44 protein-coding genes, 1 tRNA gene and 1 riboswitch (1 of these 46 running past the window's edge) are annotated in these 57,671 nt (G+C 64.8%); of the genes, 18 read left to right on the forward strand and 27 right to left on the reverse strand.

The annotated features are described in order from the left end of the window. The first annotated feature begins 70 nt into the window (after positions 1-70). Positions 71-919 carry a hypothetical protein gene (locus NLI84_RS00005; RefSeq protein WP_255987259.1) on the forward strand — a complete coding sequence of 283 codons (849 nt, stop codon included), beginning with the start codon at positions 71-73 and terminating at the stop codon, positions 917-919. 176 nt (positions 920-1,095) lie between these two features. Here the strand turns inward: NLI84_RS00005 and pbpC are convergent, their stop codons facing one another. After that, positions 1,096-3,456, reverse strand: a complete 2,361-nt coding sequence (gene pbpC / locus NLI84_RS00010) for a penicillin-binding protein 1C (protein ID WP_255987265.1) — start codon at positions 3,454-3,456, stop codon at positions 1,096-1,098. Between the two features lie 156 nt (positions 3,457-3,612). After that, the gene (locus NLI84_RS00015) at positions 3,613-4,512 is read right to left on the reverse strand and encodes a LysR substrate-binding domain-containing protein (RefSeq protein ID WP_255987267.1); all 900 of its coding nucleotides are present in this window, start codon (positions 4,510-4,512) and stop codon (positions 3,613-3,615) included. Between the two features lie 92 nt (positions 4,513-4,604). Between NLI84_RS00015 and NLI84_RS00020 the strand changes: the two genes are divergently transcribed. Further along, complete coding sequence (locus tag NLI84_RS00020; RefSeq protein WP_255987268.1) at positions 4,605-4,850, forward strand: DUF2917 domain-containing protein; 246 nt, start codon at positions 4,605-4,607, stop codon at positions 4,848-4,850. A 40-nt stretch (positions 4,851-4,890) separates the two neighbouring features. Here the strand turns inward: NLI84_RS00020 and NLI84_RS00025 are convergent, their stop codons facing one another. Continuing rightward, positions 4,891-5,799: a LysR family transcriptional regulator gene (locus NLI84_RS00025; protein WP_255987270.1), complete on the reverse strand. Its 909-nt coding sequence runs from the start codon at positions 5,797-5,799 to the stop codon at positions 4,891-4,893. Positions 5,800-5,912: 113 nt separating this feature from the next. Between NLI84_RS00025 and NLI84_RS00030 the strand changes: the two genes are divergently transcribed. Beyond that, the gene (locus tag NLI84_RS00030) at positions 5,913-6,935 is read left to right on the forward strand and encodes a zinc-dependent alcohol dehydrogenase family protein (protein ID WP_255987271.1); all 1,023 of its coding nucleotides are present in this window, start codon (positions 5,913-5,915) and stop codon (positions 6,933-6,935) included. Positions 6,936-6,937: 2 nt separating this feature from the next. On the opposite strand, the gene NLI84_RS00035 is transcribed toward NLI84_RS00030, so the two are convergent. From NLI84_RS00035 to NLI84_RS00050, 4 genes are all read right to left on the reverse strand, one after another. Next, complete coding sequence (locus tag NLI84_RS00035) at positions 6,938-7,438, reverse strand: 6,7-dimethyl-8-ribityllumazine synthase (RefSeq protein WP_255987273.1); 501 nt, start codon at positions 7,436-7,438, stop codon at positions 6,938-6,940. Positions 7,439-7,516: 78 nt separating this feature from the next. Beyond that, positions 7,517-7,658, reverse strand: a riboswitch (FMN riboswitch). A 98-nt stretch (positions 7,659-7,756) separates the two neighbouring features. Then, positions 7,757-10,567 carry an EAL domain-containing protein gene (locus NLI84_RS00040; RefSeq protein ID WP_255987274.1) on the reverse strand — a complete coding sequence of 937 codons (2,811 nt, stop codon included), beginning with the start codon at positions 10,565-10,567 and terminating at the stop codon, positions 7,757-7,759. 90 nt (positions 10,568-10,657) lie between these two features. After that, positions 10,658-11,641, reverse strand: a complete 984-nt coding sequence (locus NLI84_RS00045) for a TraB/GumN family protein (RefSeq protein ID WP_255987276.1) — start codon at positions 11,639-11,641, stop codon at positions 10,658-10,660. Between the two features lie 64 nt (positions 11,642-11,705). After that, a complete protein-coding gene (locus tag NLI84_RS00050; RefSeq protein ID WP_255987277.1) occupies positions 11,706-16,835 on the reverse strand; it encodes an alpha-2-macroglobulin family protein in 5,130 nt (1,709 codons plus the stop codon). Between the two features lie 557 nt (positions 16,836-17,392). Here NLI84_RS00050 and NLI84_RS00055 point away from each other — a divergent pair. Next, positions 17,393-19,693 carry a glycoside hydrolase family 76 protein gene (locus NLI84_RS00055; RefSeq protein WP_255987279.1) on the forward strand — a complete coding sequence of 767 codons (2,301 nt, stop codon included), beginning with the start codon at positions 17,393-17,395 and terminating at the stop codon, positions 19,691-19,693. Positions 19,694-20,105: 412 nt separating this feature from the next. Beyond that, positions 20,106-21,659 (forward strand): carbohydrate-binding protein, encoded by a 1,554-nt coding sequence (locus tag NLI84_RS18885; protein WP_284699750.1) that lies wholly within the window; start codon positions 20,106-20,108, stop codon positions 21,657-21,659. A gap of 247 nt (positions 21,660-21,906) precedes the next feature. Here the strand turns inward: NLI84_RS18885 and hslO are convergent, their stop codons facing one another. Genes hslO through orn form a run of 5 tightly spaced genes read right to left on the reverse strand, consistent with a single transcriptional unit; the run spans position 21,907 to position 24,908 of the window. Continuing rightward, the gene (gene hslO / locus NLI84_RS00070; RefSeq protein WP_255987280.1) at positions 21,907-22,773 is read right to left on the reverse strand and encodes an Hsp33 family molecular chaperone HslO; all 867 of its coding nucleotides are present in this window, start codon (positions 22,771-22,773) and stop codon (positions 21,907-21,909) included. Between the two features lie 8 nt (positions 22,774-22,781). Next, positions 22,782-23,276 carry a NanQ anomerase/TabA/YiaL family protein gene (locus tag NLI84_RS00075; protein WP_255987281.1) on the reverse strand — a complete coding sequence of 165 codons (495 nt, stop codon included), beginning with the start codon at positions 23,274-23,276 and terminating at the stop codon, positions 22,782-22,784. Further along, positions 23,273-23,854: an Ntn hydrolase family protein gene (locus NLI84_RS00080; protein WP_255987282.1), complete on the reverse strand. Its 582-nt coding sequence runs from the start codon at positions 23,852-23,854 to the stop codon at positions 23,273-23,275. The genes NLI84_RS00075 and NLI84_RS00080 overlap by 4 nt, the downstream gene beginning before the upstream one ends. Continuing rightward, positions 23,851-24,339, reverse strand: a complete 489-nt coding sequence (locus NLI84_RS00085; RefSeq protein ID WP_255987284.1) for a CinA family protein — start codon at positions 24,337-24,339, stop codon at positions 23,851-23,853. The genes NLI84_RS00080 and NLI84_RS00085 overlap by 4 nt, the downstream gene beginning before the upstream one ends. Next, positions 24,339-24,908, reverse strand: a complete 570-nt coding sequence (gene orn, locus NLI84_RS00090; RefSeq protein WP_255987285.1) for an oligoribonuclease — start codon at positions 24,906-24,908, stop codon at positions 24,339-24,341. Before orn ends, NLI84_RS00085 begins: the two co-directional genes overlap by 1 nt. Before the next feature lie 197 nt (positions 24,909-25,105). Here orn and NLI84_RS00095 point away from each other — a divergent pair, with 197 nt between their 5' ends. The 5 genes from NLI84_RS00095 to NLI84_RS00115 all read left to right on the forward strand — a co-directional run bounded on the left by NLI84_RS00095 (position 25,106) and on the right by NLI84_RS00115 (position 29,670). Next, entirely contained in the window at positions 25,106-26,248 is a 1,143-nt protein-coding gene (locus tag NLI84_RS00095; protein ID WP_255987286.1) for an MFS transporter, read from the forward strand. Between the two features lie 68 nt (positions 26,249-26,316). Next, positions 26,317-27,564: a M48 family metallopeptidase gene (locus tag NLI84_RS00100; RefSeq protein WP_255987288.1), complete on the forward strand. Its 1,248-nt coding sequence runs from the start codon at positions 26,317-26,319 to the stop codon at positions 27,562-27,564. A gap of 30 nt (positions 27,565-27,594) precedes the next feature. Continuing rightward, entirely contained in the window at positions 27,595-27,909 is a 315-nt protein-coding gene (locus NLI84_RS00105; protein ID WP_255987290.1) for a 4a-hydroxytetrahydrobiopterin dehydratase, read from the forward strand. A gap of 7 nt (positions 27,910-27,916) precedes the next feature. Then, on the forward strand, positions 27,917-28,795 hold the full coding sequence (rsgA, locus tag NLI84_RS00110; RefSeq protein WP_255987292.1) for a ribosome small subunit-dependent GTPase A: 879 nt from the start codon (positions 27,917-27,919) through the stop codon (positions 28,793-28,795). A gap of 107 nt (positions 28,796-28,902) precedes the next feature. Continuing rightward, entirely contained in the window at positions 28,903-29,670 is a 768-nt protein-coding gene (locus NLI84_RS00115; protein ID WP_255987293.1) for a DUF3943 domain-containing protein, read from the forward strand. Here NLI84_RS00115 and NLI84_RS00120 read toward each other — a convergent pair. Continuing rightward, positions 29,648-30,214: a DUF2062 domain-containing protein gene (locus tag NLI84_RS00120; protein ID WP_255987295.1), complete on the reverse strand. Its 567-nt coding sequence runs from the start codon at positions 30,212-30,214 to the stop codon at positions 29,648-29,650. The genes NLI84_RS00115 and NLI84_RS00120 overlap by 23 nt on opposite strands. Positions 30,215-30,376: 162 nt before the next feature. On the opposite strand from NLI84_RS00120, the gene NLI84_RS00125 reads away from it, so the two are divergent. Further along, entirely contained in the window at positions 30,377-32,578 is a 2,202-nt protein-coding gene (locus NLI84_RS00125; protein WP_255987296.1) for a RelA/SpoT family protein, read from the forward strand. 97 nt (positions 32,579-32,675) lie between these two features. Here the strand turns inward: NLI84_RS00125 and NLI84_RS00130 are convergent, their stop codons facing one another. Further along, positions 32,676-33,626: a tRNA dihydrouridine synthase gene (locus NLI84_RS00130; RefSeq protein ID WP_373316865.1), complete on the reverse strand. Its 951-nt coding sequence runs from the start codon at positions 33,624-33,626 to the stop codon at positions 32,676-32,678. A gap of 94 nt (positions 33,627-33,720) precedes the next feature. Between NLI84_RS00130 and NLI84_RS00135 the strand changes: the two genes are divergently transcribed. Together NLI84_RS00135 and NLI84_RS00140 are read left to right on the forward strand one after the other, a co-directional pair. Continuing rightward, a complete protein-coding gene (locus NLI84_RS00135; RefSeq protein WP_255987298.1) occupies positions 33,721-34,329 on the forward strand; it encodes a LexA family protein in 609 nt (202 codons plus the stop codon). Between the two features lie 224 nt (positions 34,330-34,553). Further along, a complete protein-coding gene (locus NLI84_RS00140) occupies positions 34,554-36,095 on the forward strand; it encodes a serine/threonine-protein kinase (RefSeq protein ID WP_255987299.1) in 1,542 nt (513 codons plus the stop codon). A 94-nt stretch (positions 36,096-36,189) separates the two neighbouring features. Here the strand turns inward: NLI84_RS00140 and NLI84_RS00145 are convergent. Both NLI84_RS00145 and bioB read right to left on the reverse strand, forming a co-directional pair. Next, a tRNA-Gly gene (locus NLI84_RS00145) sits at positions 36,190-36,263 on the reverse strand. A 50-nt stretch (positions 36,264-36,313) separates the two neighbouring features. Further along, positions 36,314-37,303 carry a biotin synthase BioB gene (gene bioB / locus NLI84_RS00150; RefSeq protein WP_373316866.1) on the reverse strand — a complete coding sequence of 330 codons (990 nt, stop codon included), beginning with the start codon at positions 37,301-37,303 and terminating at the stop codon, positions 36,314-36,316. 231 nt (positions 37,304-37,534) lie between these two features. Between bioB and NLI84_RS00155 the strand changes: the two genes are divergently transcribed. Next, entirely contained in the window at positions 37,535-38,065 is a 531-nt protein-coding gene (locus NLI84_RS00155; RefSeq protein WP_255987300.1) for a ComF family protein, read from the forward strand. Positions 38,066-38,230: 165 nt separating this feature from the next. Here NLI84_RS00155 and NLI84_RS00160 read toward each other — a convergent pair whose 3' ends face one another. From NLI84_RS00160 to gyrA, 11 genes are all read right to left on the reverse strand, one after another. Continuing rightward, positions 38,231-39,325, reverse strand: coding sequence for an SGNH/GDSL hydrolase family protein (locus NLI84_RS00160; protein WP_255987301.1), 1,095 nt, complete (start codon positions 39,323-39,325; stop codon positions 38,231-38,233). Between the two features lie 149 nt (positions 39,326-39,474). Next, the gene (locus NLI84_RS19090; protein WP_255987302.1) at positions 39,475-43,320 is read right to left on the reverse strand and encodes a translocation/assembly module TamB domain-containing protein; all 3,846 of its coding nucleotides are present in this window, start codon (positions 43,318-43,320) and stop codon (positions 39,475-39,477) included. A gap of 5 nt (positions 43,321-43,325) precedes the next feature. Continuing rightward, positions 43,326-45,065 carry an autotransporter assembly complex protein TamA gene (locus NLI84_RS00170; protein ID WP_255987304.1) on the reverse strand — a complete coding sequence of 580 codons (1,740 nt, stop codon included), beginning with the start codon at positions 45,063-45,065 and terminating at the stop codon, positions 43,326-43,328. Between the two features lie 86 nt (positions 45,066-45,151). Next, on the reverse strand, positions 45,152-46,252 hold the full coding sequence (hisC, locus tag NLI84_RS00175) for a histidinol-phosphate transaminase (RefSeq protein WP_255987306.1): 1,101 nt from the start codon (positions 46,250-46,252) through the stop codon (positions 45,152-45,154). Between the two features lie 77 nt (positions 46,253-46,329). Beyond that, complete coding sequence (locus tag NLI84_RS00180; RefSeq protein WP_255987308.1) at positions 46,330-46,917, reverse strand: LOG family protein; 588 nt, start codon at positions 46,915-46,917, stop codon at positions 46,330-46,332. A 120-nt stretch (positions 46,918-47,037) separates the two neighbouring features. Next, complete coding sequence (pheA, locus tag NLI84_RS00185; protein ID WP_255987310.1) at positions 47,038-48,120, reverse strand: prephenate dehydratase; 1,083 nt, start codon at positions 48,118-48,120, stop codon at positions 47,038-47,040. 43 nt (positions 48,121-48,163) lie between these two features. Next, a complete protein-coding gene (locus NLI84_RS00190; protein WP_255987311.1) occupies positions 48,164-48,373 on the reverse strand; it encodes a DUF6677 family protein in 210 nt (69 codons plus the stop codon). 8 nt (positions 48,374-48,381) lie between these two features. Further along, on the reverse strand, positions 48,382-49,464 hold the full coding sequence (gene serC / locus NLI84_RS00195; RefSeq protein ID WP_255987313.1) for a 3-phosphoserine/phosphohydroxythreonine transaminase: 1,083 nt from the start codon (positions 49,462-49,464) through the stop codon (positions 48,382-48,384). Positions 49,465-49,507: 43 nt separating this feature from the next. Continuing rightward, positions 49,508-49,948, reverse strand: coding sequence for a PaaI family thioesterase (locus tag NLI84_RS00200; RefSeq protein ID WP_255987314.1), 441 nt, complete (start codon positions 49,946-49,948; stop codon positions 49,508-49,510). Then, the gene (locus tag NLI84_RS00205) at positions 49,945-50,379 is read right to left on the reverse strand and encodes a PaaI family thioesterase (protein ID WP_255987316.1); all 435 of its coding nucleotides are present in this window, start codon (positions 50,377-50,379) and stop codon (positions 49,945-49,947) included. Before NLI84_RS00205 ends, NLI84_RS00200 begins: the two co-directional genes overlap by 4 nt. Positions 50,380-50,389: 10 nt before the next feature. Then, positions 50,390-53,104 carry a DNA gyrase subunit A gene (gene gyrA, locus NLI84_RS00210; protein ID WP_255987318.1) on the reverse strand — a complete coding sequence of 905 codons (2,715 nt, stop codon included), beginning with the start codon at positions 53,102-53,104 and terminating at the stop codon, positions 50,390-50,392. Between the two features lie 325 nt (positions 53,105-53,429). Here gyrA and NLI84_RS18895 point away from each other — a divergent pair, with 325 nt between their 5' ends. The 4 genes from NLI84_RS18895 to serS form a co-directional block, all read left to right on the forward strand. After that, a complete protein-coding gene (locus NLI84_RS18895) occupies positions 53,430-54,122 on the forward strand; it encodes an OmpA family protein (RefSeq protein ID WP_284699751.1) in 693 nt (230 codons plus the stop codon). 375 nt (positions 54,123-54,497) lie between these two features. Further along, positions 54,498-55,115: an outer membrane lipoprotein periplasmic chaperone LolA gene (gene lolA / locus NLI84_RS00220; protein WP_255987319.1), complete on the forward strand. Its 618-nt coding sequence runs from the start codon at positions 54,498-54,500 to the stop codon at positions 55,113-55,115. Further along, a complete protein-coding gene (locus tag NLI84_RS00225) occupies positions 55,099-56,430 on the forward strand; it encodes a replication-associated recombination protein A (protein ID WP_255987321.1) in 1,332 nt (443 codons plus the stop codon). The genes lolA and NLI84_RS00225 overlap by 17 nt, the downstream gene beginning before the upstream one ends. A gap of 119 nt (positions 56,431-56,549) precedes the next feature. Further along, positions 56,550-57,671, forward strand: the 5' portion of a protein-coding gene (gene serS / locus NLI84_RS00230) for a serine--tRNA ligase (RefSeq protein ID WP_255987323.1). It continues 165 nt past the right edge of the window; only the first 1,122 of its 1,287 coding nucleotides appear in the window; it begins with the start codon at positions 56,550-56,552; its stop codon lies beyond the right edge, outside the window.

The following is a 57,671-nucleotide window of genomic DNA, read 5'->3' on the forward strand; positions in this document are numbered from 1 at the left end:
AGCGCGTAGTTAATCGTCCGGGACTGGACAGGTAGCGACCCGGCTGCAAACGCAAGGCTATCTAGTAAAGTTGCCCTATGCCTATGAAACCGAAAACACCAATTTCAGAAAGTTGCTCACTCAGCTCAACGTGCTGTTTGGCGTAGATCGGATCGACGCCTTTAAGGGTAGTTATACAATTCCTGCCACGGTCCATATTTCCACCGTTGACCGCCACCGTGCCGAGTTTTCCGCCAAGGAGGTGCCTGCCCAAGCCCCCAGCACCCATTTTGCGTTCGAACTTCTGACCTCGGACTATCGCAAAGTGCGTTGGACGTTGGCCGGGCCTGTGGGCAAGGATGAAAATTCTTATGCAGCCGAAGGAAAAATGGCCGTATCCGATTCGGAAAAAACCATTTACCGGCTTAAAGGCGATCAGTTAGAGATCGTCGATACCACAACCGGCCTATCCCATGTCGTTCCACTGCCCGCGGATTTTCCCGAATTTTCCTGGGCCATGGATATTTCTTACGACATGAAGCGAAAAATAGTTTGTGTCGTCACCCTGGGAGGCGAAGGCTTTCTCTACCGGTTCGATGCAAAACAACGGCGGTGGATGGACTACCGATCACTGAATAACGTCGACATCGCCTCGCTATTCTATGATGCGCAAGCAGATCGCTATGTGGCATGGACCACGGACGGCAGCCTCGTTTTCATCTCCGGCGAAGGTGCTGCAATGTTTACGCGTAACGTCATGGCTGGCCTACAAGGATTTGGCCGTCTATACGATAGCGGGAATTCGCGTCCTCCACGACTGCAGGTCGTGGCAAAGAAAGACGATATTGCGTTGGTGTATATAGGCGGCAACACGGTGAGTCGAATTTGGCATTACAACGTCAAGACCCAAAATGCAGTACTGACCCATACCCGGAACTAAGCTGAGCTTTCAGCGGTTCACTCGAACGGCGCCAAGCCCAGGGCAGAATCGGGATTCAAATACGGGATGCATGGGCCCATGGGTGAGAGGGTTGCGCGAAGCGCGCTGCAGCAGATCGCCCTCCTATCTGCAAGTCGTGCGACAGACGCCGGCCCACGGGCCGCCAGCCACGGAACTTAGCGCGTCGCGCCAAAGCCCGCCACGTTGAAGGCCACGCTGTCGTAGCGGCCGTTGCCATCGAGCGCGGTGAGGCGTACCGGGCCGTTGTGGCGCAAGGTGAGCTTCACCGTTGCACCACCCTCGCTGGTGGCGACGAGCTCGCCGTTCTGCAGCCACCACGCCGTGCCGCCGCTACCCAACAGCGAGGTGGAAACGGTCGCTTCGCTGGCGCCGGCTGTGGGGCGCACCACGCTGCCCGGTTCGATGCCGACGATGCGCAGCGCGGCGGCGCTGACATGCTGCGGGCAGGTGGGCGACCAGGCCGGGGCGTAGCGGGCGCGGATTGCCGGGCTCAGCCACGGCTCCAGCCACAGCGGCCAGCGCGCTACCTGCTGAGGTAGCGCGGTCGGATCGCATTCCGGCGTCACCCGCAGCCCGGCACGATCCAGCCAGAGGGTATCGATCAGGCCGCCGGCGCGCGATCGATCAGGCAGCGTCGGTGGTGCTGCGCCGTTCAGCAGCCAGGCCGTGCGCAGCTCGTGACACTGTGCCGGGTCGGTAGCAGCGCGGGTGAGGCCCAGTGGCCAGCAGATCTGCGCGGCGCTTACGCTGGCCGGGCGCGCACCACGGCGGGCGCCGGTTACACCCGGCAGCGCCGCCACGATGTCCTTCAGCAGCGGTGCCGCCACGTTGGCGCCGAAGAAGCCGGGATTGGGCGTGCCATCGGGCCGGCCCACCCACACGCCGACGGTGTAGCCATCGGTCACGCCCACGGCCCAGGCATCGCGAAAGCCGAAGCTGGTGCCGGTCTTCCACGCCAGCCGCGCCGGGCCTCCGGCGAACGGCCGATCGGGGCGGCCGCCGGTTTCCAGGATGTCGCGCACGATCCAGGCGGCGCCTGCGCTCATGATGCGCGCCTCGCGCCGCGGCGTGTCATTGCTGAGCCGCGGGCTGCCGGCCACGCCGCCATGCGCCAGCGCCCGGTAGGCGCCGACGAGTTCCTCCAGCGTGGTGCCGCCACCGCCAAGGATCAGGCTGAGATTGGGCGAAGCCCCGAGCTGCATGCGCAGCTTGAGGCCCGCCTTGGCTAGCTGGGCGGCGAAGTGCGCAGGGCCGAGCCGGTCGAGCACGTCGACCGCCGGCACGTTCAAGGAGCGCTGTAAGGCCTCCGACACGCTGACCGGCCCGCTGAACGCGGCCTGGAAGTTGCCGGGCTGGTAGCCGCCGAATGATTGCGGCGCATCGGTGAGCAGGCTCTCGCCATGGATCAGCCCCTCGTCCAGTGCCATCGCGTAGAGGAAGGGCTTGAGCGTGGAGCCGGGCGAGCGGATGCCGCGCACCATGTCGACGTGGGCAAAACGCTGGTTGTCGGCAAAATCGGCCGAGCCAGCGTAGCCGCGCACCGCGAGGCTATCGTTCTCCATCACCAGCACCGCCATCGAGACCTTGGGCGGCAGCAAGGACAGGCGATCGAGCAGCATGCGCTCGACGTTGGCCTGGATGTCGGCATCCAGCGTGCTGGCGATCACCCGGCGCCGGCCCTGCTCTACCGGCTGCTTGCGGGCCTGGGCGCGCAGGCGCTCGGCGGCCAGCGGCGCCAGCCATTCGCCGCGCGGGGGCTGCGCGATCACCCGCTCGATGCGGGCATCCTCGGCGATTTCGCGCGACCACACACCAAAGCCAGCCAGCCGATCGAGCACCTTGTTGCGCGCGGCCGTGGCGCGCTCGGGCCAGCGATCCGGCCGCAACCGCGAAGGCGCCTGCGGCAGCGCGGCCAGCATGGCGGCCTCTCCGTGGCTGAGCGCCTTGGCGGATTTGCCCAGATAGGCGCGACTGGCCATCTCCACGCCTTCGACAATGCCGCCCATCGGCGCATGGTTGAGGTAGAGCGTGAGGATCTCGCTCTTGGAGAGATGCCATTCCAGCTGCCGCGCGCGCAGCATCTGCCGCGCCTTGCCCCACACGGTGCGCGGGGGCGGCTCCAGGATACGCGCCACCTGCATGGTCAGCGTGGAACCACCGGAAACGATATGGCCGCTGCTGCCCCATTGCCAGGCCGCGCGCAGCACCGCCACCGGGTTTACTCCGGCGTGCAGGTAGAACCAGCGATCCTCGTAACCCAGCAAGGCCTCGATATACAGCGGCGACACCTCGGACAGCCGCACCGGGTAACGCCATACCCCGCTCGCCGCCGGGTAATTGCGCAGCGGCGTGCCGTGGCGATCGACGATGACGAGCCCGGCCTCTTCGCGTGGCAGTGGCACGGGGAAGATCGCATCCAGCAGCAAGGCCAGCGCCAGCACCGCCGCCAATACCAGCAAGGGCCAGCGCGCTGCACGCCAGGCGGGCAGGCAGCGGCGCAAGAGGCGGATCAGCACGGCAGGAATGCGAAGTGACGTAAAGGCCAAGGCAGTTCGGGCGATCAGGGGCAGAGCCGCGCAGTGTAACCGGGCAAGCCCGACGCCGCGACCGGTGCGCCTGCGGGCCGGGCGATCGCCCAGCGTGAACCGCCAGCGCTGAGGCGCACTCCCCGCCTAGTTTTCGGATAGCCCCGCCAGGTAGCCCGCGACCACCCCGTGCAACCAGTCGCGCCACAGCAGGAATTTCTCCAGGCCCTCGCTACGCTGCGGCCAGATCAGCCAGTAGGGGTCCGGGTAATCGATCACCGGGCCGGGCAGCGGCACCAGCCGGCCCGATTGCAGCAGATCGTTCGCCAATGAGCGGCGGATCAGCCCCACCGCCTGGCCCTGCAGCACCGCCTCGACGACAGAATTGGCATCGTTGATCCACAAGCTGCACGGCAGCTCCGGGCCGGTGACACCTGCGTGGTCGAACCAGACGCGCCAGCTCACGCCACCACCGGCAATGCGGCGCGCGGCGTGAACCTCGGCCACCGTCTTGGGCAAGGCACCGCCGGCAAAACCGGGGCTCGCCACCACCAGTTGCTGGTCGCGGAACAGCAGCTCCTGGTGCACGCCGTCCCATCCGCCCTGCCCCATGCGCACCGCGCAATCGAGCCGTTCCAGGTTGAGATCGGAAAACCCGGGCGCCGTATGCAGTTGCACCTGCAGCGTGGGATGGCGCCGCTGCAGATCCGGCAGCCGCGCCAGCAACCAGTGGCTGGTGAACGAGGCAAGCGTACCCACCGCCAGCTGGTGCGGCTTGGGCCGGGTGACCAGCTCCTCGGTGGCCGAGGCAATGGCACCGAGCGCATGGCGCACCTGCATCGCGTAAAGCCGGCCCGCGTCGGTCAGCTGCAGCCGCTTGCCCTGGCGCAGGAACAGCAGCACCTCAAGTTCGTCCTCCATCGCACGAATCTGGTGGCTGATCGCGCTGTGGGTGAGGTGCAACTCGGCAGCTGCCCGCGTCATGCTCCCGAGGCGCGCCACTGCCTCGAAGGCGCGCAGTGCCGACAACGGCGGAAGACGAGCCATTGTTAGTTTCCTTCACAGATCAGAAGAAAATTCATCGTTAACACCTTGCCGATCCTTGGAACCACAATGTCATCAAACAAGGAGTGTGAGCGATGATGACATGCAAACTGTTCCCGGTCACCAGCCAGAACCTGCTGCGACTGGACCTTGAAGCCCCCGCCCGGCTGCAGTGCCACAGCGGCACGCTCTGGCTGACCCACGACGGCGATGCGCTCGATCATGTGCTGAGCGCCGGCATGCAGCTCGAGGTATCCGGCCTAGTGCTGATCGACGGCGAAGGCGAGCTGGCACTGCATGCGTTGTCGGCACCGGCCGAGTCGCTGACCGAACCAGCCTGATGGTGATCCAGCCACGGCACAGCGCCGCACGGCCGGCGGACTAGGCTAGTAATGGCGGCAAGGCCTCTGCCAGCGCGTCGAGCACCACGCGCAGCCGCGCCGAGTATTGACGGGTGTAGGGCCAGACCGCATGCACCGGAAAGCCGACCGTATGCAGGCCTGGCAACAGCGCCACCAGTTCTCCCCGCGCCAGTGCCTCGCTAACCAACCAGTGCGGCAGCCGGGTGATGCCGAGCCCCGCGCGCACCGCGGCGGCCATGGCTTCCAGATCGTCGAGCGCCAGCCGCGCCTTGGGCTGCGCCACCAGCGCCGCGCCGTCTTCATCGACAAACTGCCATTGCACGGCGCGACCCATCCTGCCGTAAACGATGGCATCGTGCGCGGCAAGGTGGCCGGCCGTTTGCGGCACCCCGTGCGCCGCCAGGTAAGCCGGCGCCGCGCAGACCAACATGCGCATCTCGCCATAGCGGCGCATCTTTAGCCCGGCAGTATCGGCGAGCGGCCCCACGCGGATCGCCAGATCCGCCCCTTCCTCGATCAGGTCGATCCGCCGATCAGAGAACGTGACCTCCAGCTGCAGCTGCGGATATGCGCTCGCCACTGCCAGCAGCGTTGGCGCCACGCACATCCGGCCAAACTGCACCGGCACGCTGACGCGCAAGCGCCCCACCGGCGCGCGCCGGCCCTGCTGCAATTCGTCCTCAGCCAGTTCCAGCTCGCGCATCACGCGCACGCAGCGCTCGTAATAGGCGTGGCCTTCGTCGGTGAGGTTGAGGCTGCGCGTGGTGCGATGGAATAGCCGCACTCCCAGTCGCGCCTCCAGCCGGGCCACCGTCTTGCCGACGGTGGAGCGCGACAGGTGCAGCCGGGCCGCCGCGGCGCTAAAGCCGCCGCACTCCACCGCCGCGACAAAGGCGGCGATGCCGTTGAGGTTATCGAGAGAGATCACGTCATTGACTCCATTTTGGCTCCACAGTATCGATCATATGCCGCAACTGGCACCACCAAATCGTCAATACCATGGTCTCACCGACCCGAGCGGGTTACACCAGGAGCACCACGATGACGACGACGCAGCAATGGCAAATGCACGGCTATGGCGAACAACAACTGGAGCTGGTCACCACCACGCTGCCCTCGCCCGGCCCGGGCGAGGTGCTGGTGAAGGTGGCCGCCGCCCCGCTCAACTACCGCGAGCTCTTGATGATCGAACACGGCCTGGGCCTGCCGCTGGCGTTTCCGCAGGTGCCAGGCTCGGACATGGCCGGCACGGTGCTCGCCACGGGGCCCGGCGTGAGTCGGGTACAGGTGGGGCAGCGCGTGATCAGCACATTCTGGGGCGACTGGGATGATGGCCTGGTGCCGCCGCGCGATACCTGGGGCACTTCACTCGGAGGCCCCTTGACCGGCACGCTGTCGCAACACGTGGTGATCAAGGCGGAGCATCTGGTCGCCGCGCCAGACACGCTCGATGATGTCGCGGCCAGCACGCTGACCTGCGCCGGCCTCACCGCCTGGTTCGCGCTGGTGGACCATGGGGGCATCCAGGCCGGCGATACCGTGGTGGTCCAGGGCACCGGTGGCGTGGCGCTCTGGGCTGCGCAGATCGCGCTGGCGCACGGCGCCACCGTTATCGCCACCTCGGGCAGCCCGGATAAACTGGCTCGGCTGGCCGCGCTGGGCGTGCAACACGGCATCGACCGCCATGCCCACCCGGATTGGTCAGAGCAGGTGCACGCACTCACCGCCGGCCGCGGCGCGGACCATGTGCTCGAACTGGTCGGCGGTAGCAATATCCAGCAATCGCTGGCGGCGCTGCGCCAGGGCGGACGGATCTCGGTGATCGGCGTGCTCGAAGGCACGGAGCTCGCCTTCTCGGCGGTGCAGTTGCTGCTGCGGCGCCCCACCATCCAGGGCATCGGCGTCGGCCCACGCGGCGCGCTGGAGCGGCTGGCCGCCTTCGTCGACCAGCACCGGCTGCAGCCGGTGATCGCGGCCGAGTTCGGCTACCGCGATCTGCCGCGCGCGCTGGCGGCCCTACGCGCCGGCCCATTCGGCAAGGTGGTGGTGCGCTTCGACCAGTAGGCTCAGGCCGCGATGGCGACCGGGAGGCGTGCCAGGCTGTGCAGCGTGGCAAGGCAAGCCTGAGCCACTTCCCGCCCCTTCTTCACGAAATGGCTGCGAAAGAAGGCCTGGTGCTCATCGTGCTCGTGAAAGTCGCGCGGCGTGAGCACCGCCGAGAACACCGGCACGTCGCTGTCGAGCTGCACCCGCATCAGGCCTTCGATCACCGCGGTGGTGACGAACTCGTGCCGGTAGATGCCGCCGTTGACCACGAGACCGAAGGCGATGATGGCATCGAACCGACCGGAGTCGGCCAAGCGCTTGGTGTGCAGCGGGATTTCAAAAGCGCCGGGCACCTCAAACTGCGCGACCTCGGAGCCAGGCGCCAGCTGCGCGAGTTCGGAGATGGCCGCTTCGGTGGCATGGGACACGATATCGGGGTGCCACGACGCACTGACCAACGCAATGCGGTACGAGGGCTGGGCAAGGCTATGGGTGAATGCTGCACTGAGGGGCTGATTCATGGGGTTTCCTTGACGGACGGATAAACCAGAATCAGGGCAACGCGAAGCGCCAGCCCGCGGCCAGCCGCGAACCGGTACTCACGATCTCTTTCATCCGGACTATCACCGTCGGCCCAGGCATCGCACCAGATCTGCTGACCCTGCCTGAGGCAGGCGCTCGCGGGCTCCCGCTTGCGCGGATACCGCCGGTGGGGAATTACACCCCGCCCTGAGAACGTTGCCGGCTAATCACCGGCAAGACGCAGCATACCGTCAAATAGCAACAAAATGAATATCAAATAAAAACGTTAGATCAAAAACATCAATGCCGTCCTTGCGCTAATCGGGCAGCTTAATCGCCGTGTCGGTGAGCGGCTGGACTATGGCCGGCATGCAGAATGGCTGCGGCCGGCCGACGGCATAGCCCTGCGCGTAGTCGATGCCGATCTCGCGCACCACGGCGAGCAGTGCCTCGCTCTCGACAAACTCGGCGATGGTGGTCTTGCCCATCACGTGGCCGATATGGTCGATGGCCTCGACCATGGCGCGATCCGATGCGTCACCCAGCATGCCGCGCACGAAGGCGCCGTCGATCTTCAGGTCGTCCACCGGCAGATGCTTGAGATAGGCAAACGACGACATGCCCGAGCCAAAATCGTCGAGGGCGAACCGACAGCCATCCTGACGCAGCGCATGCATCAGCGTGGTGGCACGGTTGAGGTTGGCAATGGCGCTGGTCTCGGTGATTTCGAAGCAGACGCGCCGAGGCGCCACGCCGTGCAGCACCAGCTGTTCGCGCACATAATCGAGCAGCCCCTCGTCACCGAGCGAGGCGCCGGAAAGATTGATCGCGCAGTGCAGCGACGCATCCTCGCGAGCCATCGCGGCCAGCGCCGTGCGGATCACCCAGCGGTCGATCAGCGGCATCAGGTTGTAGCGCTCCGCCGCCGGAATGAAGGCGATCGGCGGTACCAGCTCGCCCGATTCGTCACGCAGGCGTAGCAACAGCTCCACCCATTGACCCGTCTGCCCCTGCAAGGGCTGGATGGTCTGCGCGTACAGGCACAGCCGGTTCTCGTCGAGCGCGCGATGCAGCCGGTTCACCCATTCCATCTCGCCGTAGCGCACCGCCAACTCGGCGTCGCCCGGCAGATAGCGTTGCACCCGGTTGCGGCCCTTTTCCTTGGCCAGGTAGCAGGCAACGTCGGCCGCGCGCAGGCAATCCTCCAGCGTGGGCAGGCTGTCGGCGAGCGCAACGAGGCCGATGCTGACGCCGATGGCGAATGGCCGCTCCTCCCAGGCAAAGCGCAAACGCTCAACAGCGCAGCGCAGGTTCTCGGCGAGGCGCTCGGCCGGCTCCACCGGGCAGCCTTGCAAGATGACGCCGAATTCGTCGCCACCGAGCCGCGCCAGTGTATCGTCCTGCCGCAGCTGGCGCAGCAGCGTGCCACACACCTGGCGTAGCAGCTCATCGCCGGCCGCATGGCCACAGGTATCGTTCACCACCTTGAACTGGTCCAGATCAAGGTAGAGCACGGCATGCGGCAAGCCACTGCTCGGCTGCTCGGCGATCAGTTGCGACAGCCGCCGCTCGAACTCGCGCCGGTTCACGAGTCCGGTAAGCTCGTCGTGGCTGGCTTGCCAGGAGAGGTTGGCGACAAACTGGCGCTCGCGTGTCATGTCGTGGAACGCCAGTGCGACTCCGGCGATCTGCCCCGCTTCATCCCGCATCGGCGCCGCCACCAGCCGAACGGGGATTTCCTTGCCATCGGGGCGCAGCAGCAGCAGATTGCGGTCATCGGTATCGGCGCTGGCGCCGCTCAGCACCTTGCCAACCGGATCGAGCTCGCGCCCGGGGCTCGCCTCGTCGTAGACGCGGCACAGGCCCGCCAGCGTCTGCCCCACCGCATGGCGTATGCCAAGCAGCGCCTGCGCCGCCGGGTTCACGTAGCTGATGCGGCCCGCCACATTGGTGGTGAGCACCGCATCACCGATGGCGGCGAGCGTCACCAGCGCCCGCTCCTGCTCGGCCTGCAGCGCGGCTTCCATCCGCTTGCGCTCGGTGATGTCCTCGAACGTACCGGCCATGCGTTGCGGCCGGGCATGGCCATTACGCATGGCCTGGCCCGCACCATGGAACCAGCGGTAGCTGCCATCCGGGACGCGCAGGCGGAACTCGACCTCGTAGCGCTCGCCGTCTGCCAGATGTCGCTCCAGCGCGGCGATCACCAGCGGCCGGTCGTCGCGGTGGATCAGCCCCACCAGGTGATCGAACGATACCGGTTCGTCATCATCCGGATAGCCGAACTGCCGCTTGTACTGGTGTGAGAAGTACAACGAACCATCGGCGATGTTCCAGTCCCAGATGCCGCTGTGGCTGCCGTTCACCGCCAGTGACAGCCGCTCCTCGCTGGTCTTGAGCGCTATCTCCAGCCCGGCCCGCACGGCGAGGTAGACCTGCGTGCGCCAGGCGGCCACCAGGATCAGCGCCAGCGCCGCCAGCACGTTGCCGAACAGCAGCGCATCGTGGATGGTGCGCGCCGCTTCGCCCAGCGTGGCGGAAAACGCGATCTCCTGCGGGGTGAGCCGGTCGTTCAAACGGCTGATACGCCGCCGCGCCTCGATCGCCTCCCCATGGGTCAGCGTGCCCTCTTCGATGCGTCGATGCAGCGCCTGCGCCAGCGCATCAAGCTGCAGCAGATATCTATCGGCCTCGGTCCAGATCGCGATGGCGCGCTTCAGATAGCCAAGATGCTGGAAATGGTCGAACAGCCAGATCATGCCGCCGATGTCATCCGGATGATTGCCGCCAGCCAAGAACCCTAGTCGCGCCGTTGCGTAGTCGGGCGGCTGGGCCTGCAGCGCAAGCCGCGCCGCATGGTCGCCCAGCGGCACCGTGATCGCGGCACGGTAGCGCGCGAAATCCTCGGCATCGTGCGTTTCCAGATAGCTCACCAGCGCGTAGATTGCCTCCTTCTGCCCCTTGGACCAGCGGCTCTCGCCGCCGACATAGGCACGCGCGGCCGACAGCACCGCGATGCTGAAGCTGCCGATCAGCAACAGCAGCAGCACTGCCAGGAGGAAAGGCCAGATCACGCGCAGCAGGGAATGCCGGTTCTCGGCGGCCACAGTCACTCCTCTAGTCAGCATTCGAGGGCTGATGCGAAAGGACAACAGTGTTCGTTATAGCCAAGCTTGCGATCGGCATCCCGGCAAGTCGCTGCTGCCGGGTCACGGCGTTCAGGGTTGCGGTTCGGGCACCAGCTGCCTGACCTTGAAACCGCGCTTGGCAAGCAGGGCCGGCAGGCCCTGTTCACCCGTCATGTGCAGGCTGCCTACGGCGACGAGCAGCTTGTCGCCCGCCTCGTGCATCCGCGCCACCTTGTCCGCCATTGGCCCATTGCGGGCGTCGTTCAGCTTGAACATGAAGGCGCGGTCGGCGTCGGTCTTCACGCAATCGCACCATTCCTCGAAACGGCTCATCTCGTCGAGGCGCCCCTCGCGCCATGCGTCGATCAGCCGCTTGACCACGACACGGCCGTCGCCAGACTGCTGCAGCTCGGCCGCGGCCTGGGCATACGCCTCGACCTCGGCCAGCGACAACGATTCGAACAATTCCAGCTGTGCCTTGGCACTTTCCAGCTCCACCACCGGCATCTTGCGTCCCCGGGCAAAACCCGACAGCACGAATTCGGAGCCCAGGCGGAAATCCAGTCCTTCGCGCATGTAGTCGAGCATGGACAACGTGGTCACCAGCATCGCGGCCGACATCTGTTGGGTCAGCGTGTCGGGCAGGCAGCCTTGTCGCAGCATCTGCTGCAACAGCTGTTGCGTGCCAGCGCTGAGCCGCTCGAACCGCACGCCCCAGGACGCCTGATCGGCCATGTGGGCCGCAGCATCGGGAGTGGTCGGATCCACCTCGAGCGCGAGCTTGTTGCTCGCCTTCATCGCGAGAACGAGCTGCGGCCCCGGCACCATCCATTCCGCCTTGCCCACGTGCAGGGTGCCGTAGAGGTAGGAATCGTGCCCGCCCTTGCTGATGCGCCAAAGAAAACCCTTGTCCTTGGCCGACTTCGCGAGATCGGCAGTTTGCGCGGCAGTCCACTCAGGCAACGGCCCTGGCGGTGGCGGGCAATCCCGGGCCGTTTCGGCACGCACGGCGGGAGAGCACAACAGGCTGGCCAGCAATGCCGGCAGCCAAGTACGCAGTATCTGCTTGATCACAAACGCAACTCGAGTGGATGAATGAGACAGCGCGTCGGGCCAGCCGGCCCAGCGCGCCGATTGATTACTTGGCCTTCGCGTCGACCACCGTCAGCACCGGGCTGGCCGGGCCCACGCCGGTGATCTGTGGCCGGTACATGTCCTCGGCCACCGTGGCGGGCACCACGAAGCGGCCTGGCGTGACCACGCGCACCAGGTAGTAGAGGCGCAGTGCGTTGTAGTCGAGCTGGCCGGCGGCAACGAAACGGTCGTCGCGGTACTCGCGGTGCTTGATGCGACTATCCTCAAGCGCCTCGCGGATCGATTGGCCGTCGACCTTGAGCGCATCAATGCGCTCGCCATCAGAGAGGTTGAGATTCTCGATCTCGAGGCCCGCCGGGATGCGGTCGACCACCAAACCATCCTCGATACGCTGGCTGGCCGAGGCGGTGACGCGCACGATCAGCGTCTCGCCCACGTTAAGCGCCCGGCCGTTGTACGGCTTGCCGTCGGCAAAGAACCAGTCACGCGCGAGCTTGATCTGGTCGCCCGGCTGCGGCTTGGGCGCTTCCTTCGGATAACCACTCGCCTCGATCTCGACGAAGAGCGCCGTGCCCGAGCTGTTGGCGAGCTTGGCGCCCTTGGCAATCTCGGCCGCCGGCAGGCTTACGGTTTCCTGCGATTTGGACGCAAGGCCGCGGGTGTCGCCACCGACGGTCAGCACTGCGTTCCATTCGCTGCCCGAGGCGCCCGGACCGCCGCCAGCCTGCGAGGCCAGCAGCAGCGCCAGCCGCTCCTGCGTCGAGTAATAGTGGTAGCGACGATTCTTCAGGTTCTCTGCCAGCTCGAACACCAGGTTTTCACCGCCCGGACGGGCGATCTTGTGGCGGGCAAGCAGCGCGTACGCCATGGCGCGGTCGCGCACGGCGCTGCCATAGTCACCCAGCCATTCGCCCCAGTACCAGTCGCTGTTGGACGTGATGCCGTAACCGCGCTTCATTGCCGCGTCGAACGCGGCGGTGGCGCGCTTCTCATCGCCCATCAGCTTGAGCGCGAGGCCCAGGTGCACCAGCGGCAGCGGCGAGCGGGCGCGGTTGGCGTACTTGTCGTACAGCACACGCAACGTGGCCAGCGGCGCCTTCTGGTCGCGCGCCAGGATATAACCCTGATGCGCAGCGGCTGCGAGGCGCTGGTGATCGATGCGCAGCTGCTCGTACTCGTTGTCGATGAGCTTGTCGCGGATGGTGCCGTCGGCACCGAGCTTGGCGGCCAGCGTCTTGCCGTAGCTCGGGAAATCGGCCGGTGCGCGCTGCAGCTGCTTGAGCAACCAGCCCTGGGTGTCGGCATAGAGCTTGTCCGGCACGGTGAAGCCGGCGACCCGCGCATCTTGGTAGAAGCCACCGACATAGGCCGACAACCATTGCTCGTACGGCCCGCTGCCCCACAGCGTGTAGCCGCCGTCGGCCTTCTGCATGCCCGCCAGCCGGCCGATGGCATCGTTCAGCATGCGGGTGCGCTCCTCGCGGCTGTACTGCTTGAGGCCATAAAGCTTGGCGACCTCGGCATCGATCAGCACGTGCGGGTAGGCGGTGCTGGTGGTCTGCTCCAGGCAGCCGTAGGGATAGGTGAGCAGGCCCTGCACCAGGGAGCGCACGTTGAGCGGCGGCTTGTTGGAGAAGGTGACCGACACATGGGCCGAATCGGCGTAGTAGCGGCCGATCAGTTCAGGGAGCAGCGCCTGCTCGGCGCCCGGATCAAGCTTGATCCGGGTGACATTGCGATCGAGCGCCACCGGCGGCTGCACCTGCAGCGCGGCGCTACGCTTGATCGTGAGCGGCTTGCCAGCGAGCTTGCCCGCCACCTCGAAGTCGAGCCGCGCCAGACCATAGGCGTCGGTCGCCTCGGCGGTATAGCGCAGCGTCTTCTTCTCCTTGTCCTTCAGTGTCACCGTGGCTGCACCGCCGCCGATCGTCACCGGCTTGCCCGCGGTGAACTTCACCGCGAAGGTCTGCGTGCTGCCGGTGAGGTTGGTCACGTCGAGCGCCAGCGTGGCCGTGTCGCCTGGGGTGATGAAGCGCGGCGTGGCGAGTTCCGCCACCACCGGTGCCGCCACCGTCATTTCCTGCTCGGCGTTGCCGTAGCGCGCATCGCTTGCCGCCACAGCCATCAGCCGCAAGCTGCCGTTGAAGTCGGGGATGTTCAGCGGGATGGTCGCTTCGCCTTTGGCATCGAGCAGCACCGGGCCGCTGAAGAGGTCGACCAGCTTCACCTTCTCCGGCCTGTCCTGGCTGTCGCGCATGCCCGAGTCGCCCCCCCACTTGAGCTTGCCGGTATTGCCTTCCATCTTCTCGATCAGCTTGCCGTAGATATCGGCCAGATCCTGGCTGTAGCGATGCTTACCGAACAGGAAGTCGAACGGGTCGGGCGACTTGAACTTGGTGATGTTGAGAATGCCGACGTCGACCGCCGACAGCGTGACGAAGGCGCTGCCGCCGGCCGCACCGTCGACCTTGACCTTCACCGGCACGCGAGTTTCTGGGCGCGCCTTGGCCGGTGCCGTCAGCGCCACCTTGAACTTGCGATCCTCGCTCGCGAGCGGCAGGTAGACAAGGCCCAGCGCGCGCGCCGGCGTGACGCGATCACCGTCGCTGCCAGGGCGGAATGCCACCACCGAGATATAGAGATCATGGCGCTTCCAGTCCTCGCTGACGGGAATGTCGATCTCGGTGCCCGAGGCGGAGACGCGCACGCGCTTCTGCCACAGCACCTTGTCGCCCTCGACCAGCACCAGCGCCTCGCCATCGTGCGGCGGCGTGATGGTCAGCGTCACGTCGTTGCCCGGCTTGGCCGGCACACCGGCGAGCTTAAGGTTGACGCGATCGGGCCGGTTGCCCATGGCTTCGGCGTCCTGCGCGCCCCAGCCGGCATAGAAGCGGTAACGCGCCACCTGCCGGGTTTCCGGATCCTCGATTTCCAGCCGGTAGCGGCCCCACTCCACCGGTACGGCCAGCGAGGCGCGGTTGTTCAGCGCCAGATCACCGCTGTACACCGGTGCATCATCCTCGGTGTAGCCCGAATGCCAGCCGCGCTGGTCGTCGTAGCGCCAGTAGAAATAGCGGTCCTCGCGCGTCAGGCGCACCTTGGCGTTGGCAAGCGGCGCCAGCGCGCCGCTGGTGCTGACGCGCACCACCTCGAACGCTGCCTTGTCATTCTCGCGCGCCACGTCGCGATCGAACAGCGGGCGGATGGCGATCAACTTGGGCGCCGGCCACACCGTGCGTTCGATCGATCGCACCACCGGGCGGCCGCCCGATTCGAGCAGGCTGAACGTAGCGCGCGCCTTCATCGGCGACTTGGCGCCCCCCAGATCCAGCGGTACCGTGACTGCTGCGTCGCCGCTGGCGCCGAGCTCGGTCTCCTCGATCTCCTGGCGCGAGCGCTTGTCGTCGTCGGCGAAATCGCCGAACAAAAAGCCCGGCCACTGCTTGGCCAGCGCGTAGCGATCGCGCTCCACCGCCACGCTGCCCAAGAGGCGATTGCCCGAAGCCGGCGCGCCGTAGAGATACGCGCCTTTCACGTCCACCTCAAACGCCGTCCCCGCCGCAAGCACCGGCGGCTCGCTGGCAAGATCCAACTTCATGCGTTCGGGCAGGAATTCCTCCACCTGTATCTTGAGCAGCGTATCGGGCTCGTCGGCAGCCGGATCGGCGCGCAGCTCCAAGAGCCAGGTGCCGGTAGCGGCATCGGGCGGCAGCACCAGCTGGCGCTGGTAGTAGCCCGGCAACTTGGCATCGGGCTGCCAGGTGGCCGATTGCACAGTCTGGCCGTCGGGGCGTTTCAGCGTTGCCGTCAGCGGCAACTTTGGCAGCGGTCGGCCATCGGTATCGCGCGCAATCACCGAGACGAAGAACTTCTCACCCGGCCGGTACAAGTCGCGCCCGCTGTAGGCAAACAGCTTGGTGTTGCGCGGCAAGTGCCCGCCGATGTCGTACTCGGAAAGATCGAGCCCTGGCTCAAACAGCGCCAGTACCGAGAGTTCGTTGTCCTTTTTGGCAACGAGCGCCTGGGCGGCGAGCGGCACCTTGTCGAGCACCGCGTGGCCTTCGCCGTCGCCATCAGCAGTGGCCAATGTCTTGCCGTATTCGTCGAGCAGCTCGAACTCCACTCCGGACAATGCCTTGCCGCTCTTGAGCGAGGTGGCAAAGACATCGATCTGGTTCTGGCCGCGATGCACGTGCAGGCCGATGTCAGTCACATAGAAATAGGTGACCTGGTAGGCATCGGAATAGCGGCCAGGCTGACGCATCACCGCCACATAGATACCGGGCTCCTGCAGCTCCTTGATGCCTTCGACCGGCAGGAAGCTGACATTGCGGCGGTTCTTGCGCGCATCGGTCTCGAAACGCCCGAGGTACACACTCTCGGTGAGCTTCTTCAGCTTGGACAAGGACCACCCATAGACGGCGCCCGACAGCGTGAGCGGGCCGTTGCCGTAGTAGTAGTCTTCCCCGCCCTCCTCCTCGCCGTCTTCGTTCGGCACGCGCTTTTGCGCCACCACCTTTTCCAGAAAACGCGGAATATGGCGCGGCGACACGCGCAGAAACTCGACATCGACCTCGGGCACGTTCACCGTGACCACCGGCAGGCCGCCGTTCTGGCTCGCTGGCAGCACCACGCCGCGGCTGGCGAAGTAATAGGCGGGTGGCATGGCGTCGAGCGCGATTTCGCAGCGCTTGTGGCCGACTAGTGCCCTATCGTCCTCAGCCAGTACGCCCGACGAGATATCGACGGCATAGCGGTGCTTGGCATTGGTGACGAAATGCGCCAGCTGGGCATTGTCGTCGTCGATCTCCCAATGGCCATCGACGACCTTTTCCGCCTCGGCCGGCTGCGGCTTGGCCGGTTGCGCCGACTTCCCCTCGGGCAGCACGCCAAGGTCAGTGACCTTGAACTTCTTGGCCAGATCCTGCTTGCGCGCGATCGGATGGGTGAACGCCACGGTCAGCGCCGGCTCGTCATCGTAGTAGCCGGCCTTACATTCGAGCACGCCGAACTCGGTGGGCTCGGCCATCGCGGCCGGGCCGCTCGCGTCGGGTGAGGCACCGCGATGCCCCCACCACCAGCCGCCACCGACGGCCGCCGCAACCACCGCCACCGCTGCCGCGCTCAAGCCCACTTTGCGCGCGTTCGCGCGCAGCCACTGTGCCACTGCCATGTTGTGTTCTCCCCGGCCGACCCTGAACCGGGCCGGACAGCGCGAGCATCAACGAAGCCGCCCAGTTTGTAAACCCGCAGAAAGCATAATGCGCATGGATGTCACACGATGCCCGGCGCTCGATCGAGACGGGTCCAACCGGATGCCGCCGCGTATCACGTCGCCGCGGTGACGATGGCTAGGCACCGACCGGCATCGCGGGCGCCGCCCATCATCCTGATCATGCCGGGTGGCGCAACACCCAAGTCGTGCAACGACGCAGTGGTCTTTTCCCCGCATCCACGCTGATACCTGCCTGCGCACGGCAACGTGGCCCGGCAATGACGATGTCACGGCCCTGCGTATGAAAACGCTTTCATTATTGAGTAGGCGTGCTTAGCCGGCGCGTATCGCAGTGGTCTCTTGCCGCTTGTGAGCGCGCGGCTGGCGCCGCCGACATGGCCCGGTTTCGCCTCTCGCGCGCTCGCACGAGCCGCTCTACGCTGTAGCCGGGCCGAACAGAGCCCGACACGACAAGCCGGTCCCGCCGACCGGCGCCTCATACGGAGAGAGATGACATGAAATCTGCACTAATCGCGCTGTCGTTCGCGCTGGGACTGCCTGCCGCGCAAGGCCTCGACTACGGCCCGGTGGCCGATGCACTGCAGGCCAGCACCAGTAGCCAGTTCGCCAACACCAACCCCGTGTTCTACAAGCAGAACAATGGCAGTGCGAGCAATAGTGGCAACTTCAACTACTGGTGGAATGCGCATGCCCTCGACACGCTGGTCGATGCCTACCAGCGCACCCGCGATCCGGCCTACCCACCGCGGCTGAAAGCGCTGCTGCAAGGCATTCGCAGCAAGAACGGCAATACCTACCGCAACACCTACTACGACGACATGGAATGGCTGGGCCTGGCCAGCCTGCGCGCGCACGAGCTGACCGGCGACAACGAATACCTGCAGGTGGCCGAGGAGCTATGGGGCTATATCAAGGGCGGTTACAGCAGCGGCCTGTTCTCTTGGAACAGCGATTGCGCGCCCGCCTGCAAGAACACCATCGCCTCGACCCCGGCCATCATCCTCGGCGCCCGGCTCTATGGTCTGCGCGGCGGCGCGGCCGACCTGGCGCTGATCCAGGAGGCGTACGGCAATGTGCGGCGCCTGCAGGTCGACCCGGCCAGCGGCGCGGTCTGGGATTCGGTGAGCCTGGTCACCGGGGAAGCCAACAAGGCGCGATATTCGTACAACCAAGGCATGTACATCGGCGCCGGGCTCGAGCTTTACAAGCTCACCGGCAACCGGGCCTATCTGGACGATGCGCTCAAGACCGCCAACTGGGCCCTCACCGGCTTTACCCAGAACGGCATGCTATTCGCCGGCGAATCCGGCAGCGGCGATGGTGGCCTGTTCAAGGGCATCCTGGTGCGCTACCTCGCGCTACTGGCGCGCGAAGGCGCGCTGGCCGCCGCCGATCGCAGCCGCATCAACGATGCGATCCGCTACAACGCCCACATCCTGCACAGCAAGGGCCTGTTGCGCCCGAATATGCTGGCCGGTGCCAACTGGTCGGCGCAGCCGGGCACGGTGATCGATTCCTCGGTGCAGCTGGCCGGGCTGATTCTGTTCGAAACCGCCGCGGTGCTCGACTATCCGACGTTCTACCAGCACTACAACTACAACGGCCGCGCCACTGCGCTGCCGCCGGGGCGCTATACCACCGCCGACCTGTCCGCCCGCGGTATCGCCAACAACGATGTCACCTCACTGACCGTAGCGCCCGGTTGGAGCGTGGTGCTGTACGACGGCGACAACTTCACCGGCGCCAGCATTACGCGCAGCAGCAACGACAACCTGCTCAACAACGCCGGTTTCAACGACCGCGCGAGTTCCATACTGATCCTGCCGCCGGCCGAGAGCCCGGGCCTCACCGTCTACCAGAACTGCGACTTCACCGGCTACGGCGTCACCCTGCCAGGTGGCGATTTCAACCTGGCGCGGCTACAGGGCGAGGGGCTGGTCGACAACGATCTCTCGTCGTTGCGCGTCACCACCGGCTACCGCGCGTGGTTCTATCAGGATGACAACTACGGCGGTGCCGCGTACGTCTCGACAAGCAGCGACAACTGCCTCGTCGACAATGGCTACAACGACAACATCTCGTCGCTCAAGCTCAAGGCGGACGGCTACACGGGCCTTGCCGGGAAGTACTACCTGAAGAACGGCTACAGCAGCCTCTACATGGATGTCTACGACGGCAGCATGGCCAACGGCGGCCGCGTGATCCAGTGGACCTACAGCGGCGGTGCCAACCAGCAGTTCGAGTTCAGCCATCAGGGCAATGGGGTCTACGTGATCCGCAATGCCAAGAGCGGCAAGGCGCTCGATGTGACCGACGTCAGCCCGGCCGACGGCACCCCGTTGCAGCAATGGGATTACAGCAACAACGCCAATGCCCGTTTCATCGCCTACCCGGTCGGTGGCAGCAGCTACCAACTGATCCCTATCCACAGCGGCAAGAGCCTGCGGGTGGGCAATGGCAATGCCGGCAGCAATGTGGAACAGTGGAGCAACGACAACCAGAACACCTCGTACTGGCAACTGATCCCCGTCGGCACCAGTCCCACCCCTGTGCCGACGCCGCTTCCCACGCCAGTGCCAACGCCTCAGCCCACCGTGCAACCCAGCACCCCGACCCCCACGCCGCCCGGGACGAGCTGCAGTGTGGCGAGCTGGAGCAGCGCCGCCATCTATACCGGCGGCCAGCGAGTGAGCTACGCCGGGCATCTGTACGAGGCCAAGTGGTGGACGCAGGGCGAGCAACCCAACCTGTCCGGGCAATGGGGCGTGTGGAAGGATCTGGGAGCCTGCAACTGAACGACGAGGCGCCCAGAGAGCAGGCCAACGTCGGCTTAGCCCGCCGGCTGGCCAGCTCCCTGCCGGCTGGGGCGGTCCGACGGCCAGCGGTTACGCGGCGGATTTCCGAGCATAGTGGGCGCCCCAGAACGCGCCAGCGCTGCCTGACGCCCGCTTCGGGCTGGCATCCGGCCTTGCTTGCGCAGCTGTCATTCATGAAGTGACCGGCACGCATACAACACCCTAACACCTTGTTTCAAAAATACTTTTACTTTCCAGCTCGGTCACTGGTGAATTTGCCTGCGTTGCGCATTTTCCTCCCACTTATTCATCGGGCATAGTCGACGCCGCGTGCATTTCAAATAAGGCCCGGCCCGCGTCGTAGCGGCCGGCCAAGCCAGCGCGCGCTTAACCACGGGATGGAGATGGAACAATGCAATTGAATCAATGGATGATATTGGCCCCCGCCATGCTGGCCGCTGCGGTTGCCCATGCAGCCCCTGGCTGGGATGCGGCCCAGGTCTACACCGCCGGGATGGTAGTGAGCTACAACGGCCAGGACTGGAAAGCCAAGTGGTGGACCCAGGGCGACGTACCCGGCGCGGCCCAATGGGGGCCGTGGGAGGCACAGGCCGCCGTGACCCCCACGCCGGTGACGGTGACGCCGACGGTCACGCCGAGCCCGGTCACAGCCACACCAACGCCGACGCCGCTTGCCCCGTCTCCCACCCCGGTCTCGCCCACACCGGTCACACCGACACCGGTCACTGGCAACAGCCCCGCCTGGCAAGCCAGCGTCGCCTATGCCGGCGGCCAGCGTGTCTGCCTCAATGGCATCCTCTACGAAGCAATCTGGTGGGTGCAAGGTGAGCGTCCAGACGTCAGCAATCCATGGGGCCCATGGCGCAAGATCGGCACCTGCCCGGTCGGTCCCACCACGCCGACCCCGGTCACACCCACGCCAGTGACGCCAACGCCAGTCACCCCGACTCCTGGTACCGCCCGTATCACCGCGGTCAAGGTGGAAACCTGGCGTAACGGCGCGGCGAGCGCCTATTCGATGGTGCATGACGATTTCTGCTACGAAGTCAGCGACAGCCATATCAATGTCGCCGAGCCGGCGCTGTACCAGCGCGGCCTGGTCGCCGCCTTTGCCGCAGTCACCAGCGCGTGCCAGCCGGCGCACTGGACTGCAGCGCAGACCTTCATCGCCCACGGCCACGAGCTCGCCAATCACACCCGCACCCACCGTCCCAGCAGCGATGCAACCTGGCAGGCCAGCGCGGAAATCGGCCAATCGACCCAGGACATCGCCAGCCACCTGAACGGCTACCAACCGAGCTACCTGGTCTGGCCCAACGATACCGCGACCGAAGCCGCGCTCACAGCCCTGCGCAACACCGCCGGCTATCTCGGTGCGCGCGCCTCCAATCGCGATTTCGGCGGCGGCAACATCCAGTACGGCCTCGCAGCAGGCGTGAATGACGCCCAGTTCAACGACCCGTTCATGGTGCAGTGGGATCTGTTCACCGCCAACAATCAGTGGTCGCTCTACCCTTCGGGCGAACTGCTCAACCTGCATGTCGACGCTGCGATCAGCAAGGGCGGCTGGGCTACCCGCACCGTGCATGGCGTGGGCACCGTCGGCTACGAGCCGGTGCCGGCGGCGCGCTATCTCGCCCATCTGGACTACGTGAAGGGCAAGGTCGACGCCGGATTGTTATGGGTGGCCACGCCATCGGACGTGATCCGCTACCGCTATGCCCGCGAAGCCTGCGCCCCGACGCTGGCCGCCGACGGTAAGTCGCTGAGTTTCCCGACCGGCAACGCGCAGTGCCAGAAGTATGCGACGCCGATCACGCTGGAGCTGACCGCCACCGGCGCCATCGCGCCACGTCAGGGCACGACCGTCCTGCCGGTGATCGACCTGGGTAACGGACGCTACCGGGTCACCGTACTGCCGAGCGCGGGCGCGCTGAATCTGTAGCACCGCAACGAAAACGGCCCGGTACGTCCGGGCCGTTTTTTTGGTTGCAGCCAATGTGTTTCATGTGGCGACATCACCCGGTAGACGACGATCCTCGTCGCCCGTAACTGGACACCGCCTCAGTCGATCGACGTCCAGCCCAGGGGCCCGCGTTGATCGTCCTCGTGTGTCTAGCACGGGCGATACTCAATACCGACGGGTTGTTGCTGCGGGCGCGGATGGCGCCCTGTTTGTTCAACCCGTCCGATCAATGCACCCGACGCCCTGCCGGATCGGTGCCATGGCCAGCAAACAGCTGAGCCACATCCACCGTATCGAAGTGGTAGTCCTTGCCACAGAATTCGCAGGTGATATCGACCTGGCCTTTCTCCTCCAGTACGCCAGCGATTTCATCGTGCCCCACCATCTTGAGCATGCCGCCTACGCGTTCGCGCGAGCAGGTGCAGGCAAAGCGCAGACTGGCCGGGTCGAACACGCGCACCGTTTCCTCGTGGAACAGGCGATGCAGGATCTCACGCGGCGGCAGGCCCAGCAGCTCGTCGGCGGTGATGGTTTCGGCCAGGCGCTGCGCGCGATCCCAGGCATCGGGGTCGCCCTGGCCGGCCGGCAGCTTTTGCACCAACAGGCCCGCCGCCTTGCCCTGGCCCACCGCCAGCCATAGCCGCGTGGCCAGTTGCTCCGAGCTTTCCATGTAGTGCTCGATGATCTCGTTCACGCGCTGGCCCGGCTCGAAGCCGACGATACCCTGGTACGTTTCGCCTTCCTTGGGCTCCAGCGTGATGACGAAGCGGCCGCGCCCCAGTAGTTCGGCCAGTGACAGCTCCGGCACATCGCCTTCCCAGCGCGCGGTGGCCCGCAGCGTATTGTCGCTGGTGCACTCGACCACGATCAGCTTCACCACGCCGGTGCCGTGCAGTTGCATGATCAAGGTGCCGTCGAACTTGAGCGTGGCCGACAACAGCGCGGCGGCGGCCATCAGCTCACCGATCAGCGTCTGCAACACCGGTGGGTAGGCATGGCGCGCCAGCACTTCCTGGTAGGCGTGATCGAGCTGGACCAGCTCGCCACGCACCGGGGCGTCATCGAACAGGAATCTTTCGAGCGTATCTTGCATGGGGGTCCTTATGCCGCGGTTGGCGGTAATGTTTCGAACAGGCTGCGGTGGATCTTCACCACGGCCTTGCGGATGGGCATCGCGGCGCCGACCGCGCAGCAGGGGCGATGCAGCTCGCCCGGCCAGAACACGAGGAACTCGCCCGGGCGCAGCACGACCTGCACCTCGCGCTCGGGTGCCGCGAAGAAGGCAATATCGTGGCGATCGCGTCGGTCTTCCAGTACCGGCAGCGCGGCATCGGCCAGCGCCACGCCGTAGCGCTCTTCGCCCGCCAGCAGCAGCTGGATATCGGCGTGCTGCACATGCGCCTCCGGGCGCTTGCTCTCGATCGCCCCGGTCAGCGGCTCCTGGATCAACAGGAACATCGCCTCGCCTTCCAGCGCATGGCGGCCCGCCGGCAAGCTGGCTAGGTCGAGACCGGCGAGGTGCGCAAGCGCGCGGTTGACGACGGCCGGGTATTGCCCAGGTTGCGCCAGTGCCTCGGTGTAGCGGCCGTGGATCATCGCTGCGCGCTCCCCAGCGCCAGCGTGTACAGCGTCATCGGCAGGCTGGAGCTGATGTCGAACGCACAGCCGGCCTCGACGCCGACACGCGCGATATCGGCGGCCGATAGGTCGTCGCGCTCATACACCGCATGCATGGCGCCGATCGCGTAATCGCGCCCGGTGCCGATGGCCCAGAAGCGCTCGAACTCGTAGACCTCGCGCAGGCTGTACACGCCAAAGATGCCGACTGCGTTGGCGAGCAACACCGTCATCTGGCTCGACTCATAGGGGTCATCCTCCTCCTCGTCGGTCTTGAGGAAGAAGTCTTCCTTGAGCTTGGGATGCAGCTTGCGAAAGCTCTCGAAGATCGCCTGGCGGCCACCGAAATCGAGCGACTTGGTCTTTTTCAGCAACGACTGCAGCACGAGATCGTGCGCGGCGCTGCCGGCGATCGAGAAATAGGCGTCGTGCGCCTCGAAGATCTTGTTCCACTTGGCGTCGAACGGCGCCGCCAGGCGGGTGTCGCCAAAGGTGGACTGGCTGTCGGCGGCGATCGCCACCTCGTTGTTTTTCTTGACGACGACGACGGTAGTCATCGGGACTCCTCGATCAGATGATTGAGCCGCGCCAGCGCGTGGCGCACCGTGGCCGCGCGCACGCTGGCCCGGTCACCGGCAAACACGCGGCGTTCGGTCACGATGCCGGCGGGCGTGGCCCAGGCAAACCAGACGGTCCCTACGGGCTTGTCGGGCGTGCCGCCATCGGGCCCGGCAATGCCGGAAACGGCGATACCGTAGCGTGCCCCGGCTCGCTCGCAGGCGCCCTGCACCATGGCCGCGACCACCGGTTCGCTCACGGCACCCAGGCCCTGGATAAAGGCCGGCGGCACGTCCAGCATGTCGATCTTTGCGTCGTTGGCGTAGGTGACGTAGCCGCGCTCGAACCAGGCCGAACTGCCCGGCACGTCGGTGATGGCGCCGGCGATCAGCCCGCCGGTACACGATTCGGCCGTCGTCACCGTGGCGCCGCGTTGCAGCAACAGCTCGCCGAGCAAGGCGGCCTGGGCAAAGGTTTCCACCATCAGTCGCTCGGCAGCTCGGCAGCGGGGACCTTGAGGAAATGCTCGCGATAGAACTTGAGCTCATCGATCGATTCGCGGATATCGGCCAGCGCCGTGTGCGCGCCCTGCTTCTTGAACAGCTTGTACACGTCCGGGCGCCAGCGCTTGCACAGCTCCTTGAGCGTGGAAACATCGAGATTGCGATAATGGAAATAGCTTTCCAGCTGCGGCATCCAGCGCGCCATGAAGCGGCGGTCCTGACCGATCGAGTTGCCGCACATGGGCGAGCTGCCCGTGGGCACGTATTGCTCGAGGAAGGCCTGCGCCTCGCGCACCACGTCATCCTCGGACAGCGTCGAGGCCTTGACCTTGTCGATCAGGCCGGAGCGGCCATGGGTGTTCTTGTTCCAGTCGTCCATGCCATCGAGTACGGCGTCGGGCTGATGCACCACCCACACGGGGCCTTCGGCGATCAGGTTGAGATTGGAATCGGTGACGATGACGGCGAGCTCGATGATGCGGTCGTTCTGCGGGTCTAGCCCGGTCATTTCCATGTCGAGCCAGATCAGGTGGTTCGCGTCCTGCGCCATGGCAGCCTCTTTGAGCGGGAAAAACCGCATTTTAGCATCGCCGTCCGCCCGGCCCTCGCTGCATTGGTACCACGACGAGCCCGGCCGCCCGTCGCGCCATCGATGCAAACGGCATCGATCCAGCTGACGGAAACCTTAAAAAGAAGCATCAGGGAGCCGGTCATGTGTGCAAAAGTGCACATGGCAAGGAGCAGGTCATGCGCCCGTACACGATCAAGGACTGGTGCGGCTGGAAGCTCAAGCGCGCCATCACGCAGAACGACCACCGCGAGCGCATACATATCCAGCGCGTCGCCGGCGTCTATCGCGACCAGGTGTACAGCGATGCTTCGCGCTGGCTGGAACTGAAGGTGGTCGATCTGCAACGCAACGGGCGGGACAAGGCGCTGGCCGACCGCATCGCCCATTTGCACCGCATCCACGCACCGAACTGGCGCGAGTTGTTCGAGCTGGAGCTCTTGCTGATCGTGACGCTGCCGCGCACCGAACTGCTGACCAAGTACCCGCTGGCGTGCGAGCTCAATCGCTCGCGCGGCGGCGACGTGACCAGCAACGACGAGGAAAAACGGCTGCGCGAATATTGGGAGGCACTGCTCGACGAGCAGCAGGCACGCAACGCGCCCAAGGCCGTGCCTGCTGCCAGCCAGCCCTCCGCTAGCGCAACCGCGCAGAACCAGGCCTTGCCGGCAGCACCCAGCGTGCTCCCCACATCGCCAGCCATGCACGACGGCCAGCCCGATTCGCGCGAAGAGATGCTGCGCGCCCATATGCTGAACATGACGGCGCAGATGCAATGGGAGTATCGCAAGCTGGTCGAGCGCGAGGCCAGTGTGGGGCGCACCCGCCTCTTCATCATCTGCACCTCTTTTGTCCTGCTGCTGTGCTGGGTATTGGGCCCGTCGCTGGCAGCGCAACTACCGTGGCTGGAAAGCCGCTGGGAAACCCTGGCCATCCAGACCGCGCTGGGCTTCGGCCTGCTCGGCGCCTTCACCAGCATGATGCGGCGCTTCAACGCCATCCAGCCCGACACTGATGACGGCGTGCCGCAGCCAGGCTCGGCGCGGCTGCTGGCCTCGATCGATTTCAGCCGCTGGTCGCTGTTCTCCGCGCTGGTGGTGGGCAGCGTATTCGGTTTTCTGATCTACCCGCTGTGCGTATCGGGCCTGCTCGACGGCTCGGCCTTCCCGGCCTTCAGCAACGACAGACACCTGCTGCCGGAACTGCGCAACATCGCCAAGCTCGCGGTGTGGAGCTTTATTGCCGGCTTTGGCGAGAAGTTCGTACCCGACATCATCGATCGGCTGGGCGCGATGAAGATCGAACCCAAAGTAAGCAAGTAGGCGCTGACGGCGCGCTCTGCGATAATTAAGGCTTGCCGCTGTCCGGCATGGCTACCCGAGTTGCCCGCATGTCCGCCTCCCAGTTTTCCGCCCTGTTCGCCTTTGCCCTGTTTGCCAGCGTGCTGCTGCAGCTGTGGCTGGCGCAGCGCCATATCAACCATGTACGGCGTCATCGCGCCGCCGTGCCAGCCGAGTTTGCCGAGACCATCACGCTGGAAAGCCACCAGCGCGCCGCCGACTACACGGTGACCAAGGTCCGCTTCGGCATGGTGGTAACCATCGTCGAGGCCATCATCCTTACCGGCTTCACGCTGGGTGGCGGCATCGAATGGCTGGTCACGCAGACCAGCGCCTGGTTTGGCGACGGCGTGCTCGCCGGCGTCACCATGATCGCGTTGCTCGCGGTCATCCACACCGTGATCACGCTGCCGTTTTCCTGGCATGCCACCTTCGGCATCGAGGCCCGTTTCGGCTTCAACCAGAGCACACCCAAGCTGTTCATCGTCGACCTGGTCAAGACAGCGGCGATCGCCGCGGTGATCGGCTTGCCACTCGTGGCCGGCGTGCTGTGGCTGATGGGCGCGATGGGCACGCTGTGGTGGCTATGGGTCTGGCTGGCGTGGATGGGCTTCTCGTTCGCCATCATGTGGATCTTCCCGACCTGGATCGCACCACTGTTCAACAAGTTCGAGCCGCTGCCGGACGAGGGCCTGCGCGCGCGCATCGAAGCGCTGCTGGCGCGTTGCGGCTTTACCACGTCGGGCATCTTCATGATGGATGGCTCCAAACGCTCCAGCCACGGCAACGCCTATTTCACGGGCTTTGGCAAGACCAAGCGCATCGTGTTTTTCGATACGTTGCTCAAGCAGCTCAACGGCGACGAGATCGAGGCGGTGCTGGCGCACGAACTCGGCCATTTCAAACGCCGCCATATCGTCAAGCGCCTGTCCTGGACCTTCGCGCTGATGCTGGGCCTGCTGTGGCTGCTGGCGCAGCTGATGCAACAACCGTGGTTCTATCAGGGGCTGGGCGTGACCACCGCCAACACCGCCACCGCGCTCACCCTGTTCTTCCTGGTGTTGCCGGTCTTCACCTTTTTGTTCGGGCCACTGGGTTCGTTCATGTCGCGCAAGCACGAATACGAGGCCGACGAGTTCGCCGCCGCGCAGACCCGCGCTGGCGACCTGGTCACGGCCCTGGTCAAGCTCTATCGCGACAATGCGGCCACGCTGACACCGGACCCGCTGCACAGCCTGTTCTACGACAGTCACCCGCCTGCCAGCCTGCGCATTGCGGCCTTGAGGCGGCAGGCCTAGAACGGGGTATCGCCCGAAGGAGCTACCGCCATGTCGCTGAACCAGGAAAGCTGTATCGCCAACGCCACCGCGCTCTCCGCGGTGGAAGCCGAAATGCTGGTCACCGAGCTCGACGACTGGCTGATTGGCGGCGACAAACTGGAAAAGACCTTCCGCTTCAAGCAGTTCCACGACACCATGGCCTTCACCAATGCTGTCGCGTGGATCGCGCACCGCCAGGATCACCATCCCGATCTCGCGGTCAGCTACGGCCACTGCAAGGTCAGCTGGAGCACTCACTCGGCCGGCGGCCTCACCCGCAACGACTTCATCTGCGCCGCGCGCGTCGATGCCCTTACCCGTTAGGAAACCATTGAGCGAAACCGCCACCATCGTCACCAGCCACGGCCGTGTCTACATCATCGAGATGGCAGACGGCCGCCGGCTTTCCGCCACTACGCGTGGCAAGAAAACCGATTACGCCTGCGGCGACAAGGTCGGCATCAAGGTCCTGAACGGCGAGCAGGCGGTGATCGAGACGCTGACGCCACGCCATACCCTGCTGTATCGCTCTGACCAGTGGCGCGAGAAGCTGATCGCCGCCAACGTGACGCAGATCGTCGTCGTGGTCGCGCCGGTGCCCAGTTTTTCCGAGGAGTTGATCGGCCGTTGCCTGATCGCCGCTGAGGCGGGCGACATGGCGCCGCTGATCGTGCTCAACAAGAACGACCTGCCCGAGGCCGAGGCCGCACGGCAAAGGCTTGCATTCTGGCGCGGGCTCGGTTACCCCGTGCTGGAGCTGTCGGCCAAGCAGGATGTGAGCCCATTGCGCGCCGCGCTTGCCGGCCACACCAGCGTACTGGTCGGCCAGTCCGGCATGGGCAAATCGACGCTGACCAACGCGCTGGTGCCCGAGGCCAATGCCCGCGTGAACGACATCTCGGTAGCGCTCGATTCGGGCAAGCACACCACTACGCACGCCGCGCTGTACTGGCTGGACGCGGACGCCGCACTGATCGACTCGCCCGGCCTGCAATCATTCGGCCTGGCCCACGTCGGTGTCGACGCCCTGCCCCACGCCATGCCGGAGCTGCGACCGTTGCTCGGCCATTGCCGCTTCCATAACTGCCGCCACCGCGTCGAACCCGGCTGCGCCATCCGCAACGCGGTCGATGCCGGCGACGTCCGAGCTGACCGGCTGGCGCTATTGCACCGGCTGCAGGACGAGCTCACCGCCGCGCAAAGTTACTAAAGCGCCGGTTGGCACGATCGGGCAAGCCACCGGCTGGTGATTGCCCACTTGGCCGCTATGCTGGGTGCAGAAAGGCGTAATCCAGCCTCTCGTAGCCCGGAGCAAGCATGAAGCGCTTTCGCCACCAGCTTGAACTGCTGTTGCTGCTGACCGGTATCCTCTGCGCCTCGGGCCCTGCAGCCGGCGAATCTGCCCCCATCCAGCCCGCTACTTCCGCGTCGTCGCCCGACTGGCCAAATCTGAAGCGCGACACCTGGTACTTCATCGGCTATCAATTCGCAGCGACCGGCATGCTTTATGCCTTGCCCGAAGACATCACCCACTTCGACCGCGACAACGCCAGCTTCGACCAATACTGGGACAACGTGACGCACCCCCACTGGGACGAGGACGACGGCTTCGTCAATTATGTGCTGCACCCCTACTGGGGCGCTGCCTATTACATTCGGGGACGCGAGCGCAATCTAAGTCGCTGGCAGTCGTTCTGGTATTCGGCCCTGCTCTCCACCCTGTACGAATACGGTGCTGAAGCGTTTTTCGAACCCGTGTCCTACCAGGATCTGATCGTCACCCCCGTGCTCGGCTCCTTGATCGGCGAATTGCTGTTCAGCCCCTTGCGCGAACACATCCACGCCCAGGAAACCCCACTGGACTGGACCGACCACACCCTGCTGGTGCTGACCGACCCCCTGGGTGCGCTGAACCAGCTGACCGATTCGTTGTTAGGCAGGCGGACCATGGTCTCGGTCACTCGCCTCAATCCGGCGCGCCTGCATTTTGCCGATAGCTACCCCGGCCTTGGGCAACGCGGCATGGGGACGGAACAGGCTCGCGCCGATGCACCATGGGGACTCATCGTGCATTTTTCCTGGTAATGCCGTTGCGCCGAGCCCGGCGGCGTAGCTCCCAGTACACATGCAGCCGCCAGAACACCTTGACGGCGAACCAGCCGGCTACCGCCAGCAGCGCGGTCAGTACCGGCAGGCCGACCAGCAGCGGCACACCGAGCGACCACATCCAGTGCCACAGCGCCAGCAGCCAGTCACCAAACGCGTGATCGCTGAACGACGGCATGGCCGGCATCGCCGCCGTGCCACGCCGACCGGTGAGCATGCCCCCGATCTGCACCGCCAACCAGTACAGCGGCCCGATCGTCAGCGGGTTGGTGTAGAACGTGGTAAGCACCGCCACCGGCAGGTTCACCCTGAAGCCCAGCGCCAACAGGCTCGCCGTGATGATCTGCAACGGCCCCGGAATCATGCCGCCGACGGCCCCGGCCGCAACGCCGCCCGCGACCGAATGCCGGTTCAGATGCCACAGGTTCGGGTGGACAAACCAGTGGGCATAGCGCTTGAGGAAGGCGTTTTCCTCCAGCCGATCGCGGTTGGGCAGGATGTGACGCAGTAACTTGCGGGGCATGAAACGTCAATTTCCAGGGTTGGGGTGATAACCGGCTTCAAGAGACCGGCTGAAACGGGCAAAATTCCATACATTGTTGGCACAGTGCAGGCCGGCGCGACGCATCATGCAGGCAGATGCCGCGCGCCGCCAGCTTTCGGTCTACGCAGCACACAGGACACCATGGTCGCCGTTACCCGCCCGCTTGCCCTCTCGATCGCCCAGGCCGCCGACCCGCAAGCATGGCTGGCGCAGCTGGCGCCGCGCTACAAGGCAGACGACATGGCGCGCGTGAGCTCCGCGACGCAATGGATCGCCGAGCTTTACGGCAAGCAGGTGCTCGCCGAGAGCAGCGGCGAGCTGTTCCAGCACGCGGTGGCCAGCGCCTCCATCGTCGCCGACCTCAATCTCGATACCGACGCCATTATCGCCACGCTGACCTTCGCCGTGCCCGATCAGCTGGCCGATGGCATAGACGTGCTGCGCCAGCGCTTCGGCGAACAGGTGGCGCGCCTGGTCGAGGGCGTCGGCCGCGTCAAGCGGCTCGATATGCTGGCGCACGCCAACCATGGTAAGCCGCAAGAGGCCGAAGCGCAGATCGAGGCGCTACGCAAGATGCTGCTCGCCATGGTCGAGGATATGCGCGTGGTGCTGATCGTGCTCGCCTGGCGCACGCAGACCATGCACGAACTCGTCGGTGCGCCCGATTCGGTGCGCCGCCTGCGAGCACGTGAAACGCTGGACCTGTTCGCCCCGCTCGCCAACCGGCTGGGCGTGTGGCAAATCAAGTGGGAACTGGAAGACCTCGGCTTTCGCTACCTCGAACCCGAGACCTACAAGAAGATCGCCAAGCTTTTGGACGAGCGCCGCGTCGATCGTGAACGCTTCATCAACGAAGTACTCGACACCTTGCGCACCGAGCTCAAGGCTGCCGGCGTCAAAGCCGACCTGATGGGCCGCCCCAAGCATATCTTCAGCATCTGGAAGAAGATGCAAAAGAAGAAGCTCGACTTCTCCGAGCTCTACGACATCCGCGCGGTGCGCGTGCTGGTTGACGACCTGAAGGACTGCTACACCACGCTGGGCATCGTCCACAACCTGTGGCAACCGATCCCTGGCGAGTTCGACGACTACATCGCCCACCCCAAGGGCAATTTCTACCGCAGCCTGCACACCGCCGTGATCGGCCCGCAGGACAAGGCACTCGAGGTGCAGATCCGCACCTTCGAGATGCACGAGCACGCCGAATACGGTGTCGCCGCGCACTGGCGCTACAAGGAAGGCGGATCGAGCGACTCCAAGTATGAGGAAAAAATTGCCTGGCTGCGCCAGCTCCTCGATTGGCGCGAGGATATGGCGCAGGAAACGCAGCTGGCCGATGCGTTCAAGGCTGAGCTCTTTGACGACAGCATCTACGTGCTGACGCCGGCCGGCCGGGTGATCGCGCTGCCCAAGGGCAGCACGCCGGTCGATTTCGCCTACCATCTGCACACCGATCTGGGCCACCGCTGCCGCGGCGCCAAGGTGAACGGCGCCATCGTGCCGCTGTCGACTGCGCTCGAAACCGGCCAGCGTGTCGAGATCCTCGCCGCCAAGGAAGGCGGCCCTAGCCTCGACTGGCTGCATCAGGGCTACGTGAAGAGCCACCGTGCCGCGCAGAAGATCCGCTACTGGATACGCCAGCAAAACCTCGACATCGCCATCGAGGCCGGTCGCAACATCTACGACAAGGAAGCGGCCCGCGTCGGGCGCACCCGCGTCAACCAGGAAACGGTGGCGCAGCGGCTCGGCATGAAGAACTTCGACGAGCTGTGCGCCGCGCTGGGTCAGGGCGAGCTGACGCTGCGCGCGCTCGACGATGCGCTCATCGATGAGCACCGGCCGGAAACGGAAGCGCCGGGCCCGGTGGACGACGTGATCCGCGCCGCCCGTGCCGACCAGCAGGGCGAAGGCATCTTGATCGAGGGCGTCGACAAGCTGATGACGCTGCTGGCCAAGTGCTGTAAGCCGGTGCCGCCCGATCCGGTGATGGGTTTCGTCACCAAGGGCCGCGGCATCTCCATCCACCGGAGCGACTGCGCCACGCTCAAGCGCCTCGCCGCCGGTGCGCCCGAACGGCTGATCAGGGCAGACTGGGGCGCGCAGAGCAACAACGTGTTCGCGGTCGACATCATGGTCGAGGCGCACGACCGCCCGGGCCTGTTGCGCGACCTGACCGACGTGATGGGCCGCGAGAAGATCAATGTCACCGCGATGAACACGCTGTCGAAAGACGCACGCGCACGCATGCGTTTCACGGTCGAGATCAAGAGCGGCACCGAACTGTCGCGCCTGTTTGCCAAGCTCAGTGATGTGGGCGGCGTGGTGTTCGCCCAGCGCGCCTGACGTTCAACGTGCAACACGGCGACCCGCTCGGCCCGGGGCGGCTTGGTATCCCCTCGAAAAGCCTTGCGCAACAAGCCCGACAACGCTTCACGCGGCTTCAGGCAGGCAGCGCTTGCCGCTCCAGCATGGCCTTCAGCACCTGCTCTATCACCAAGGGATCGGTGACAGTGCGGATCTGCAGGAACAGCGCCCCTGCCTGCGGGTGGATGCGCCGCAAGTACGCCAGCCACTGCTTGACTCGCCCGGCTTGATGCTTGGGCATGCACGATAGTTTCACCTTGTCCCAGAACGGCAACAGTAACGGCGCGATCTCGTCCCAGCCGGCCCCTGCCTCACCGCGCACCCGCCGCGCCAGGCCCGGGTCGGCAACGATACCGCGCCCCAGCATCACGTGCTCGCAGCCCGAAATGTCGCGACATCGATTGAAGTCATCCACCGTCCAGATTTCGCCATTGGCGATCACCGGGATCGCCACCGCCTCGCGGATCGCCGGGATTTCCTCCCAGTACGCAGGCGGCCGGTAACCCTCGACCTTGGTCCGCGCATGGACCACCAGCTCGGCGGCGCCGCCGGCCGCCAGCGCCTGCGCGCATTCGAGCTTGCGGCTCTTGTCCTCGTAGCCCAAGCGCATCTTGGCCGTGACCGGAATTGCCGCCGGCACGGCAGCACGCACCTTAGAAACGATCTCGAACAGCAGTTCCGGCTCGGTCAGCAGCACCGCGCCACCGCGGTGGCGATTCACCGTCTTGGCCGGGCAGCCGAAGTTGAGATCGATGCCGGCCGGATGCATCGTCGCCAGCTTGGCGGCGTTCTCGGCGAGGCACACCGGGTCGGACCCTAGCAATTGCACCCGTACCGGTACGCCCGATGGCGTCCTGCTGCCGGCGAGCAACTCTGGGGCGATGCGATGGAAAAAGCGATGCGGCAGCAAGGTGCCCGACACCCGGACGAACTCGGTCACCGCAATATCCACGCCCCCCAGCCGGGTCAGCATGTCACGCAGGATATGATCGAGCAGCCCCTCCATCGGGGCGAGGTAGATACGCAAGGTAATGAAACCAAAAGCAAAACCGGCATTGTACCGGAAGCGCCACAGCTGCGTTTGACAATGGAACGAGCGTTCGGCTAAGCTAAACGAACGAATGTTCACCTTGGATGCCAGCATGGGCAACCCGAACCGCGATCAGGAATACCTCGGCAAACTGCAGGACTACTACGCCGACTTCCGCAACCTACCTTCTTACGCCGTGATCGGCGATCTGCTGGGCATGGCGTCCAAATCGGCCGTGTCCGCGCTGGTCAAGCGCCTCACCTTAGCCGGTTTTGTCGAAGTGACCCCCGATCGGCGCTTGGCGCCGACCAAGCGCTTCTTCGAGCGTGACCTCGCCGACTTCAACGTTCCGGCCGGCCTGCCCGCCGCGGCCAACGACGCGCTCAGCGAATCGCTGACCATCGACGAATACCTGATCCCGCGCCCGTCCAACACGGTGCTGGTGAAGGTGCGCGGTGATTCGATGATCGAAGGCGGCATCCACGACGGCGATATCGCCGTGGTCGAGAAGCGCCACGCCGCCAATGTCGGTGACGTGGTCGTCGCCATCGTCGACGGCGAATACACGCTGAAGGAACTGGGTCGCGACAAGCAGGGCTATCTGTTGTTGCCCAAGAACGTCGATTTCGAGCCGATCCGCCCGCAGGAAGGGCTGGAAATCTTCGGCATCATGGTCGGGCTGATCCGCAAGTATCGCTAGAACCCGGCTAGTGTCGGCGCTCCATACCCACGCTCTGCTGCGCGGGTACGCGCCGTCGCCCCCTGCCTTGGAACGGGAATCGGCGATGGCCTGCCGCCGCATGCGGAACCATTCGTCCTGGCTGTACGCTACTTCACAACGAAGCAACCGCATGCTCTGCCAGGGTGGATGCAAACCCGTTCCATCTGGGACAATGCGCCATCATGCGCACCGCCCCTACGCCAATGACTGTCCGGTCTATTGCCCACTACCAGCTGATCAGCCGCCTCGGCCAGGGCGCGATGGGCGTGGTCTATCGGGCGCGCGACACTCGGCTGCAGCGCGACGTGGCGCTCAAGTTGCTGCAGCTCTCGCCCGCCGAACAGGCCGACGATGACTATGCAGCCCGGCTGTTGCAGGAGGCCCGCTCCACCGCTCGGCTCAACCATCCGGGCATCATCACCGTCTACGACTGCGGTGAATGGGAAGGCAAGCCTTACCTTGCGATGGAGCTCGTCAGCGGCAATACGCTGAAAACACTGCTGGAAGAGCGAGGTCCGCTGACCATCAAGCAGGTGATGAGCCTCGCCAAACAGATGCTCGACGCGCTCGCGCACGCGCATGAGCAGGGCGTGGTCCACCGTGACATCAAGCCCGCCAACCTGATGCTGGCGGCAGGTGGCCGGGTCAAGATCATGGATTTTGGCATCGCCCAGCTGCCCGCCAGCGAACTGACCCGCACCGGAACGCTGCTCGGCTCACCGCGCTATATGGCGCCCGAGCAATTGGGCGGCGGCAAGCTCGATGGTCGCGCCGACCTGTTTGCTACCGGCGTGGTGCTGTACCAGGCGCTGACTGGCCAACTGCCTTTCGACGGCGAGCAACCGATCGCGATTGCCTACCAGATCCTGCATGCCGAGCCGGTTCATCCGCGTGAACTGCGCCCGGACGCGCCGGAAGCCTTGTCGGCACTGATACTGCGCTGCCTCGCCAAGCGGGTGGACGCACGCTATCGCGACGCCCGCAGCGCACTGGCCGATCTATTGCGCCTGCAACGCGCGCAGGCCGGCCCAGTGGAGACCGGCGCGCATGCCACCGTCACATCGGCGCCCGCTACCGAGTTCGTGGAAATATCAAAAGATGCAGGGCGCCTGGCCCAGCGCACGGCGCGTGCAATGTGGCCCTATTTCTCGCGCGCGCTGGCCTGGCTGCGGATCAACCTGCCGCGAGCCGGGTCAGCCCTTGCGCGCGCAATGATCTGGCTCTGGCCGCGGATACACGCCGCAGCCACGGCTGGAGGCAAAATCGGTCAGCGTGGCTGGAAGCGATATCGTTTATTGTCGCCGCGCGGTCAGCTCATCGGAGCCGGCGTAACCACACTGTTTGCCGCACTGCTGGCCGCCGCGCTGCTCAGCCAACCGCCGGCACCGACAGCGGTGCAGGCCGAGATTGCGACGGCACCGCCCGCTCTCGCTCCTATGCCCCAAATCAAGCTCGCTCCCACCACCGAAGGGGTGCCACCCGAATCGGTACCCGAGGTGGTGGAGGTGGAACGCCCCAGCACTCAGTACGAGCCGGTAGAAGCCGATGATCGCCAAGCAACGCTCGAAGCCCTGGAGCCCGAACCCGCGCCGCCAGCGCCCGAAGCCGAAGTCGGACAGGAACTGAAACAGGCCGGGACCGGCTTCAAACAGGCGATCGGCGACGCCTGGGACTGCCTGCGCGGCCGGGCGGCCTGCCCCGAAGCACAGCCAATCGAGACACGTGAACAACGCCGCGGCCCGTGATCTTGGCGCTTCGCGCGCGATGTGCCTAGCTTCGCTAGCGCAGCTTGAAGCAACCAAAATAAAAGCCACAACTGCGCAGTCGTGGCTTTTATTTTGGAGCGGGCGATGGGAATCGAACCCACGGCTCTAGCTTGGGAAGCTAGGGTATTACCATTATACGACGCCCGCGCAGCCCGCATTCTATGCGGGTTTGCAGCCCTTGGCTAGGTAGGCAGGCGCTAAAGCGGTGCCAGATCCAGCTTGGCAAACAGGCGGCGATCCCCCTCGACATCGGGGTTGCCCGTGGTCAGGAGCTTGTCGCCATAGAAGATCGAATTGGCCCCGGCCATGAAGCATAGCGCCTGCATCGCTTCGGGCATTTCGCGACGGCCGGCCGAGAGCCGCACGTAAGCCTTGGGCAGCGTGATGCGGGCCACCGCGATGGTGCGGACGAACTCGGTCCAGTCGAGCGGTTCGGCATTCTCAAGCGGCGTGCCCGGTACCGGCACCAGGTTGTTGATCGGCACTGATTCGGGCTGAGGATCGAGATTGGCCAGCTGCGCGATCAGGCCGGCACGCTCCTCGCGGGTTTCGCCCATGCCGACGATGCCGCCGCTACAGACGTTGAGGCCGGCCTTGCGCACCTTGCCCAGCGTATCCAGGCGATCGTCGTACTCGCGAGTGGTGACGATATCGCCATATTTTTCCGGCGCGGTATCGAGGTTGTGGTTGTAGTAATCGAGGCCAGACTCCTTGAGCTGTTCGGCCATACCATCCTTGAGCATACCGAAGGTGCCACAGGTTTCCAGGCCCAGCGATTTCACCCCGGCGATCATTTTCTTCAGCTCGTCCAGATCCCGCTGCTTGGGGCCGCGCCAGGCCCCGCCCATACAGAAGCGACTGGCGCCGTTTTCCTTGGCGATACGCGCGGTTTCGATGACTTCGTCGGCGCATAGCAGTTTCTGGTTTTCCACACCCGTGTGATAACGCGCCGCCTGCGGGCAATAGCCGCAATCCTCGCTGCACCCGCCCGTTTTCACCGACAGCAGCGTCGAGAGCTGTACCCGATTGGCATCGAAGTGTAGACGATGCGTCTGTTGTGCACGGAACAACAGATCGTTGAAGGGCAAGTCGAACAGCGCCAGCACGTCGGCCGCCGCCCAGTTTTGAACCATGGCATGCGGTGTGGTGCGTTTGATTACTATGGGCTGGGTATGCGAGGCGTTCATGGGCGTGGTCTACAGTGGTTCTGCTGGATTGTCGGCAGCCCAAGCCCTCATTGTCAAATTTCGATGAACGAATTTCTGAACAAATCATTACACCGGATGCGATCTGCCTTCGAGGCGCTACCGAGCGATTGCCTGTTCTGCGGGGTGCCCTGCGCGCACGGCCTGTGCTCCGGCTGCTGCGCCGAGCTGCCTAGGCTCCCCTCCCCGGCATGCCCGGTGTGCGCCGAACCGGTGCCTGTCGCCGGCGTCTGCGGCCGCTGCCTTGCCGCCGCGCCAGCCTTTACCCGGACCTACGCCTGCTATCGCTATGATGGCTGGCTGGCCGCAGCCATCCAGGCCGCGAAATTCGGTCAGCGCTGGAGTATTTTCCCTGTGCTGGCACAGGCCATGCTGTGTGAAATGGCAGCTGTCGACGTCAATCTGATCGTCCCGGTGCCGCTGGCCGCAACCCGGCTTGCGGAGCGCGGCTACAACCAGTCGGTCGAGATCGCGGCCGTGCTCGCCAAGGGCTGGCGGCGGCCTTTGCTCACTGATCTGCTGCTACGCACGCGCGATGGCGAACACCAGGCCCGGTTACGGCGCAGCGCCCGGCTGCGCAACCTGCGCGCGAGCTTCGAAACGGCCCGGCTGCTGCACGGCGAGCATGTGCTGCTGGTCGACGACGTGATGACCAGCGGCGCCACACTGCAAGCCTGCGCCAAGACCCTGTTGCGCGCCGGCGCCGGCCGGATCGACTGCTGCGTACTAGCACGCACACTGTGATCATCACGTGGTGTTGGCCGGTTGCGGCGCGCTCGCGCTCCGCGTGCGCAGCAAGGCGCATCGGCATGGTTGCCCTGCAGCCCAGGCCGACTGGCGGCGACCCGCTCCGAGCACCACCACCATGCACAAGGGCCCCGAAGGGCCCTTGTGCTGTATTGCGGGTACTTAGCTGCCGAGCGCCTGCAGAACTGCAGCCGCCCAGACCTGGTGACCACGTGCGGTGGGATGTACGCCATCCGCAAACAGATAGCTCTGGTCCGCCCCGGCCGAGACCAGCGTTTTTTCCGAGCAGATCAGCGCGGTCAGCGTGCTCGCATCGCCCGGAGTGGTGTAGCTGGTGCAAGCCGGAGTGGTGACGTTCACGAAGCCGAAGCTCGCCGGTGCAGCAATGGCTTGAGTGATCAGTGCCTGGGTGTCGAAGACCACGACGCCGCTATTGCTGCTGGCGAGTGCCGACTTCACCGCCGCGTTGTAGTTGGTGGAGAGCGTGGTTGCGAGCCCGGCCAGCGGCGTATTACGGAACTGCGGTGTGGAGCCCAGGTCCGGCAGGTTGGCGTAGACGATATGGGTTGCCCCGGCGGCCTTCAGGCGCTGAATCTGCGTCACCATGGCCGTGACGGTATTGCTGATCACGGTTGGGGCATTGGCACCCAGTGAAGGATTGCCAGCCACCTGCTTGAGGAAGGCGAAGAAGTCGTTGGCACCTCCCTGGATCAGCACCAGCTGGTTGCCGTTGAACGCATTGCCGTGCTCCGCGAGATAGTCGCCGATCTGCGTGGAAATCGAACGCGCCGTCGCGGTCTGTACCGGCACGGTGCCGACGCCCGGGATGGTCTGGTTCTGCACGCCGCCATTGGGCGCATCGACCTGCACGGTTGCCGCTCCCTCGGCGTAGTTGAGGCCACCCAGCTCGAATACCTGGCCGCCGCGGCCAACCACGCCGAAGTTCACCTGCTGATTCGACGTCAGCGGCAATCCCAGCGCCAGCGCCACATAGCTTACCCAGGTGCCGCCTGGCTTGGTGGTGAACATCAACCCCACCGGCACGTCGTTGCTAGGATCGGCATCGGCCGTGGTCGGGTTGTAGGTACCGCTGTCGCTCAGGCTGTCGCCGAAGGCGACGATCTGGTTGAAACCGGCGGCTTGGCCAGGCGTGGTGGGAGTAACATTCTCGGTGTCGCCACCACCGCCGCAGGCTGCCAGCAGCAGCGTGATCATCAAAGCGGCCAAAGGCCGGCGTACGCGCATCGTGTTGCTCACGAAGGTCTCCTGGGGTTTGTTGTCGCGGCAGCCCTGTACGGGCCATCCGTCTGATGAAATATCGCCGACCTCAATTTTGGAACAATAAGCGGTTTCGGCAAGCAATGCGTTTGAAACGGTGAGCGCACCGCGGTGCATGCCTCTCATTTCTAGTCAAAGCTGATCGTGTAGAGCATGTCCGCCTCGCTTTCATCGGTACCGAAGCGGGTGACGAAGGACCAGCGCCGCGACAGCAGCACCGTCATCGACACCGCATCCGACAAACCGTCAAAGCTTTTTTCCAGCCCCACGCGCAGCCAGCGGCCGATGCGCTTGCTGACTGTCACCACCTGCGCGGTCGTGCCGTCCGAGCGCTCCGACGAGGAAAACCCGACTTCGTCGATACCCAATGAGTCGAAGATCTGGTCGGTGACCCCTTCGCCCGGGTTGCCTTCGGTCAGGATCGCGTTGAGCGCTTGGACCATCACCGCCGCATCGCCCTTGTCCATATTGTCGGCGCCATGGCCGAACAGCAGCCAGGCCAGCTTCTCGTTATCGGACACATTGGGATCAGAATACAGCGTCACCTGCGGCGACATTGCGCTGCCCTTTACCTGCACCCCGGCCTCGACCGCGCCCCCGCGCCGCACCGCCAGGATGTCGAGCCCAGGATTGTCGATCGGGCCGGCGAATGACAGGATGCCGCGCTCGATATCGAGCTTCTGGCCGTAGGCACGGTAGGTTCCTTCATCCACCCGCACCACGCCGCGCGCCGACAGGGCGGCATCCGGGCTGGCGTGAAAGCGCAACGCCCCCGACAACACCGCCTCCAGGCCGTAGCCACGGAAAGTGAAATCGTCGCCCAGGTCGACATCGAAGCTGATGTCCGCAATCTTGAGTTGTCCACCAGAACGATCGCGCTCGCGGCCGACGACGACCACGTCATCGGATAGCGCGGGGACATCATTGCCACGGTATTCGATACGCCCGCGGTTGGCCTTGAGATTGCCGCTGACCGACAACCCCGCCACGCCATAGCGGATATCGCCCCTGCCGCTGACCACCAGGACCACGTCCGGCCGGTTCACCAGCAGCAGCTCGTTCGCATTGATCACCGCCTCGGCAGCCGCGTCGTCGCGGCTGAGATCGACCGCGCCGCTGGCGGTGAGCGTGCCGCTGCCGCCCTTGAAGCTGAACGTCTGCAGCAATACCTTGCGCTCGCTCAGCGCAATACCGAGCTCGCCATCCCGCAGCCGGATCCCCGTGGCCTTGTCGTGCACCGCCAGCTTGCTGCCGCTGAGCGAACCGCCGAAGACCGGTGCCGCCAGCGGGCCACGCCGCCGCACATCGAGCTTCAGGCTGCCCGCCAAAACCACGCTGTCGGACAACAGCGGCGCTATCTTGGCAAGGTCGGGCAAATCGCCGACGACCTTCATGTCAATATCGGCTTCCGGCACGAGCTGCAGGCGGCGGGCATCGATCCGGCTGGCGCCATTGACCGCCAGATGGCCGAAGCGCTGGCTCGCCACCCTGGCATCCACCGTCACCGCGGAGGCACGCGACTCCAGCGTTGCCTGCAGTTCGGCCAGTTCCAGCGCCTGCATCGTCCTGCCCACCTTGCGGCGCACGTCGCCGGACAAGCGCTGCAGCGTGACGCGGCCATCCAGCGTTTGCGCCAGTTTCACATCCCATTGCGCGGCCAGCAACAGATCGGTTTCCAGCCCGGGAACCGGGTTAGCCAGACCCAGCCATTCGGCGACATCGAGCCGCGGTGCGCTGCCGCGCGTCTGCAGCTGGCCATCGCGCCACACCAATCGCTCCAGCCTGAGCTGGCTGCGGCCCGCCTCGATCGTGGCCGCCCCTAGCTCGACTCGCCCTGCGCCCAGTTTGGCGACAACAGGGTCAAGCAGTCGCACCGGCAGCGGTCCCTGCCCTTGCAGCCGGTTGATCCGGCCGCTCCACAGCCAATTCGCGTCAAAGCCGCCATTGGACTGCAATGCCAGCGACAACGGATGCTCACCGTATCCGCCAGCCGCGTCGAAAGCCAGCTGGTGGCGCGCGCGCGTGCCAGTCAGCTGCAGCGACAAGGTATCGATGCGGGCGTCGAAGCCCGTGGCATTGCGCACGGCGGCCTGCAGCTTGAGGGGGCTGTCGAGGTCCGGATACAGGTCGGCATCGATGGTAGCTTCGGCGACGTTGAGGCCAAAGGGAGTCTGCAGCGTGTCGGCGTCCAGATCGATCTGCAGACGTGGTTTTCGCCAGTCGCCGCGCGCCAGTACCCGGCCCAGCACCCGGCCGTGATAACCGCGCCCGACCTGTTGCAATTCCTTGAGCGCCACATCCACGGTCAGCGTGTCGTTGGGCCGGCCCAACGCCCCCTTGGCCGCGACGCGGTTGTCACCCAGGCTGAGCCAGAAATCGGCGCCATGCAGTTGTTCAGCGCTCAGTGCCAGCTTCCCGCTGCCGGCGAGCGGATAGCCGTTAAAGGCGCTGGGCTGCAGCGCATAGGCCAGCGTCATGGTGAGTGCCGGCTTGAGTGCCCCGGCGAGATCAAGCTTGCCGCTGATCTCGCCTTGCGGCAGTGGCGCGTAATCGGCCGGATTCCAGCGCTCGGCCAGCGCCGTCAGCTTGAAATCCTGTTTCTCGAAGCCAAACTCGCCACTCGCCTTCAAATGACTGTTGCCGCGCCGCAGCAGCAGTTCGCGCAAGGCAAGGCGGCGTTCGCGATCCGGATTGATCCAGCCGAGCTTTGCCTGTGCGGCGGTCTGCAGCCTCGCGTCCTTCACGTCGAGTACCACATCCGGTGCGCGGTAAGGGCCGCTGAGCGTCACGGTGCCGCCCAGTTCGGTCGGGATCAGCGACTGCTGCAAGGCCTGCAGATCGAGCTTGGCCAGCGCGATCTGTAACCGCAATGTGTCGCGCGTGAACTGCCCGCCTCCCGTCAGCGTGGCACCGGCCGGCAAAGCAGCCTTCAACCGGGTCAATGTCAGCCAGTCCTCGCCCACGGCAAACTCGGTGCTCACCCGACTGAACGGCAGCAGGCCTTCGTCGATGCGGCCAATGAGGTGATTGTCGAGCGTGAGGCTGCCGACGGCGCCCTTGGCGGTCGGAGCTAGCGTCAGCACCAGCGCAAGATCGGCGCGCGGCAAGCCCGGTTGCAAGGCCGCCGGATCGATATGCTCAGCCGCCAGATCGGCCTCGAGCAGCATGGCGTAGGCATAGGGCGCGAACGCATCGAGCCGCAACTTGACGTCCATCTTGAGCTTGTCCCCCCCGACATGCCCGGCCACGCCCAGATTGCGCAAACCGCCCGACAGCGTCAGCGCCGTATCGACCACGTAGTCGTCGATCTTGCCGCCGAACGCCAGCTTGCCGCTGGTGGCAAACGGCGCACGGCCATCAAGCCGCAGGCGGCCAGTGGCCCGGCCGCGCGGCGTCAAGAGCTGTCGCAGGTCGAGTTGGTGGACATCGCCATCGCTGGCCAGGCTTGCGCGCACGGCTTTCAACTCGACTGGCGTGTTCAGCACGCGCAGCCGCGCCAGCCGGATTTCGTCGACACGGATCGCCAGCGGCAGCGACAGACTGTCCGGCGGCGGCGTCTTGGGCTTGTCGGGCGGTTGTGGCTTCGCCGTGATATCGACCGCACCGACCTCGAGCAACTGTGCCGCAATCTGGCCGTGCCACAGCGCGCGGGGCGACCACAACAGGCGGATGCGGTTGACCGCCACGTGCACCGATTCGGTGTCAACCACGAGATCGCTCACCACCAGATCGCGCCACAGGCTCCCGGACAGCGCGCCGATCCGGGCCACGCCCGTGGCATTCACGCGCTCGACCAGCCAGGCGTGGCCGGAGGGCGTATCGAGCCAGCGCACCAGGCCAAACCCCGCCGCGATCAAGACCAGCAACGCGCCCGCAAGCCCCCACCACAGCCAGCGCCTGCGGCGCCGGGGCGTCGATGAATCTGTGGCCAGGGGTGACTCGGCGGCGACCGGCATGTCGGGTATGCGCTCCACTTCGCTCAAAACGCCACCCCCAGCGCGAAGTAGACGCGCCATTGCTGCTCGTCGATACCGTAGGCAACATCGGCGCCGAGCACACCGACCGGGCTGACCCAGCGCGCACCGACGCCGACGCCGGCCTTGCCTTCGAAATCCTGCCAACGATCGGCCGCGTCGCCGTAGTCGACGAAGGCGGCCGCGCGCCAGTCCTTGAAGATGGCGTGCTGGTATTCCAGCGTCGCCGTGGCCAGCGCGCGTGCCGGCTGCACCCCGTCGCCGGTCTGGATACCCAGGCTTTCGAAATCGTAACCGCGCACGCTGTTGCTGCCGCCGGCACGGAACAGGAAATCGGTCGGCACCGCGTTCGGATCATGCGTCAGCGTGTTGCCAAGCTCGACGCGGGTGATCAGCACATCCTTCTGTGCCATCGGCCAGTAATAGGTCGAGCGGCCATACAGGCGCAGGAAATTGGTATCAGACAGCAGTTGCTTGATGCCACCGCCGGCTTCCAGTTGCAGTACCGAGCCGTCGCGCGGGTTGCGCAGGCTGTCGAGCTCGCGCCGGATCCACTGGTAGCTCAGCGACAGCGTCTGTGGCCGCTCGACTTCACCGTCCACCACTTCGCGACGTTCGGTCAGGTATTCGAGCGTGATGGTGCGGTCGATCTTGTCACCCTTGATCGAGCGGGCGACCCCCGCCTTGTAGGTGCTGCTGTCCAGTCCGCTGACTTTCGAGTTCTCGACATTCATGTAAACCCGGTGATCGTAGCCGCTGCGATGACGCGGAAACGTGAGCGACGCGCCAAGCTCCTGTTCCAGCTGCTCCCAGCGGATCTTGCTGTCGAGCACCCAGCCGCGATCGGCGACGTTGTTGTAGCGATGGGTGAGCTCGGTGCGAAACCCGGTGTTGGTGTTGTAACCGAACCCAGCCGTGAACTTCTGCATCGGCGCTTCCTGCAGCGTCACCTTGACCGGCGCATGGTAAGGCGGCTCGGCCTTGAGCACCGGCTCGACGATGACGGTGGCGAACTGCGGCATTTCCTGCAGATCGCTCTGTAGCTCCTGCAGATCGCGGCGGTGAAATTCTCTTCCCGGGTCCAGGTGGATCTGGTCGCGCACGATGCGTTCTGGATAGCGTGCCAACCCTTCGATCATGATCTCGCCATACCGGTAGTAGGGCCCGCTATCGAGCGTCAGCGCAAGATCGACCGCCGCCTCGCCGGGCACCACTCGCGCCTCGCTGTGGGTGATACGCGCACCGGCGTAGCGGCGAAATTGCAGCGCATTGAGCGCGCGGCGCTTGTAGGCCGACCAGCCAGACTGGGAGAACGGCAATCCACGTGCCAGTGCCGGATCACGCTGCAAATAAGCCTCGACGCGTTCGCGGTAGGCCGGATCCTCGTTGATCTGTCCCTCCAGCTGCAGCACTACCTCGCGCACCATCGCCAGCGGGCCGGGATCGACCATCACCCGCACACGTTCCGTGCTGCCTACACCCGACATCGTCGCCGTGATCCTGGGGGTGAAATAGCCGGCCGTATTAAGCAGCGCCTCGGCGTCGGCGGGCGTGCGCTCGACCAGCGCGCGCAATTCGTCCGCTTCGATATCGCGTGAACGCCAGCGATAGAGGTCGAGATATTTTTCCAGCAGCTCGACCGCCTCGCCCGGGCCTTCGAAGTCCACGCCATAGGCCAGCACGCGCAGCGGCATGCAGGTGGCCAGAACCAGCGCGGCAACGAGACAGCGTTTCAGACGGGGCATGGGCAGGGAGCTGGGCATCGGCGGTGCACGTTAAGCGCGGGCAGATCAACGCGCCATCGGCATCTTCCCGGGTGGTCGCAGTTGGCTCAGTCTGCCATCGCGCTGTCGAGCACTTCGATGAAGCGCGCGTTTTCCTCGGCCAGGCCAATCGACACCCGCAGCGAATGCGGCATGTTGTAGCCAGCGAGCGGGCGCACGATCACGCCACGCTCCAGCAGATAGCGGTTGAGTGCCTGCGCATCGCCGCAATGGAAGGTGACAAAGTTGCCCCAGCTCTGGATGAAGGAGAGGCCCAGCCGCTGGAATGCAGCGGTCAGCTGCGCCATGCCTTCGTTGTTGACGCGCACCGATGCACGCAGGAACTCGATGTCATCGAGCGCCGCGCTGGCCGCCGCCTGCGCCAGGCTATTGACGTTGAACGGCTGGCGCACGCGGTTGAGCACATCGATAACCTCCGGGCTCGCCAAGCCAAACCCGACGCGCAGGCCCGCGAGGCCATAGGCCTTGGAGAAGGTGCGTACCACGATCAGGTTGGGGAATTGCGAGAGCCAGGCGATCGAATCGCTGCGCTTCTCGCGTGGCAGGTATTCGGTGTACGCCTCGTCGAGCACCACCAGCACGTGCTTGGGGCACAGCTCGAGGAATTCGATTAGGTCGCCCGGACGCGCCAGCGTGCCGGTGGGGTTGTTGGGGTTGGCGATCCAGACGATCTTGGTACTGGGCTGGATGGCGGCGCGCATCGCTTCCAGATCGTGGCCGTAATCGACTGCGCGCACCTGGATGCCGGTGGCGCCACACGCCTGGACGGCCAGCGGATAGACCGCAAACGCGTATTGCGAATAGACGGAGGAATCGCCCGGTGTGAGAAAGGCGCGCGCGATCAGCTCCAGGATGTCGTTGGAGCCATTGCCGAGCACGATGCGATCGAGCCCGACATTGAACTTGCTGGCGATCTTGGCCTTGAGCTCGAAGCCGTTGCCGTCCGGGTATCGGGCGAGCTCGGAGATTTCCTTTTCCACGGCGGCACGCGCTAGCGGGCTCATGCCGAGCGGGTTCTCGTTGGAGGCGAGCTTGACGATGCCGGCCGGGTCCAGCCCCATTTCGCGCGCCAGCTCCGAGATCGGCTTGCCCGGCTGGTACGGGGCGATGGCGCGGACGTAATCGGGGGCGAGCTCAAACAACGACATGAAGGCACTCCGGCAAGACGCAAAACCCGCAGTGTAGCGCGGCTGCGCCGTGCCGGGCAGTCAGTGAGAAAGCGAATTCAGCCGTGCGTGCGCACGTCGTGCCGGCGCCAGCCGGCGTCGTGCACCGGAATCGCGGCCAGCCGCTGCAGCAATGTGTGCACATCGGCCTCGACCACCAGCCGCTCGACCTCGTCCATCCGCACGAAGCCCCCTTGCGCCGCGGTGCGCATAAAGGCGAGCAAGCCATCGAAATAGCCATGGGTGTTGAGCAGCGCCACCGGCTTGCCGTGCAGGCCGATCTGCGCCCAGGTCAGGATCTCGAACAGCTCGTCCAACGTGCCAAAGCCGCCCGGCATCGCAACAAAGGCATCGGCGAGTTCGGCCATCCTGGCCTTGCGCGTGTGCATCGAATCGACGACGACCAGCTCGGACAAGCCACCATGCGCCAGTTCGCGCTCGACCATGAAATGCGGGATCACGCCGATCACGCGGCCACCCGCGGCCAGCGCACCGTCGGCCACCTCACCCATCAGCCCGACATGGCCACCGCCGTAGACCAGCGTGCGTCCACCTGCGGCCAGCACGGCGCCGAGCTGGCGGGCGGCTGCGGTGTGCGCGGGATCGGTGCCGTGGCGGGCACCGCAGAAGACGACTACATGTTGCATGGTGACTCCCGAAGCAAATGGGCAGCGCTCAGGCTGCCCATTGTTGATTGCATTGCGTCGCGTAACGACGTCATTCCGTCTTCAGCTCGGGCGACAAAAGCGTCGCGCGCTGAGGCGCCCTCAGATCACCGCCTGCGGATAGCTACCGATCACCTTGACGAAGGCAGCCACGCCCTTGAGCTCGGCGATCGCCGCGGCAACGTGCACGTCGCCAGCGTGGCCTTCGACATCGACGAAGAACAGGTATTCCCACAAGCCGGTGCGGCTAGGGCGCGATTCGAACTTGCTCATCGATACGCCATGCCGCGCCAGCGGCTCGACCAGCGCGTGCAACGCGCCGGGCCGATTGGGCGCGGAGATCAGCAAGGACGTCTTGTCGCGGCCGCTCGCCGTCGTTTCCTGATGGCCCAGCACCAAAAAGCGCGTGGTGTTGTTGGGCTCGTCCTCGATGTTCTGCGCCAGTTTGAGCAGGTTGAAGTTTTCCGCCGCCGCATCCCCGGCAATGGCGGCGGCGCTTGGATCCTCGCTCGCCAGCTTGGCGGCATGGGCATTGCTCGCTACCGAAATACGCTCCACATCGGCCGGCAGGTTCTTGTTCAGCCACTCGTGGCACTGCGCCAGGCTTTGCGCGTGCGAATAGACGCGGCGTATGCCTTCCTTGCCGTCGGTGGCGCGCAACAGGTGATGATGAATGCGCAGCACCACCTCGCCGCAGATCTTGAGCGGCGTGTTGACCATCAAGTCCAGCGTGCGCCCGACTGCGCCTTCGGTGGAGTTCTCCACCGGCGCGACCACGTAGTCGGCCGAACCTGATTCGACGGCGCGGAACGCCTCGTCGATCGAGCCACAGGCCTGCGTCGCCGCGGCATGGCCGAAATGCTTGATCGCGGCAGCCTGGGTGAAAGTGCCGATCGGGCCGAGGAAGGCGATGGTGAGCGGCCGCTCCAGCGCGAGACAGGCCGACATGATCTCGCGAAACAGCTTGGCTGCCGCTTCGCCCGACAGCGGGCCCTGGTTCAGCGCCTTGATGCGCATCAGCACCTGGGCTTCGCGCTCGGGTCGGTAGACCACGCCACCGCCCTTGATCTCGCCGATGGTGCGCGCATGCTGCGCGCGCTGGTTCAGTAGCTGCAGCACCTCGGCATCGATGGCATCGATGGCATCGCGATGTTGCTTGAGTTGGCTTTCGAGCTTGTTGTCCATACGGGGTCTTTCCGCCCTGAGGGATTGCGTGCGGCCTGGCCGCTTATTGGTGTTTGGCCGGATCGAACAGCGCTGCGTCGACGATGGACCACAGGTGCACGACCCAGCCCATGAAGATGAACCAGAGCACGGCGGCGAGCACGAACATCAGCGCTGCCTTCAGCACCCGGCCCTGTACCAGTTGGCCCAGACCGGGAATGAAGAAGCTCGCCAGCGCCGCGAGTACGTTGCCACCGCTACCTTGCCCGGCCATCGCTCGCCTCAACCGTGGCTACGCGTGAAATCGCGCATATAGTCGCACAGCGCCTTCACACCCTCGAGCGGCATGGCGTTGTAGATCGAAGCGCGCATGCCGCCAACCGAGCGGTGGCCCTTGAGCTGCACCAGGCCACGCGCCTTGGCGCCTTCGAGGAAGGCATCATCGAGCGACTCGTCCGCCAGGCGGAACGGCACGTTCATGCGCGAGCGGAACGGTTTCTCGACCGGGCAGCTGTAAAAGCCCGCGGAAGTGTCGATGGTTTCGTAGAGCAGCGCCGCCTTCTCGATATTGCGCGCCTCGATGCCGGCCACGCCGCCGCGCTCCAGCAGCCACTTGAACACCAGGCCCGCCATGTAGATGCCGAAGGTCGGCGGCGTGTTGTAGAGCGAATCGGCCTCGGCATGCACGCTGTAGTCGAGCATGGTCGGCGTGCCAAGCCGGGCGTGGCCCAGCAGGTCTTCGCGCACGATGGCAAGGGTCAGGCCCGAGGGGCCGATATTCTTCTGCGCACCGGCGTAGATCAGCCCGAACTTCGACACGTCCACGGGTTGCGACAGGATGTTGGACGACATGTCGCACACCAGCGGCACAGCGGATTGCGGCACATAGGGAAACTCGACTCCGCCTATGGTCTCGTTCGAGCAGTAGTGCAGGTAGGCGGCATTCTCGCTGCGCTGCCAGCTCGCCTCGTCCGGGATGGAGGTGAAGTGCCCACCTTCGCCACTCGCCGCGATATTCACGTTCGCATAGCGACGCGCTTCCTTGATCGCGATCTTGGACCAGTGGCCGGTGTTCACGTAATCGACCGTGTCGCCCTCAGCCGCCAGGTTGAGCGGCACCATGGCGAACTGGAAATGCGCCCCGCCCTGCAGGAACAGGATGCGGTGACTCTTCGGCACGGCCAGGAGCTTGCGCAGGTCCGCCTCGGCCTCGGTGATGATCTGGGTGAATTCGCGCCCACGATGACTCATCTCCATCACGCTCATGCCGCTGCCGTGCCAGTCGACGAGTTCTGCCTGCGCAGCGAGCAGCACCTCGCGCGGCAATACAGCGGGGCCAGAGCTGAAGTTGTACACCTGGGTCATCGTCGTTCTCTCTATTGCGGGGTGGATACGATAATCACAGCGATCACGAAAGCAGGAAATGCGCCCGGGCAGACGCCACGGGCTTGGCCAAGTCGTCCTGCCACGCGGTCATTAACACATTGGCGACGCGCTTGCCCTGGCGCACGATCTCGCAGCGGCCGTACAAATCGACCGGCCGGCCGCTACGCAGGTAGTCGATGGAAAAATCGACCACCTTGGGGATGGCATTGGTCTCGGCCGAAGTCAGCAGCGTGAGGACCGCGGCGGTTTCCAGGAAGCCGCCGATCACGCCGCCATGCAAGGCTGGCAGCAGCACGTTGCCGACATTGGACTGGGCAAACGGCAGCGTGAAACGCAGCTCGCCGGCCTGCTCCGCCATTTGCATACCGATGGTGCGGGCATACGGAATGGCCACGATCACGGCGCTGTAGTCGCCGTTTTCACGCGCCAGCTGCCAGCAGTGTTTCATTTCGCTCTGGGTCATGCCGCCCCCACTTGCGTGCGCATGAAAGTGCCGACCCCGTGCGCGATCTCTCGCTCGTCCTGATAGGCGACAGCGCGAGTAAAGGCGATCTGGCTCGTCAGCCGATAGCATTCGGCCCGGCACAGGACGGCCACGCCCGCGGTGGCGGGACGCAGGTAGTCGATGCGCAAATCCAGCGTCGCCACGCTTTCGGGGGCGTCGAACAAGGTGTAGATACAGGTGCCGCTGGCCGTATCGATCAGCGTGGTGACGGCCCCGCCATGCACCACGCCGGTTTCCGGATTGCCGACGATGGCTTCCGAATACGGCAGGCGCAGCAGCACGGAGCCGGCATCGGCCTCGACGTACTCGAGGCCGAGCACCTGGCAATGCGGCAAGGTCATGAACCAGCGCTGCAGCTGGTCAAAGAACGCGGGATTGCGGACCGCCATCGGCTGCTCCTTACTCTCCCGCAGCTTCGCCAGCAGGCGTATCGCCGGCAGGGGCGTCACCTTCAGCCTCGCCGAGCACCACTTCGTCCTCGTCCGCCTCGGCCACCTTCTCGAGGCCGGAGAGCTTCTCGCCCTCGTCGAGGTTGATCAGGCGCACGCCCTGAGCGGCACGCCCGGTCTCGCGGATTTCCGCCACACGAGTACGGATCAGCACGCCACCCGTGGTGATCAGCATCAGGTGATCGCTTTCCTCGACCAGGGTCGCGGCCACCAGCTTGCCGTTGCGCTCGCCGGTATCGATGGCGATCACGCCCTGCGTGCCACGGCTGGTCAGGCGGTAGTCCGCAATCGGGGTACGCTTGCCGTAGCCGTTTTCGGTCGCGGTCAGCACCTGCTGATCCGCCGACTCGGCGACCAGCAGCGCAATCAGCTTCTGGCCTTCTGCGAGCTTCATGCCGCGCACGCCACGGGAGTTACGCCCCATCGGCCGCACCTTGTCCTGGCTGAAGCGCACCGACTTGCCGGCGTCCGAGAACAGCATGACCTGATCGCCTTCGACCGTCTGCTCAGCATCGTCGAATGCCTCATCGTCGAGCGCTGCCTCGTCGTCGGCCGCATCGTCATCGAGCAACTGGCCGCCTGCGCCGCGCGTCAGCGCCACGCCGATCAGGTCATTGCCGTCTTCCAGGTTGATCGCGATGATGCCGCGCTTCATCGGCCGCGAGAACGCCGTCAGCGGCGTCTTCTTGACCGTGCCATCGGCCGTGGCCATGAACACGAACTGGTCGTCGGTGAATTCCTTCACCGGCAGCACGGCGCTGATCTTCTCGCCATCCTGCAATGGCAGCAGGTTGACGATGGGCTTGCCGCGGCTGGTACGCCCGCCTTGCGGCAGCTCGTACACCTTCAGCCAGTAGACGCGACCGAAGCTGGAGAAGCACAGGATGTAGTTGTGGGTATTGGCGACAAACAACTGGTCGATGAAGTCGTCATCCTTGGTCGCTGCGGCCTGCTTGCCGCGACCACCGCGACGCTGGGCGCTGTACTCGTCGACCGGCGTCGCCTTCATATAGCCGCCGTGAGTCAGCGTCACCACCATGTCTTGCGGCGTGATCAGGTCTTCGATGCACAGATCCTCACCGTGGGCGACGATCTCGGAGCGGCGCGCATCGCCATACTGCTCCTTCACTTGCCCCAGCTCGTCGACGATGATCTGGCGCACGCGTTCCGGCTTGGCGAGGATATCCAGGAGATCGAGGATCTTGTCCATCACCTCGCGGTACTCGCCAACGATCTTGTCCTGCTCGAGGCCGGTCAGCCGTTGCAGGCGCATGTCGAGGATGGCCTGGGCCTGTACATCGGACAAGCGATAGCCGTCCGCCCCCATGCCGAACTCGATCGCAAGACCATCCGGGCGCGAGGCCGACAGATCGGCGCGCGACAGCATGTCCTCGACCAGTTGCGAGCGCCAGGTACGGCCCATCAGGGCGATCTTGGCCTCAGGCGGCGTTGCGGCAGCCTTGATCAGCGCGATGATCTCGTCGACGTTCGACAACGCCACCGCCAGACCTTCGAGGATATGGCCGCGCTCGCGCGCTTTCCTCAGCTCGAACACCGTGCGGCGGTTGACCACTTCGCGACGATGGCGCAGGAAGCACTCGAGCACCTGCTTCAGATTCAGCAGGCGCGGCTGGCCGTCGACCAGCGCCACCATGTTGATGCCGAAGCTGTCCTGCAGCTGGGTGTGCTTGTACAGATTGTTGAGCACCACGTCGGGCATTTCGTTGCGCTTGAGCTCGATCACCACGCGCATGCCGGATTTGTCCGACTCGTCGCGGATTTCCGAAATCCCTTCCATGGTCTTTTCGCGCACCAGCTCGCCGATGCGCTCAAGCAACTTGGCCTTGTTCACCTGATAAGGCAGCTCGTCGACCACGATCTGCTGGCGATCGCTGTTCTTGCTCACGTCCTCGAAATGGCAACGCGCGCGCATCACCACCCGGCCACGTCCGGTGCGATAGCCCTCGCGCACGCCATTGATGCCGTAGATGATGCCGGCCGTAGGAAAATCCGGTGCCGGGATGAAATCGATCAGTTCATCCACAGTGAGTTCCGGGTTGGCCAGCAACGCCAGCGCGCCATCGATCACTTCGGACAGGTTGTGCGGCGGAATATTGGTCGCCATGCCCACGGCGATGCCCGAGCTGCCATTGACCAGCAGGTTGGGGATGCGCGTCGGCAGGACGGTGGGCTCGAGTTCCTTCTCGTCGTAGTTCGGCGTGAAGTCGACCGTTTCCTTGTCGATATCGGCGAGCAGCTCGCTCGATACCCGCGCCAGCCGGCACTCGGTATAACGATAGGCGGCGGCCGGATCGCCATCGATGGAGCCGAAGTTGCCCTGACCATCGATCAGCATGTAGCGCAGCGAAAAATTCTGCGCCATCCGCACCAGTGCCTCATACGCGGCGCTATCACCATGCGGATGGTATTTACCGAGCACATCGCCGATCACCCGGGCGCACTTCACATACGAGCGGTTCCAGACGTTGTTGCTTTCATGCATCGCGAACAGGATGCGCCGATGTACGGGCTTGAGGCCGTCACGCGCATCCGGCAGCGCCCGCCCGACGATCACGCTCATCGCGTAGTCGAGGTAGGATCGGCGCATTTCCTCTTCGAGGCTAACGGGAATTGTTTCTTTGGCGAAGCTGTTTTGTTCGGACATCTTCCTGGGACCGTAGATGGCGCCTTCTCATACAAGCTGAGGGAGCAAGGGAGCCTTGTCGAAGTGTGCGACAAGGGCGATGATCTGCTAAGAAAACAGGAGGGAAGTTTATCACGCCCCCCTTATCACTCCAATTTTGTGGCCTGCGATCGAAAAATTCACGACGTGTTCATTTGCATACGCGAAAGTTAAGACACTAGAATATGAACCGTTACTGATTGGTTGGTTGGAACTTACAGCATTTTGTGCCAATCATTGAGTCTAGTACGAAAAGGGTAACTGGTTCCCTGGCTTTGCAATCAAACTACCTAGGAGAAATAAAACTATGCAGTCGCTCAAGAAATCCCTGCTTCAGTTCGCTATTGCCGGCGCTCTCGGCGTATCGGCTACCGCGTTCGCCGCGACCGATGCCTATGTCACCAACGGCACCAATGTAAACCCAGCCAACCCGGAAGGCGTGGTCAAGAACGGTATCGGCGAGTGCTGGCAAACCGGCTCCTGGAGCGCAGATAAAGCCAAGACCATCAAGGGTTGCCCGGGCTACGTCGAGCCGACAGCTCCCGCAACGCCCACTCCGGCAGTGGCCCCCACTCCCGTCCCGGCCCCGGTCGCGTCCACCAAGAAGTTCACGCTGCAAGCCGAAGTGCTGTTCGACTTCAACAAGGCGGTGCTCAAGCCGTCGGGTAAGGACGCGCTCGACCAGCTTTACAACGAAGTTGTGAACCTCGACCCGAAGGACGGTGGTGCCGTGGTCGTGGGTCACACCGACCGCCTCGGTTCGGAAAAGTACAACCTCGAACTGGGCTATCGCCGCGCCAAGGCCGTTCAGGACTACCTGATTGCCAAGGGTGCTCCGGCTGACCGTATCACCGCAGAATCGCGCGGCGAAGGCGAGCCGGTTACTGGCGACACTTGCAACGCCATCAAGTCGCGCGCCAAGCTGGTCGAATGCCTGACGCCGGACCGTCGCGTCGAAATCGAAGTTCGCGGTTCCCGCGAAGTGATTGAAACCAAGTAATCCGGTTTCGATCAAACAGCCCCGCTTCGGCGGGGCTTTTTACATTCCGGGCCGGGAGCGCACGCCTTAGAGCCTGTTTACGATCTTTTCGCGACAGCGTTCGGGGTAGTGCCGGTGTGCGGCAAGGCGCAAGACGTGCTGCAGTATGAATACTGTGAGCGGCTTGCAACGCAGCAGCGCGCCGGCAGTGCCCCGAACCCTGCGGGCCGGGTCGGAAAATGGTCATCCACTGCGTTGTACTCCTTGGAAATAACCCGTTATTACCCGTGTCGTACGCCTTGTGCCTAACCATTTTCCGGCCCGGCGCTGCCGTGAAAAGATCGTAAACAGGCTCTTAGCATGGGCGCAGCGCCCCAACTGGTTCACAATATCGCGATGACCTCCACCCTGACTCCCCTGTCCCTCCTGGCCGCGCTGGCCCTCGTTCCCGCCCAGGCAGCCGATGCCCTGGCGACGCTCAAGGCGGCGCTTGCCGAGACGCAAACCCTGCAAGGCAGTTTCAGCCAGACCGTCACCCAGCAACGGGGAAAGCCCCAGCAAAGCCGGGGCGAACTCGCCATCGAGAGACCCGGCAAGTTCCGCTGGTCATACTCCGCGCCCTATGAACAATTGATCGTCGGCGACGGCAACAGCGTATGGCTGTACGACCCTGACCTGCGCCAAGCCACCGTCAAGAGCATGGGCACCGCGCTCGAATCGAGCCCCGCGGCGCTGTTGGCTGGTGACAATGCGCTGGAGAAAAACTACAGCGTACAAGCCCTGCCAGCGAAGAACGGGCTCTCCTGGCTGGAAGCCACGCCCAAGAGCGAGGAGTCGGGCTTTACCAGCGTGCGGCTTGGCCTGAAGGGCCGTGACATCGTCGAGATGGAGCTGGTCGATCGCTTTGATCAACTGACCCGCCTGCGCTTTGAGAACATCAAGCGCAACGCCAAGCTCGACCCGGCGCTGTTCCGCTTTACGCCGCCCAAAGACGTCGATGTCGTCCGCGAATGATCTGTTCGGGCCAGCCACGGCTGCGCACGAACCTTTAGCGGAACGGCTGCGCCCGGCCACGGTGGCCGATGTAGTCGGCCAGCAGCACCTGCTTGCCCCCGGCAAGCCGTTGTCGCTTGCCATTGCTTCGCAACAGCCACATTCGATGATCCTGTGGGGCCCGCCCGGCGTTGGCAAGACCACGCTGGCGCGCCTGCTCACCCGCGCGTTCGATTGCGAATTCATTGCGCTCTCGGCCGTGTTCTCCGGGGTGAAGGATATCCGCGCCGCCATGGAGCAGGCCGAACACATCGCCGCGCGTGGTCGGCGCGCCATGCTGTTCGTCGATGAGGTGCACCGCTTCAACAAGGCGCAGCAGGATGCCTTCCTGCCCTACGTCGAATCCGGCCTCGTCACCTTTATCGGCGCGACCACCGAGAACCCCTCGTTTGAAGTGAACGCCGCGCTGTTGTCGCGCGCCCAGGTCTATGTGCTCAAACCGCTCAGCAGCGACGAACTCGCCATACTGGCCGATCGGGCGCAGCAACGTTGCTACCCAGCGCTGCACCTTGCCCCCGGCGCGGTCGACATGCTCGTCGGCTATGCCGACGGCGACGCCCGCCGTCTGCTCAATTTGATCGAGCAAGCAGTCAACGCCGCGCAGGCGGACGGGCGCGACACGCTCGACGCCGAGTTCCTGGAGTCCGCGCTAAGCCTGAATGCGCGCCGCTTCGACAAGGGCGGCGACGCGTTCTATGACCAGATTTCCGCGCTGCATAAATCGGTACGCGGTTCCAGCCCGGACGGCGCGCTGTACTGGTTCACCCGCATGCTCGACGGCGGCGCCGATCCGCGCTATCTCGCCCGCCGCATCGTGCGCATGGCGTGGGAGGACATTGGCCTTGCCGATCCGCGCGCGATGCAGATCTGCAACGACGCGGCCGCCACCTACGAGCGCCTCGGCAGCCCGGAAGGCGAGCTCGCGCTGGCCCAAGCGGTGATCTACCTCGCGGTGGCCCCCAAGTCGAATGCCGGCTACATGGCCTACAACAATGCGCGCGCGCTTGTCGGGCGTGATAAGAGCCGCGAGGTTCCGGTCCATCTGCGCAATGCGCCGACCCGGCTGATGAAGGAGTTGGGCTACGGTCATGACTACCGCTACGCGCACGACGAACCTGACGCCTACGCCGCCGGCGAAACCTATTTGCCGGACGGCCTCCTCGGTACCCGCTTCTACCACCCAACGCCACGCGGGCTGGAAGGCAAGATCGCCGAAAAACTGCGTCACCTTGCCGAGCTCGACGCCGCGTGGCACGAAGTGCAAGGCCGCAAGTAAACGGCGCAGGCCGCGCCTCCTAACGCGCCATTGCAGTAGCCGGCTTTTAGGTAGCTCGCCCTGATCGTTCGGGTAAAATAGCCGCCATTCATAAGAACAGCTTCTTAGCGAGACCCGCCATGCTCGACATCAACCAGCTTCGCAACGACCTCGATGGCGTTGCAGCCCGCCTCAAGACCCGTAAATTCGACCTCGACACGGCCGCCTTCGCCGCGCTCGAAGCCGAGCGCAAGACGCTGCAGACCGCGACGCAGGAGCTGCAGGCCAAGCGCAACAGCGTGTCCAAGCAGATCGGGCAAGCCAAGGCCCGTGGCGAGGATGTCGCGCCCATCCTCGCCGAGGTCGAGAATCTCAAGGGCGAGCTCGCCGCCAAGGAAGCAGCGCTGACCGAACTGCAGGACAAGCTCGATGCGTTGCTTGCCGGCATTCCCAACGTGCCGCACGAGTCGGTACCGGTCGGCCGCGATGAAACCGAGAACCAGGAAATCCTGCGCTGGGGCACGCCGCGCCAGTTCGGTTTCGAGATCAAGGATCACGTTGACCTCGGTGCCCCGCTGGGGCTCGACTTCGAGACCGGCGCCAAACTCTCGGGCGCGCGCTTCACCGTGCTGCGTGGCGGCGTCGCCCGGCTGCATCGCGCACTGGCGCAGTTCATGCTCAACACGCATACCACCGAGCATGGCTACGAAGAAATCTATACGCCCTACATCGTCAACGACACCGCGCTCTTTGGCACCGGCCAGCTGCCCAAGTTTGCCGCCGACATGTTCAAGGTTACGCGCGGTGGCGAAGAAAGCGCGGTCGACCAGTATCTGATCTCCACTTCGGAAATCACGCTGACCAACACGGTGGCCGGCGACATCCTGAAAGCCGAGCAATTGCCGATCAAGCTCACCGCGCACTCGCCGTGCTTCCGCTCGGAAGCGGGCTCTTATGGGCGTGATGTGCGCGGCATGATCCGCCAGCATCAGTTCGACAAGGTGGAGATGGTGCAAATCGTCCACCCGGATGCCTCGTTCGACGCGCTGGAGCAGCTCACCGGCCACGCCGAGCGCATCCTGCAGCTGTTGGAGCTGCCGTATCGCAAGGTGTTGCTGTGCACCGGCGACATGGGCTTTGGCAGCACCAAGACCTACGACCTGGAAGTGTGGCTGCCGGCGCAGAACACCTATCGCGAGATTTCCAGCTGCTCGAACATGGGCGCGTTCCAGGCCCGCCGCATGCAGGCGCGCTTCAAGAAC

This window comes from Chitinolyticbacter albus, assembly GCF_024437655.1.
GTDB classification, from domain to species: domain Bacteria; phylum Pseudomonadota; class Gammaproteobacteria; order Burkholderiales; family Chitinibacteraceae; genus Chitinolyticbacter; species Chitinolyticbacter albus.

What these genes read in the sequence shown, in the direction of transcription:
- NLI84_RS00015 (WP_255987267.1), bottom strand. Translation starts at nt 4,512, where the DNA reads ATGGCTCGTCTTCCGCCGTTGTCGGCACTGCGCGCCTTCGAGGCAGTG.
- NLI84_RS00020 (WP_255987268.1), top strand. Translation starts at nt 4,605, where the DNA reads ATGATGACATGCAAACTGTTCCCGGTCACCAGCCAGAACCTGCTGCGA.
- NLI84_RS00030 (WP_255987271.1), top strand. Translation starts at nt 5,913, where the DNA reads ATGACGACGACGCAGCAATGGCAAATGCACGGCTATGGCGAACAACAA.
- NLI84_RS00035 (WP_255987273.1), bottom strand. Translation starts at nt 7,438, where the DNA reads ATGAATCAGCCCCTCAGTGCAGCATTCACCCATAGCCTTGCCCAGCCC.
- NLI84_RS00040 (WP_255987274.1), bottom strand. Translation starts at nt 10,567, where the DNA reads ATGCTGACTAGAGGAGTGACTGTGGCCGCCGAGAACCGGCATTCCCTG.
- NLI84_RS00050 (WP_255987277.1), bottom strand. Translation starts at nt 16,835, where the DNA reads ATGGCAGTGGCACAGTGGCTGCGCGCGAACGCGCGCAAAGTGGGCTTG.
- NLI84_RS00055 (WP_255987279.1), top strand. Translation starts at nt 17,393, where the DNA reads ATGAAATCTGCACTAATCGCGCTGTCGTTCGCGCTGGGACTGCCTGCC.
- NLI84_RS18885 (WP_284699750.1), top strand. Translation starts at nt 20,106, where the DNA reads ATGCAATTGAATCAATGGATGATATTGGCCCCCGCCATGCTGGCCGCT.
- hslO (WP_255987280.1), bottom strand. Translation starts at nt 22,773, where the DNA reads ATGCAAGATACGCTCGAAAGATTCCTGTTCGATGACGCCCCGGTGCGT.
- NLI84_RS00075 (WP_255987281.1), bottom strand. Translation starts at nt 23,276, where the DNA reads ATGATCCACGGCCGCTACACCGAGGCACTGGCGCAACCTGGGCAATAC.
- NLI84_RS00080 (WP_255987282.1), bottom strand. Translation starts at nt 23,854, where the DNA reads ATGACTACCGTCGTCGTCGTCAAGAAAAACAACGAGGTGGCGATCGCC.
- NLI84_RS00085 (WP_255987284.1), bottom strand. Translation starts at nt 24,339, where the DNA reads ATGGTGGAAACCTTTGCCCAGGCCGCCTTGCTCGGCGAGCTGTTGCTG.
- orn (WP_255987285.1), bottom strand. Translation starts at nt 24,908, where the DNA reads ATGGCGCAGGACGCGAACCACCTGATCTGGCTCGACATGGAAATGACC.
- NLI84_RS00095 (WP_255987286.1), top strand. Translation starts at nt 25,106, where the DNA reads ATGCGCCCGTACACGATCAAGGACTGGTGCGGCTGGAAGCTCAAGCGC.
- NLI84_RS00100 (WP_255987288.1), top strand. Translation starts at nt 26,317, where the DNA reads ATGTCCGCCTCCCAGTTTTCCGCCCTGTTCGCCTTTGCCCTGTTTGCC.
- NLI84_RS00105 (WP_255987290.1), top strand. Translation starts at nt 27,595, where the DNA reads ATGTCGCTGAACCAGGAAAGCTGTATCGCCAACGCCACCGCGCTCTCC.
- NLI84_RS00115 (WP_255987293.1), top strand. Translation starts at nt 28,903, where the DNA reads ATGAAGCGCTTTCGCCACCAGCTTGAACTGCTGTTGCTGCTGACCGGT.
- NLI84_RS00120 (WP_255987295.1), bottom strand. Translation starts at nt 30,214, where the DNA reads ATGCCCCGCAAGTTACTGCGTCACATCCTGCCCAACCGCGATCGGCTG.
- NLI84_RS00125 (WP_255987296.1), top strand. Translation starts at nt 30,377, where the DNA reads ATGGTCGCCGTTACCCGCCCGCTTGCCCTCTCGATCGCCCAGGCCGCC.
- NLI84_RS00135 (WP_255987298.1), top strand. Translation starts at nt 33,721, where the DNA reads ATGTTCACCTTGGATGCCAGCATGGGCAACCCGAACCGCGATCAGGAA.
- NLI84_RS00140 (WP_255987299.1), top strand. Translation starts at nt 34,554, where the DNA reads ATGACTGTCCGGTCTATTGCCCACTACCAGCTGATCAGCCGCCTCGGC.
- bioB (WP_373316866.1), bottom strand. Translation starts at nt 37,303, where the DNA reads ATGAACGCCTCGCATACCCAGCCCATAGTAATCAAACGCACCACACCG.
- NLI84_RS00170 (WP_255987304.1), bottom strand. Translation starts at nt 45,065, where the DNA reads ATGCCCCGTCTGAAACGCTGTCTCGTTGCCGCGCTGGTTCTGGCCACC.
- hisC (WP_255987306.1), bottom strand. Translation starts at nt 46,252, where the DNA reads ATGTCGTTGTTTGAGCTCGCCCCCGATTACGTCCGCGCCATCGCCCCG.
- NLI84_RS00180 (WP_255987308.1), bottom strand. Translation starts at nt 46,917, where the DNA reads ATGCAACATGTAGTCGTCTTCTGCGGTGCCCGCCACGGCACCGATCCC.
- pheA (WP_255987310.1), bottom strand. Translation starts at nt 48,120, where the DNA reads ATGGACAACAAGCTCGAAAGCCAACTCAAGCAACATCGCGATGCCATC.
- NLI84_RS00190 (WP_255987311.1), bottom strand. Translation starts at nt 48,373, where the DNA reads ATGGCCGGGCAAGGTAGCGGTGGCAACGTACTCGCGGCGCTGGCGAGC.
- serC (WP_255987313.1), bottom strand. Translation starts at nt 49,464, where the DNA reads ATGACCCAGGTGTACAACTTCAGCTCTGGCCCCGCTGTATTGCCGCGC.
- NLI84_RS00200 (WP_255987314.1), bottom strand. Translation starts at nt 49,948, where the DNA reads ATGACCCAGAGCGAAATGAAACACTGCTGGCAGCTGGCGCGTGAAAAC.
- NLI84_RS00205 (WP_255987316.1), bottom strand. Translation starts at nt 50,379, where the DNA reads ATGGCGGTCCGCAATCCCGCGTTCTTTGACCAGCTGCAGCGCTGGTTC.
- gyrA (WP_255987318.1), bottom strand. Translation starts at nt 53,104, where the DNA reads ATGTCCGAACAAAACAGCTTCGCCAAAGAAACAATTCCCGTTAGCCTC.
- NLI84_RS18895 (WP_284699751.1), top strand. Translation starts at nt 53,430, where the DNA reads ATGCAGTCGCTCAAGAAATCCCTGCTTCAGTTCGCTATTGCCGGCGCT.
- lolA (WP_255987319.1), top strand. Translation starts at nt 54,498, where the DNA reads ATGACCTCCACCCTGACTCCCCTGTCCCTCCTGGCCGCGCTGGCCCTC.
- NLI84_RS00225 (WP_255987321.1), top strand. Translation starts at nt 55,099, where the DNA reads ATGTCGTCCGCGAATGATCTGTTCGGGCCAGCCACGGCTGCGCACGAA.